We start from the raw sequence: 57671 nt of genomic DNA, 5'->3' as shown, positions 1-57671 counted from the left end.
ACACGCCGCGATCCAGCCCGTGGCCCCCGCCATCCCGTTCTACTCCACCCACACCGGCACGCTGCTCGCGCCGGACCAACTGCTGGACGCGGAGTACTGGTTCAACAACCTCCGCCACCCCGTCCACTTCCACACCACCCTCGAACAACTCCTCGACGACGGTCACCACACCCTCATCGAGTCCAGCCCCCACCCGGTCATGACCGCCGCCCTGGCCGACACCTTCGAGCAGCACCCCACCCCGGCCCGGCACCACGCCACCCTCATCCGCAACAACGGCACCAAGACCCGCTTCCTCCTCGCGCTGGCGAACCTCCACACCCACCACCACCCCATCGACCTCACCGCCCAACTCCCCCACGTCGACCGGTCCGGCGACCACCTGCCCGAGCTGCCCACGTACCCCTTCCAGCACCAGCCCTACTGGCTTGACGCCCCGGCCCAGCTCACCAGCGCCACCGACCTCGGCCTGAGCAGCACCACCCACCCCCTCCTCAGCGCCGCCGTCCAACTCGCCGACACCGGTGGCGCGGACGAGACCGGCGCCAGCACGATGGTGTTCACCGGCCGCCTCAGCCTCCCCACCCACCCGTGGCTCGCCGACCACGCCGTCGCCGGTACGGTCCTCCTCCCCGGCACCGCCCTCGTCGACCTCGCCCTGCACACCGGCGACCACACCGGCGCGACCCACCTCGAAGAGCTGACCCTGCACGCCCCGCTGACGCTCGACGAGACCGGCGCCCGCGACCTCCAGGTCACCACCACGCCCCTCGACGACGGCCAGGGCACCCGGCAGGTCGCGATCCACTCCCGCGCCCACGCCGACGACGAGGGCGAGGGCGAGGCGGAGTCCTGGACCTGCCACGCCACCGGTACGCTCACCGCAGAACCCGGCGACGCCGCCGAGACGTTGGGCCAGTGGCCGCCCGCCGGGGCACAGACGCTCGACGTCACCGAGCTGTATCCGCGGATGGCCGCGGCCGGCTACGGATATGGGCCCGCCTTCCGCGGCGTCACCAGGGCCTGGCAGCACGCAGACGGCACCCTCCACGCCGAGATCGCCCTGCCCGGGGACGCGGACGCCGACGGGCACACCATCCACCCCGCGCTGCTCGACGCCGCCCTCCACCCCCTCGCCCTCCGTGCCCTCGGCGCGGGCGACGCCGCGAAGGACGAGGCGCAGGAGCTGCGGCTGCCGTTCGCGTGGAGCGGTGTCTCCGTCCACGCCACCGGCGCCACCCACCTCCGCGCCACCCTTGTGCCCACCGGCGAGCACGGCCACGACCTCGCCCTCCGCGCCTGGGACCCCACCGGCGCGCCCGTCGCCACGATCGCCGCCCTCAACACCCGGCCCGTCGACGCCACCGCTCTCACCACCGGGAGCGCCGACGACGGCGCCGCGACCCGCAACAGCCTCTTCCAGCTCGCCTGGACTCCGGCCCACGCGCCGCAGGACGACTCCGACCGGCTCGATCCCGGGCAGGTCGACCTCTACGTCGCCGCCCCGGCAACCGACGACTCCCCTGCCGCGGCCCACGCCGCGACCGAAGCCCTGCTCACCCACCTGCAGAGCTGGCTGGCCGCCAACGACGAGACCGACCGCCGCCTCGTCGTCCTCACCCACCGCGCCGTCGCCACGGGTCCGGCGGAGGACGTCCACCTGGCCCACGCGCCGCTGTGGGGGATGGTCCGTACCGCGCAGAACGAACAGCCCGACCGCATCCACCTGCTCGACACGGACACCGCGGTCGAGGCCGCGGCCGGCTTCGCCGACGTGCCCCACCTCGACGACGCCCTCGCCACCGGTGAGCCGCAACTCGCCCTCCGCCACGGCCAGCTCCTCGTCGCACGCCTCGTGCGCGCGACGGGCGCCGGCGGGGCGCTCGACATGCCGGAGAGCACCTGGAAGCTGGCCACCGGGGGCGACGGCACGCTGGAGGCGGTCACCTGCCGGCCGATGCCGGAGTGGGACGAGCCGCTGGCCGCCGGGCAGGTCCGCGTACGACTGCACGCGATCGGCCTGAACTTCCGCGACACACTCATCGCCCTGGGCATGTACCCGGGCGACGCCCCGCTGGGCAGCGAGGGCTCCGGCGTCGTCACCGGCGTCGCCGACGACGTGGCCGACTTCGCCGTGGGCGACCGGGTGATGGGTGTGATGATCGACGGCGCGGGCTCCCACGCCGTCACCGATCACCGCCTGCTCACCACCGTCCCCGAGCAGTGGGGCTTCACCCAGGCGGCCGGGATTCCGGTGGCCTTCCTGACGGCGTACTTCGCGCTGAAGGACCTGGGCCGGCTGGAGTCCGGCGAGTCGCTGCTGCTGCACGCCGCCACCGGCGGCGTCGGCTCCGCCGCACTCCAACTCGCCCGCCACTTCGGCGCCGACGTCTACGCCACCGCCAGCCCCGCCAAGCAGCACCTGCTGTACGCCCAGGGTCTGGACGACACGCATATCGCGTCCAGCCGCACGCTGGACTTCGAGGGGCACTTCCGCGCCCACGGCCCGGACCAGGGCGTGGATGTCGTCCTCAACGCCCTCGCCCACGAGTTCACCGACGCCTCACTGCGCCTCGTACGCCCCGGCGGCCGGTTCATCGAGATGGGCAAGACGGACGTACGCGACGCCGACACCGTGCAGGCGGAGCACCAGGTCCAGTACCGGAACTTCGACCTCATCGAGGCGGGCCCCGACCGCATCCAGCAGATCCTGGCGCACCTGACCGAGCTGTTCTCCGAGGGTGTCCTGACGCCGCTGCCCACCACCTCGTTCGACATCCGGCACACCCCGCAGGCACTACGCCACCTCAGCCAGGCCCGGCACACCGGCAAGCTGATCCTGACCCTCCCCCGGCCGCTCGACCCGAACGGCACCGTCCTCATCACAGGCGGGACCGGCGTCCTCGCGGGCCTGACGGCACGTCACCTCATCACCGAGCACCGCGTACGCCACCTCCTCCTGGCCTCCCGCAGCGGCCCCGACCACCCCAACGCCTCCGCTCTCCGCGAGGAGTTCACCGAACTCGGCGCCCACATCACCATCGCCGCCTGCGACGTCACCGACGCCGAGGCCGTACGCACCCTCGTGGACTCCGTGGACGAGCAGCACCCGCTCACCGCCGTCATCCACACTGCGGGCGCGCTGAGCGACACCGTCCTCACCCAGCTCACCCCCGAGAACCTGCACCCGGTCCTCGACCCGAAGATCGACGCCACCCACCACCTGCACGAAGCGACCCGGCACCTGCCCCTGGCCCACTTCGTCGTCTACTCTTCCGCCGCCGGCACCCTCGGCAACCCAGGACAGGCGAACTACGCCGCCGCCAACACCTACCTCGACGCCCTCGCCCACCACCGCAACCGGCAGGGTCTCCCCACCACCAGCCTCGCCTGGGGCTACTGGAAGCAGGCCACCGGCCTCACCGGCCACCTCAGCGACAACGAGGTCCGCAACGTCACCCACGGCACCACCCCGCTCGAAGCGGACCACGCCTTCCGCCTGTTCGACACGGCCCTCGCCGGCCCCGAGGCGTACCAGCTCTGCCTCCCCCTCAACCCCGCCGCGCTGCGGACGGCCCCCCGCCTCCCCGCCCTCCTGCGCGACCTCGTCCCGCGGCCGGCCCGCCGCGTCGCCGCCGCCTCGGCCGCGGCCGACGGCAACGCGCTGGCCGAGCAGCTCGCCGCGCTCCCCGAGGCGGAGCAGGAGCGCCGGCTGCTGGATCTCGTACGCAGCAACGTGGCCGCGGTCCTCGGCCACGGCACGCCCGACGCCATCGACCCGCAACGGCCGTTCAAGGAGCTGGGCTTCGACTCGCTGACGGCCGTCGAGCTGCGCAACCGCCTCACGAACGCGACGTCGCTGCGCCTCCCGGCGACCCTGATCTTCGACCACCCGACGCCCCAGGCGCTGACCCGCCACCTCCTCGGCCAGTTCCTCGACACCGGCTCCCTCACCGCCAGGACCCCGAGCCGCGCGGGGACCGCGGCCGCGAGCGACGACCCGATCGCGATCGTCTCGATGGCCTGCCGCTATCCCGGCGGCGTACGCGACTCGCGAGCGCTCTGGGACCTCGTCAGCACCGGCCGCGACGCCATCGGCGCCCTTCCCGCCAACCGCGGCTGGGACCTGGAGAATCTGTACGACCCGGACCCCGACGCGACGGGCAAGGTCTACACCCGCCACGGGGCGTTCCTGCACGACGCCGACCTGTTCGACGCGGACTTCTTCCACATGAACCCGCGGGAGGCGCTGGCCACGGATCCGCAGCAGCGGCTGTTGCTGGAGACCTCGTGGGAGGCGTTCGAGCGGGCGGGCATCGAGCCCGGCACGCTCCAGGGCAGCAACACCGGTGTGTTCGCGGGCGTCATCTCCCAGGACTACCTGCTGCGACTGCACCAGAACCCGGAGGGGCTCGAGGGCTACATCGCCACCGGCAGCTCGGGCAGCGTGGCGTCCGGCCGGATCGCGTACACCTTCGGTCTTGAGGGCCCGGCGATGACGGTGGACACCGCGTGCTCGTCGTCGCTGGTCGCCCTGCACCTGGCCATGCAGGCGCTCCGTAACGGGGAGTGCGATCTCGCCCTCGCGGGCGGCGCGACCATCATGGCCACGCCGGGCACCTTCCAGGTCTTCTCGCGGCAGCGCGGCCTGGCCGCCGACGGCCGCTGCAAGCCCTTCGCGGACGCGGCGGACGGCACCGGCTGGGGCGAGGGCGCGGGCCTCATCCTGCTCGAACGCCTCTCGGACGCGCAGCGCAACGGGCACACGGTCCTGGCGGTGCTGAAGGGCTCGGCGATCAACCAGGACGGCGCGTCGAACGGCCTCACCGCGCCCAACGGCCCGTCGCAGCAGCGGGTCATCGAGCAGGCGCTCGCCAGCGCCGGGCTGACGCCCGGTCAGGTGGACGCCGTGGAGGCGCACGGCACGGGCACGACGCTGGGTGACCCGATCGAGGCGCAGGCACTGCTCGCGACGTACGGCCAGGCGCACACCGAGGAGCGGCCGCTGTGGCTGGGCTCGGTGAAGTCCAACATCGGCCACACCCAGGCCGCTTCCGGCGTCGCGGGCGTCATCAAGATGGTCGAGGCCCTGCGGCACGGCCGGCTCCCGCAGACCCTGAACGTGGATCGCCCCTCGACCCACGTGGAGTGGGACACCGGTCACGTCGCGCTGCTGACGGAGACGCGGGAGTGGCCGGAGACGGGCGAGCCGCGGCGGGCGGCGGTGTCGTCGTTCGGCATGAGCGGCACGAACGCGCACCTCATTCTGGAAGCGGCCCCGGCCCTGCCGGAGGCCGAAGCCGAGCCGGAGGCGGGAGCGGCACCGGTTCCGGTGGTGGTTTCCGCCCGTACGGCGGGCGCACTGGCGCAGTCGGCCAAGCAGCTTGCGGCGTACGTGGAGGAGCACCCGCGGGTCGAGGTGGGTGCACTGGCGGCGCGGCTGTGGAGCGGCCGGGCGAAGATGGAGCACCGCGCGGGCGTCGTCACCGCCGACCGCAGCGAACTGCTGGAGGCGCTGACCGCGCTGGCCACGGGTGCGGCGCACCCGGCACTGGTGACCGGTCCGGGGTCGGTGGGCGCGGGGAAGACCGCGTTCGTGTTCCCGGGGCAGGGCTCGCAGTGGACCCGTATGGGCTACGAACTGGCGGCGGAAGAGCCCGCGTTCGCCGCGCACCTGGCCGCGTGCCGGGACGAGCTGTCACGCTGGTGCGACTGGGATCTGCTCGACGTCCTGGCCAGCGAGGACGAACACGCCCTCGACCGCGTGGATGTCGTGCAGCCCGCGCTGTTCGCGGTCATGACCGGCATCGCGCAGCTCCTACGCCACCACGGCGTTGAGCCCGACGCGGTCATCGGCCACTCGCAGGGCGAGATCGCCGCCGCGTACGTCGCCGGGGCACTGACCCTGCCCGACGCGATCGCCGTAGTGGCCCTGCGGGCGCAGGCCATCACCCGACTCGCGGGCACCGGCACCATGGCCTCGCTCCCGCTGCCCCAGGACGAACTGCGCGAGTTGCCCGACGACGTGTACGTGGCCGCCATCAACGGCCCGCACACCACCATCCTCGCGGGCGAGACCCAGCCGCTGACGGACCTGGTCCACACGTACCAGGAACGGCAGATCCGGGCGCGCTTGATCCCCGTCGACTACGCCTCGCACACCCCCCACGTCGAGAACCTGCGCGAGACGATCATCACGGACCTCGCCGAACGCGCCGCGATCCAGCCCGTGGCCCCCACCATCCCGTTCTACTCCACCCACACCGGCACGCTGCTCGCGCCGGACCAACTGCTGGACGCGGAGTACTGGTTCAACAACCTCCGCCACCCCGTCCACTTCCACACCACCCTCGAACAACTCCTCGACGACGGCCACTACACACTCATCGAGTCCAGCCCCCACCCGGTGATGACCGCGGCCCTGGCCGACACGTTCGAGCAGCACCCCACCCCGGCCCGGCACCACGCCACCCTCATCCGCAACAACGGCACCAAGACCCGCTTCCTCGCCGCGCTGGCGAACCTCCATACCCACCACCACCCCATCGACCTCAGCCCGCTTCTGCCCGGCGCGGAGGACTCCGCCGAGCTGTTGCCCGAGCTGCCCACCTACCCCTTCCAGCGCGACAGCTACTGGATCCAGAACTCGGCGCAGCTCACCAGCGCCGGCGACCTCGGTCAGATCAGCAGCGCGCACGCGCTCCTCAGCGCGGCCGTCCAACTCGCCGACACCGGTGGCGCGGACGAGACCGGCGCCAGCACGATGGTGTTCACCGGCCGGGCCAGCCTGAGCACCCACCCCTGGCTCGCCGACCACGCGGTCACCGGCACCGTGCTGCTCCCCGGCACCGCCCTCGTCGACCTCGCCCTGCACACCGGCGACCACACCGGCGCCACCCATCTCGAAGAGCTGACGCTCCAGGCGCCGCTGCTCCTGGACGAGACCGGCACCCGCGACCTCCAAGTCACGGCGAGCCCCGAGGTGGGGGGCGAGGACGGTGACCCCGGCCGCTGGCAGGTCACCATCCACTCGCGGCCGCACAGTGACGAAGCCGAGCCCGAGTCGTGGACCTGCCACGCCACCGGTACCCTCACCCCCGAACCGGCCGAGGCACCCCAGCAGCTCACCCAGTGGCCCCCCGCCGGGGCAGAGCGCCTCGACATCGCGGACCTCTACGCCCGGATGGCGGCGGCCGGTTACGAGTACGGGCCCGCCTTCCAGGGCGTCACCGCCGCTTGGTCGCACCCGGACGGCACCCTTCACGCGGACATCAGCCTCGCCGAGGACGCGGACACCGCCGGGCACACGATCCACCCCGCCCTGCTCGACGCCACCCTCCACCCCCTCGCCACCCGCAACCTCGGCGAAGAGGGCGCCGAAGCACAGGTGTTGCGGCTGCCCTTCGCGTGGAGCGGTGTGTCGGTCCACGCCACCGGCGCCACCCGGCTCCGCGCCACCCTTGTGCCCACCGGCGAGCACGGCCACGACCTCGCCCTCCGCGCCTGGGACCCCACCGGCGCTCCGGTGGCCACCATCGCCGCCCTCAACACCCGGCCCGTCGACGCCACCGCGCTGACCAGCGGCGCCCAGGCGGGAGCCGCGACCCGCAACAGCCTCTTCCACCTCACCTGGGGCCCCACCCCGGCGGATCCCGCGGAGCAGGTGGCTCTCGACCAGGTGGACGTGTACGTCGCCGCGCCGGCAGCCGAGGACATCCCGGCCGCGGCGCACGTAGCGACCGAGGCACTGCTGACTCACGTTCAGAGCTGGCTGGCCGACAACGACGAGACCGACCGCCAGCTCGTCGTCCTCACCCACCGGGCTGTCGCCACCGACCCGGCCGAGGACGTCCACCTGGCGCACGCGCCGCTGTGGGGCCTGGTCCGTACCGCCCAGAACGAACAGCCCGACCGCATCCACCTCATCGACACCGAAACCACCGGCATCGAGCCCGGGACGCGGGCGGCCGACGTCCCCCACCTCACCGACGCCCTGGCCACCGGCGAACCCCAACTCGCCCTCCGCAAGGGTCAACTGCTCACCCCACGCCTGACACGGTCCACCGCCACCGACGGCGAGGCCCGGCCCCTCGACCCCGAGGGCACCGTTCTGATCACCGGCGGCACCGGCGGTCTCGCGAGCCTGACGGCACGTCACCTCATCACCGAGCACGGGGTACACCACCTCCTGCTGGCCTCCCGCAGCGGCCCCGACCACCCCAACGCCACCGCTCTCCGCGACGAACTCACCGCGATCGGCGCCCAGGTCACCGTCGCGGCCTGCGACGTCACCGACCCCGACGCCGTACGCACCCTCGTCGACTCCGTCGACGAGCAGCACCCCCTCACCGCCGTCATCCACACCGCCGGGGCGCTCAACGACGCCACCCTCACCCAACTCACCGCAGACGACCTGCACCCCGTCCTGGCACCCAAGGTCGACGCCGCGTACCACCTCCACCAGGCGACCAAGGATCTGAACCTCGCCCACTTCGTCCTCTACTCCTCCGCAGCCGGCACCCTCGGCAACCCCGGCCAGGCCAACTACGCCGCCGCCAACACCTACCTCGACGCCCTCGCCCACCACCGCACCCGGCAAGGGCAGCCCACCACCAGCCTCGCCTGGGGCTACTGGAAGCACACCACCGACCTCACCGGCCACCTCAGCGACAGCGACGTCCGCAACGTCACCCACGGCACCACCCCGCTCGACACCGACCACGCCCTCCACCTCCTCGACACCGCTCTCGCCACCCCCCAGCCCCACCACCTCTGCCTCCCGTTGACGCCGTCCGCCCTCCGCACCCCGGACCGGCTCCCCGTCCTCTTCCGCGGCCTGGCCGTCCGGCAGACCCGACGCACCGCCGCCTCCTCGGCCGCGGCCGACGGCAACGCGCTCGTAGAACAGCTCGCCGCACTCGCCGAGCCGGCGCGGCAGCACAAGGTCGTCCTCGACATCGTCCGCAGCAACATCGCCGCGGTCCTCGGCCACGGCACCGCGGAGACGATCGACCCGCACCGCCCGTTCAAGGAGCTGGGCTTCGACTCCCTCACGGCCGTCCAGCTCCGCAACCAGCTCACCACCACCACGGCGCTGCGCCTCCCCGCGACCCTGATCTTCGACCACCCCACCCCCGACGCCCTCACCCGTCACCTCCTCGGCCGGCTCCTCGACACCGCGCCCGCCACCCCCCGCGCGCTCGCCACCCGCACCGTCACCGACGACGACCCCATCGCGATCGTCTCGATGGCCTGCCGCTACCCCGGCGAGGTCCGCTCCGCGGACGACCTGTGGCGGCTCGTGGCCGAGGGCACGGACGCGGTCTCGGAGTTCCCGGTCAACCGCGGCTGGGACCTCGACAACCTCTACGACCCGGACCCGGACGCGACGGGCAAGACGTACACGCGCCACGGCGCCTTCCTGCACGACGCGGACAGGTTCGACGCGGACTTCTTCCACATGAACCCGCGCGAGGCGCTGGCCACCGACCCGCAGCAGCGGCTGCTGCTGGAGACCGCCTGGGAAGCCTTCGAACAGGCCGGCATCGACCCGACCAGCCTGCGGGACAGCAACACCGGCGTCTTCACCGGCGTCATCTACGCCGACTACGGCCCGCGTCTGATGCACCGGACCCCGGAGGGCTTCGAGGGCTATCTCGGCAACGGCAGCGCCGCGAGCGTGGCGTCGGGACGGGTGGCGTACACCTTCGGGCTCGAAGGCCCGGCGATGACCATCGACACCGCCTGCTCGTCGTCCCTGGTGGGCATGCACCTCGCCGCCCAGGCGCTGCGCAACGGCGAGTGCGACCTCGCCCTCGCCGGCGGCGTCACCGTGATGTCCACGCCTTCCGCGTTCCTGGAGTTCTCCCGCCAGCGCGGCCTGTCCGCCGACGGCCGCTGCAAGCCCTTCGCCGACGCCGCCGACGGCACCGGCTGGGGCGAGGGCGCGGGCCTCGTCCTCCTGGAGCGCCTGTCCGACGCCCAGCGCAACGGGCACGAGGTGCTCGCCATCCTGCGCGGCTCGGCCGTCAACCAGGACGGCGCCTCCAACGGCCTCACCGCGCCCAACGGCCCGTCGCAGCAGCGCGTCATCGAGCAGGCGCTCGCCAGCGCCGGGCTGAGTGCCGGTGAGGTCGACGCCGTGGAGGCGCACGGCACGGGTACGACGCTGGGTGACCCGATCGAGGCGCAGGCACTGCTGGCGACGTACGGCCAGGGGCACACGGCTGATCGTCCGCTGTGGCTGGGCTCCATCAAGTCCAACATCGGGCACACCCAGGCCGCGGCCGGCGTCGCCGGTGTCATCAAGATGGTCGAAGCCCTGCGCCACGGGCACCTCCCCCAGACTCTCCATGTCGACGAGCCCTCCAGCCACGTGGAGTGGGACACCGGCCACGTCGCTCTCCTCAGCGAGGCGCGGCCCTGGCCGGAGACGGGTGAGCCGCGGCGCGCTGCGGTGTCGTCGTTCGGGATCAGCGGCACCAACGCCCACGTCATCCTGGAGGCCGGCCCGGCGCAGTCCCCGGCGGCGAAGCCGGAGCCGAGCGCCGACGCCGAGTCGGCGGCAGAGCCCTCACCCGTGCCGGTGGTGATTTCCGCGCGTACGACGGCCGCGCTCGCGCAGTCGGCCGAGCGGCTGGCGGCGTACGTCGAGGGGCACCCGCAGGTCGAGGTGGGTGGGTTGGCGGCGGGGCTGTGGTCCGGGCGGGCGAAGCTGGAGCACCGCGCGGGCATCGTCACCGCCGACCGCGACGAACTCCGTGCAGCCCTCACCGCACTGGCCACCGGTGCCACGCACCCCGCCCTGGTCACCGGCCTGGGCCCTGCCGAGACCGGCGGCCGCCTCGCGGTGATGTTCTCCGGCCAGGGCAGCCAGCGACCGGGCATGGGCCGCGAGCTTCACGGGACCTTCCCCGTCTACGCCGAGACCCTGGACGAGGTCTGCGCGGCGCTCGACGAGCACCTCGACGCCGAGGTCCCGCTACGGGAGGTCATGTTCGCCGAGCCCGACAGCGAACACGCCGCCCTGCTGGAGACCACGCTCTACACCCAGCCCGCTCTCTTCGCCCACCACGTCGCCGGCTACCGCCTCCTCCAAACTACGGGCGTCCAACCCACCGCGCTCATCGGCCACTCCATCGGCGAACTCTCCGCCGCCCACCTCACCGGCATCCTGCCCCTCGCCGCCGCCGCCGACATGGTCGCCACACGCGCCAAACTGCTCCACACCCTCCCCGACGGCACCGGCATGCTCGCCGTGCAGTCCGCGCCCGAGCCCCTCGGCGCATACGTGGACCGGCACACGGGAGTGGAGATCGCGGCGTACAACTCCGAGGTCTCCACCGCTCTCGCCGGGCCTCTCCACGCACTCGGAGAGCTGGCCCGGGAACTGACCGAGGCAGGCATCCGCACCAAAGCGCTCAAGGTCGCGCACGCCTTCCACACCGCCCACACCGAGCCCATCCTCGACACCTTCACCAGCCACCTGACCGGCCTCTTCGCCCACCACACCCTCGGCAACACCGACATCCCCGTCATCTCCAACGTCACCGGTCTGCCTGCCACCAGCGACCAGCACCACAACCCGGCCTACTGGGCCCAGCACATCCGCCAGCCCGTCCGCTTCCACCAAGGCATCACCCACCTCACCGAGACCGACGGCATCAGCCTCTACACCGAAGTAACCCCCCACCCCACCCTCACCCCCCACCTCCCCCCCGGCGTCCGCACCACCCCCCACCTGCCGGACCAGACCCGCACCCACCTCACCACCCTGGTCAGCCTCCACACCCACCACCACCCCACCGACCTCACCCCCCACCTCCCCCGGCCCGGCAGCGACCTGCCGAGCCTGCCCACCTACCCCTTCCAGAGCCGGCCCTACTGGCTCGACCTCCCCGCTCAGGTCACCAGCGCCACCGACCTCGGCCAGGCGACCACCGCACACCCGCTCCTGCACGCCGCCGTCCAACTCGCAGACGGCAGCGACGAGAACACGTCGACCACGGTGTTCACCGGCCGGGTCAGCCTGAGCACCCACCCGTGGCTCGCCGACCACGCCGTCGCCGGTACGGTCCTGCTGCCCGGGACCGCACTCGTGGACCTCGCCCTGCACGCCGGCGACCACACCGGTGCCGCCCACCTCGAAGAGCTGAGCCTGCACGCCCCGCTGACGCTCGACCAGGCGGGTACCCACGACCTTCAGGTCACCGCTTCCGCCCGAGGCGGAACGGACGGCGATGACGACGAAGGCGCCGGCAGGTGGCAGGTCACGATCCATTCCCGCCGCCACACCGCCGACGACACCGAGCCGGAGCCCTGGACCCACCACGCCACCGGCACCCTCACCACCGAACCCGTCGCGCCGGCCGCGCCGCCCGCGCAGTGGCCGCCCACGGGGACGGAGCAAGTGGACGTCACCGACCTCTACCCCCGCCTGCTGGCGGCGGGTTACGAGTACGGGCCCGTCTTCCAGGGCGTCACCGCCGCCTGGGTACACCCCGACGGCACGCTCCACGCCGAGATCGCCCTGCCCGAGGACACGGACACGACCGGCCACGCCATCCACCCGGCCCTGCTCGACGCCGCCATCCACTCCCTCGCCACCCGCACGCTCCACGCGGACGGCGGCACGGACGGCAAGGCGGAGGAGCTGCGGCTGCCGTTCGCGTGGACCGGGGTATCCGTCCATGCCTCCGGCGCCACCGAGCTACGCGCCGCCCTCGTCCCCGTCGGCGAGCACGGCCACGACCTCGCTCTGCACACCTGGGACCCGGCCGGCGCTCCGGTAGCCACGATCACCGCTCTCAACACCCGGCCCGTCGACGCCACCGCCCTCAGCGGCGCCCAGGCGCACACGGCCACCCGCAACAGCCTGTTCCACCTCGCCTGGCGCCCCGCCGCGTCCATGGAGGAGCAGGCGGACCCCGGCCAGATCGACGTGTACGCAGCGGCCCCGGCTGCGGACGACTCCCCCACCGCGGCCCACGCCGCGACCGAAGCCCTGCTGACGCATCTACAGAGCTGGCTGGCCGCCAACGACGAGACCGACCGCTGCCTCGTCGTCCTCACCCATCGCGCCGTCGCCACCGACCCGGCCGAGCACGTCCATCTCGCCCACGCACCGCTGTGGGGCCTGGTCCGTACCGCCCAGAACGAACAGCCCGACCGCATCCGCCTCATCGACACCGACACCGCGGTCGCCGACCCCAGCCCCGCCGGCATCCCGCACCTCTCCGAAGCCCTAGCCACCGGCGAACCCCAACTCGCCCTCCGCAACGGTCAGCTACTCACCCCGCGGCTGACCCGCTCCACCGACGACGCCGCGACAGAAGCCCGGCCGCTCGACCCCAACGGCACCGTGCTCATCACGGGAGGCACCGGCGGTCTCGCGAGCCTGACGGCACGTCACCTCATCACCGAGCAGGGCGTACGCCACCTCCTGCTGGCCTCCCGCAGCGGCCCCGACCACCCCAACGCCGCCGCTCTCCGCGAGGAGTTCACCGAACTCGGCGCCCACGTCACCGTCGCGGCGTGCGATGTCACGGACGCCGAGGCCGTGGGAGCCCTCGTGGACTCCATCGGCGAGGACCACCCCCTCACCGCCGTCATCCACACCGCGGGCGTCCTCAACGACACCGTTCTGTCCAAGCTCACCCCCGACGACCTGCACCCCGTCCTCGCTCCCAAGGTCGACGCGGCGTACCACCTCCACCAGGCCACCAAGGATCTGGACCTGGCCCACTTCGTCCTCTACTCCTCCGCCGCCGGCACCCTGGGCAACCCAGGACAGGCGAACTACGCCGCCGCCAACACCTACTTGGACGCCCTCGCCCACCACCGCAGCAGGCTCGGTCTGCCGACCACCAGCCTCGCGTGGGGCTACTGGGAGCAGTCCACCGGCCTGACCGGCCACCTCACCACCACCGACATCCGCTCCCTCACCCACGGCACCGCCCCCCTCACCACCGAGCACGCGCTCCACCTCCTCGACACGGCGCTCACCACAACCCACCCCCAGCACCTCTGCACCCCCCTCAACCCCGGCACCCTCCGCACCGCACCCCGGCTCCCCGCGCTCCTCCGCGACCTCGTACCGGCGCCCCGCCGCACCGCCGCGCGGACGCACGGCGCGCAGTCGCCGGGAACGGACCTGGCCGCGCGGCTCCGGGCGCTGCCCTCGGAGGGGCGGCAGAAGCTGCTGCTCGACGTCGTGTGCAGCGCCGTCGCCGCGGTCCTGGGGCACGGCGGCGCGGACGCGATCGATCCGTACCGTCCGTTCAACGAGCTGGGCTTCGACTCCCTCACGGCCGTCCAGCTCCGCAACCGCCTCACCGAGGCCACCGAACTCCGGCTGACCTCCACGCTGATCTTCGACCACCCCACGCCGAACGATCTGGCCCGGCACGTCGGCGAGAGCATCGGCGTCGACGAGGCGAGCCCGGAGAACTCCTTCCTGGCCGAGATCGACAAGCTCGAACTGACATTGATCGAACGTTCCGTGGAGGACGCCGGGCGGGTGAAGGTGACCCGCCGGCTCCAGGCCCTCCTCACCCGCCTCAACGAGACCGCGCGCACGGCACCGGAGGGCGAGGACATCGAGACGAAGCTCCGGTCCGCGTCCAACGACGAACTCTTCGACCTGCTCGACAGCGATCTCGACCTTTCCTGACCCCGGCGGCGCGCGCGCCGCCCCCAGCAATTCCGTACAGAGGAGCGACGACCAATGTCGGACGAAGCCAAGCTTCGGGAGTACCTGACCCGCGCAGTCGCCGAGCTGCACCAGACGCGGCAGCGCCTGCAGGACGCCGAGACGGCAAGGCAGGAGCCGATTGCGATCGTTTCGATGGCCTGCCGGTACCCGGGCGGGGTGCGTTCGCCGGAGGACCTGTGGCGGCTGGTCGCCGCGGGCACGGACGCGATCTCCGGGTTCCCCGGGAACCGCGGCTGGGACGTCGAGGGCCTCTACGACCCGGACCCCGAGAAGACCGGGACGAGCTACGCCCGCGAGGGCGGCTTCCTGCACGCGGCGGACGAGTTCGACCCCGAGTTCTTCGGCATGAGCCCGCGGGAGGCCACGGCCACGGACCCGCAGCAGCGGCTCCTGCTGGAGGCGGCCTGGGAGACGTTCGAGCGCGCGGGCATCGACTCCCACTCCCTCAAGGGCAGCAAGACGGGCGTCTTCGCCGGGGTCATGTACGACGACTACACCGGCCGGCTCATGCACCGGATCCCGGAGGGCTACGAGGGCTTCCTGGGCAACGGTGGTGCGGCGAGTGTGGCGTCGGGGCGGGTGGCGTACACCTTCGGTCTCGAAGGCCCGGCGGTGACGGTCGATACGGCGTGCTCGTCGTCGTTGGTGAGTCTGCATCTGGCAGCGCAGGCGTTGCGTAATGGCGAGTGCGAGCTGGCTCTTGCCGGTGGTGTGACGGTGATGGCGACGCCGGGTGTGTTCGTGGAGTTTTCGCGGCAGCGGGGTTTGGCGCCGGATGGGCGGTGCAAGCCGTTTGCGGAGGCTGCGGATGGTACGGGCTGGGGTGAGGGTGTCGGTTTCGTGCTGCTGGAGCGGTTGTCGGACGCGGAGCGCAATGGGCACGAGGTTCTTGCGGTGCTGCGTGGTTCGGCGGTCAATCAGGACGGTGCGTCGAACGGTCTGACGGCGCCGAACGGGCCGTCGCAGCAGCGGGTCATCGAGCAGGCCCTGGCCAGCGCGCGGCTGAGTGCCGGGCAGATCGACGCGGTGGAGGCGCACGGTACGGGTACGACGCTGGGTGACCCGATCGAGGCGCAGGCGCTGCTGGCGACGTATGGTCAGGCGCACAGTGCTGAGCGGCCGTTGTGGCTGGGTGCGGTGAAGTCGAACATCGGGCACACCCAGGCCGCCGCGGGTGTCGCGGGTGTCATCAAGATGGTCGAGGCGATGCGCCACGGTGTCCTGCCTCCCACGCTGCACGTGGATGAGCCCAGCAGTCATGTCGACTGGACCGCGGGACATGTCTCGCTGCTGACCGACACGCGGCCCTGGCCGGAGACGGGTGAGCCGCGGCGCGCTGCGGTCTCGTCGTTCGGGATCAGCGGCACCAACGCCCACGTCATCCTCGAAGCCGGCCCGGAGCCCGCGCAGTCGGCCGAGGCCGACACGAAGGCCGAGCCCTCGCCCGTGCCGGTGGTGATTTCCGCGCGTACGCCGGCCGCGCTCGCGCAGTCGGCCGAGCGGCTGGCGGTGTACGTGGAGGGGCACCCGCAGGTCGAGGTGGGTGGGTTGGCGGCGGGGCTGTGGTCCGGGCGGGCGAAGCTGGAGCACCGCGCGGGCATCGTCACCGCCGACCGCGACGAACTCCGTGCAGCCCTCACCGCATTGGCCACCGGTGCCACGCACCCCGCTCTGGTCACCGGCCTGGGCCCTGCCGAGACCGGCGGCCGCCTCGCGGTGATGTTCTCCGGGCAGGGCAGCCAGCGACCGGGCATGGGCCGCGAGCTTCACGGGACCTTCCCCGTCTACGCCGAGACCCTGGACGAGGTCTGCGCGGCGCTCGACGAGCACCTCGACGCCGAGGTCCCGCTACGGGAGGTCATGTTCGCCGAGCCCGACAGCGAACACGCCGCCCTGCTGGAGACCACGCTCTACACCCAGCCCGCTCTCTTCGCCCACCACGTCGCCGGCTACCGCCTCCTCCAGACGGCAGGCGTCGAGCCCACCGCGCTCATCGGCCACTCCATCGGCGAACTCTCCGCCGCCCACCTCACCGGCATCCTGCCCCTCGCCGCAGCCGCCGACATGGTCGCCACACGCGCCAAACTGCTCCACACCCTCCCCGACGGCACCGGCATGCTCGCCGTCAACACCGACGCCGACACCCTCACCCCCTACCTCCAGAACCACCCCCAGGTGGCCATCGCCGCGTACAACTCCGCCACCTCCCTCGCCGTCGCCGGCCCGCACCAGCCGCTCCAGGCCCTCGCCGCGGAGCTGACCGAGGCGGGCATCCGTACGAAGGCGCTCAAGGTCGCGCACGCCTTCCACACCGCCCACACCGAGCCCATCCTCGACACCTTCACCAGCCACCTGACCGGCCTCTTCACCCACCACACCCTCGGCAACCCCGACATCCCCGTCATCTCCAACGTCACCGGCCAACCCGCCACCAGCGACCAGCACCACAACCCGGCCTACTGGGCCCAGCACATCCGCCAGCCCGTCCGCTTCCACCAAGGCATCACCCACCTCGCAGACAACAACGGCATCAGCCTCTACACCGAAGTAACCCCCCACCCCACCCTCACCCCCCACCTCCCCCCCGGCGTCCGCACCACCCCCCACCTGCCGGACCAGACCCGCACCCACCTCACCACCCTGGTCAGCCTCCACACCCACCACCACCCCACCGACCTCACCCCCCACCTCCCCGAAACCACAGCCAAACTCCCCACCCTCCCCACCTACCCCTTCCAGCACCGCCCCTACTGGCTCGACGCCACAGCCGCGCTCACCAGCGCGACCGACCTCGGCCAACTCGGCACCGCCCACGCCCTCCTCAGCGCCGCGGTGCAGCTCGCGGACACCACCGGGGGCCGCGCCGGCGCCGCCGGTACGACGGTCTTCACCGGCCGGCTCAGCCTCACCACCCACCCCTGGCTCGCCGACCACGCCGTCGCCGGTACGGTCCTGCTGCCCGGCACCGCCCTCGTCGACCTCGCCCTGCACACCGGCGACCACGCCGGCGCCACCCACCTGCAAGAGCTGACCCTGCACGCGCCCCTCGTCCTGGACGAGGCCGACACCCACGACGTCCAGGTCACCACCGCCCCCCTCACCGGGGCCGGGGGCGAGGACGGCGGCCGGTGGCAGGTGACGATCCACTCGCGCCGCCACACCGCAGACGACGCCGAGCCGGAGCCCTGGACCTGCCACGCCACCGGCATCCTCACCACCGACACCGACACCGACGCCGCCCACCCGGCCCCGGCGCTCACCCAGTGGCCGCCGGCCGGCGCGGAGGCCGTGGAGGTCACCGACCTCTACCCCCGCCTGCAGGCCGCGGGCTACGAGTACGGGCCCGCCTTCCAGGGCGTCACCGCCGCCTGGCGCGGCGCCGACGGCACCCTCCACGCCGAGATCGCCCTCCCCGAGGACGCGGACGCCGCCGGCCACACCGTCCACCCCGCCCTGCTCGACGCCGCCCTCCACCCCCTCGCGGCCGAGAACCTCGGCAAGGAGGACAGGGACAGCTCCGACGGCCGGCTCCGGCTGCCCTTCGCCTGGACCGGCGTCACCGTCCACGCCACCGGCGCCACCCACCTGCGCGCCACCCTCGTCCCGACCGGCGAGCACGGCCACGACCTGACCCTGCACACGTGGGACCCCTCCGGCGCGCCCGTCGCCACCGTCTCCGCGCTCAACTCCCGCCCTGTCGACACCTCGGCGCTCACCGGCGGCCCCCACGCCGACACGGCCACCCGCAACAGCCTGTTCCACCTCGCCTGGAACGCAGCCGCCGCCGAGCAGCCCGCCCAGGCCGAGCGGGTGGCGCCGGAGCTGGTGGACCTCTATGTCGCGGCTCCCGCCGAGGACGACGGCCCCACCGCGGCGCACGCCGCGGCGGAGGCGCTGCTGACCCACGTACAGGGCTGGCTGGCCGACAACGACCGGACCGACCGACGTCTCGCCGTCCTCACTCACCGCGCCGTCGCGACCGGCCCGGCCGACGACGTGCACCTCCCGCACGCGCCGCTGTGGGGCATGGTCCGTAGCGCCCAGAACGAGAACCCCGACCGCATCCACCTCGTCGACACCGACACCGCCACCGAGGCCGGCACCGGCGGCGACCCAGCCGCCGTCCCCCACCTGCTCGACGCGCTGGCCACGGGCGAGCCGCAGCTCGCCATCCGGCACGAGCAGGTTCTCGCCCCCCGGCTGGCCCGCTCCGCCGAGGGGTCCGCTGACGCACTGGCGATTCCCGCCGGCGAGGAGTCGTGGCGGCTGGACAAGACCGCCTCCGGCACGTTCGACAACCTCGCCTTCCTGCCGAACCCGAACCTGCCCGAGACGCTGGCTCCGCATCAGGTGCGGGTCGCGGTTCGGGCCATCGGGCTCAACTTCCGCGACGCCCTGATCACCCTCGGCATGTACCCGGGCGAGGCGCTGCTGGCCAGCGAGGGCGCGGGGGTCGTGACCGAGGTCGGCGCCGATGTCGCCAACGTCAAGGTCGGCGACCGCGTGATGGGCATGTTCCCGAACGGCGTGGGCGCGCAGACGGTCACCGACCACCGCATGGTCACCGCCGTCCCCGAGGGGTGGTCGTTCACCGACGCGGCCGGAGTCCCGGTGGCGTACCTCACCGCGTACTACGGGCTCAGGGACCTCGGCGGCCTGGCGGCCGGCGAGTCGCTGCTGCTGCACGCCGCCACCGGCGGCGTCGGCTCCGCCGCGCTCCAACTCGCCCGCCACTGGGGCGCCGACGTCTACGCGACGGCCAGCCCCGGCAAGCACCATCTGCTGTACGCGCAGGGGCTGGACGAGCAGCACGTCGCGTCCAGCCGGTCCCTCGACTTCGAGGACCACTTCCGCGCCCACACCCCGCACCAGGGTGTCGACGTGGTTCTCAACGCGCTCGCCCACGAGTTCACCGACGCCTCACTGCGCCTGCTGCGCCCCGGCGGCCGGTTCCTGGAGATGGGCAAGACCGACGTCCGCGACCCGCAGGCCGTCGAGGCGGACCACCGGGTCCGCTACCAGAATTTCGACCTCATCGAGGCCGGTCCCGACCGCATCCAGGAGATGCTGGTCGACCTGGCCGCACTGTTCGCCGCGGGCCACCTCACCGGGCCGCGGACCACCTGCTTCGACGTACGCCACGCGCCCAATGCGCTACGGCACCTCAGCCAGGCCCGGCACACGGGCAAGCTGATCCTCACGCTCCCCCGGCCGCTCGACCCGGACGGCACGGTGCTGATCACGGGTGGCACCGGCGGCCTCGCGAGGCTGACGGCCCGTCACCTGGTCACCGAGCACGGCGTACGGCACCTCCTGCTGGCCTCGCGCAGCGGCCCGGACCATCGTGACGCCGACGCCCTGCGCGCCGAACTCACCGAACTCGGCGCCCAGGTCACCCTCGCGGCGTGCGACGTCACCGACGCCCATGCCGTCCACACCCTCATCGCCTCCGTCGACGAGCGGCACCCGCTGACCGCCGTCATCCACACCCCGGGCGTGCTCAACGACACGATCCTGACCCAGCTCACCCCGGAGACGCTGCACCCGGTGCTGGCGCCGAAGGTCGACGCCGCGTACCACCTGCACCAGGCGACCCGGCACCTGGACCTGGCCCACTTCGTCCTGTACTCGTCGGCGGCCGGCACCCTCGGCAACCCCGGTCAGGCCAACTACGCAGCCGCCAACACGTACTTGGACGCCCTCGCCCACCACCGCACCCAGCAGGGCCTGCCCACCACCAGCCTCGCCTGGGGCTACTGGAAGCGCACCACCGACCTCACCCGGCACCTCGGCGACAGCGACGTGGCCCGCAGCGACGCGGCGCTCAGCACCGAGCACGGGCTGAAGCTCCTCGACGCGGCCCTCGCCACCCCGTCCCCGTACCACCTCTGTGTCCCGCTGAACCCGGCCACCCTCGGCACCGGCGACCGCGTCCCCGCCCTCCTGCGCGACCTCGCCCCGCGGGCGCGCCGCCGGGCGGCCGCGGCCGCCGCGCCGAGCGAGGTCTCGGGGCTCGCACAGCAGCTCGCCGGGCTGTCGGCCGCCGAGCAGCAGCGCCTGCTGCTCGACCTCGTGCGCACCAACGCCGCCGCCGTCCTGGGGCACGGCGACGCCGCCGCCGTGGACGCGCAGGCGCCGTTCAACGACCTCGGGTTCGACTCCCTCACCGCGGTCGAACTGCGCAACCGGCTCGACGCCGCCACCGGACTGCGGCTGCCGGCAACCCTGATCTTCGACTACCCGACCGCGCAGGTCCTCGCCGACCACATCGGCGCCGAGGTGCTGGAGTCGGCGCCGCGCGCGGCGACGCCGCAGCTCGTGAGCGCCGACACCGCCGACGACCCCGTCGTCATCGTGTCGATGGCGTGCCGCTTCCCCGGCGAGGTGCGCTCCGCCGCCGACCTGTGGAAGCTCGTCGCCGAGGGCCGCGAAGGTCTCTCCGGCTTCCCGACGAACCGCGGCTGGGACCTGGAGAACCTCTTCGACCCCGACCCGGCGGCGACGGGCAAGAGCTACACCAGTTACGGCACGTTCCTGCACGAGGCCGACGAGTTCGACGCCGACTTCTTCCGCATGAACCCCCGCGAGGCGCTGGCCACGGACCCGCAGCAGCGGCTGCTGCTGGAGACCTCGTGGGAGGCGTTCGAGCGGGCGGGCATCGACCCGGCCACGCTCAGGGGCAGCAGCACCGCGGTCTACGCCGGTGTGATCTACGGTGACTACGCCTCGCGGCTCATGCAGAACGCCCCGGAGGGCTTCGAGGGCTACCTCGGCAACGGCAGCGCGGCAAGCGTCGCCTCGGGCCGGGTAGCGTACACCTTCGGTCTTGAAGGCCCGGCGGTGACGATCGACACCGCGTGCTCGTCGTCGCTGGTCGCCCTGCACCTCGCGGCGCAGGCGCTGCGCAACGGCGAGTGCGACCTCGCCCTCGCGGGCGGCGTCACGGTCATGTCGAGCCCGGGTGCGTTCATCGAGTTCTCCCGGCAGCGCGTGCTGTCCGTGGACGGCCGGTGCAAGGCGTTCGCCGACGCGGCGGACGGTACGGGCTGGGGCGAGGGCGTCGGCCTGGTGCTGCTGGAGCGGCTGTCGGACGCCCGGCGGCACGGTCACCAGGTGCTGGCGGTGCTGAAGGGCTCGGCGATCAACCAGGATGGCGCGTCGAACGGCCTCACCGCGCCCAACGGCCCGTCGCAGCAGCGCGTCATCGAGCAGGCGCTCGCCAGCGCCGGGCTGACGCCCGGTCAGGTGGACGCCGTGGAGGCGCACGGCACGGGCACGGCGCTGGGCGACCCGATCGAGGCGCAGGCGCTGCTCGCCACGTACGGGCGCGAGCACTCGGCCGAGCGGCCGCTGTGGCTGGGCTCCATCAAGTCCAACATCGGCCACACCCAGGCCGCGGCGGGCGTGGCGGGCGTGATGAAGATGGTCGAGGCCATGCGCCACGGCATGCTGCCCCCCACCCTCCACGTCAACGAGCCGTCCCAGCACGTCGACTGGAGCTCCGGCACCATCTCGCTGATCACGGAGTCGACGCCGTGGCCCGAGAACGACGAACCGTACCGGGCGGCGGTGTCCTCGTTCGGCATCAGCGGCACGAACGCGCACGTGGTGCTGGAGGCGGCGCCGGTGGAGACCGCGGCGGCGGACGCGCCGTCGGCGGAGCCGGCTCCGGATGAGGAGACGGCGCCGGTGCCGGTGGTGGTGTCCGCCCGCACGGCGGGCGCGCTGGCGCAGTCCGCCGAGCAGCTTGCGGCGTACGTGGAGCAGCACCCCGAGATCGAGGTGGGTGCACTCGCCGGACGGCTGTGGTCCGGCCGGTCGAAGATGGAGCACCGCGCCGGCATCGTCACCGCCGACCGCGACGAGCTGCGCGAGGCACTGACCGCCCTTGCCGCAGGTGCCGCGCACCCGGCGCTGGTGACCGGGCCCGGCGCGGTCAATACGGGCAAGACCGCGTTCGTGTTCCCGGGGCAGGGCTCGCAATGGACCCGTATGGGTTATCAACTCGCCGCGGACGAGCCTGCGTTCGCCGAGCATCTGGCCGCGTGCCGGGACGAGCTGTCGCGCTGGTGCGACTGGGATCTGCTCGACGTCCTGGCCAGCGAGGACGAAAACGCCCTCGACCGCGTGGACATCGTCCAGCCGGCGCTGTTCGCCGTGATGACGGGCATTGCCGAGTTGCTACGGCATCACGGCGTCGAGCCGGACGCGGTCATCGGCCACTCGCAGGGCGAGATCGCCGCCGCGTACGTCGCCGGGGCGCTGACCCTGCCAGACGCGATCGCCGTGGTTGCTCTCCGGGCGCAGGCCATCACCCGACTCGCGGGCACGGGCACCATGGCCTCGTTCCCGCTGCCGCAGGACGAACTCCAAGACCTCCCCGAGGGCGTCTACGTGGCTGCGATCAACGGTCCGCACACCACGATCCTCGCGGGTGAGACCGAGCCGCTGACTGATCTGGTCAACTCCTATCAGGAGCGGGACATCCGGGCGCGTCTGATCCCCGTGGACTACGCCTCGCACACCCCGCACGTGGAGGACCTGCGCGAGACGATCATCACGGACCTGGCCGAACGCGCCGCCATCGAGCCGATGGCACCCACCATCCCCTTCTACTCCACGCACACCGGGGCTCTCCTCACCTTCGACCAGGATCTCGACGCGGAGTACTGGTTCAACAACCTCCGCCACCCCGTCCACTTCCACACCACCCTCGAACAACTCCTCGACGACGGTCACCACACCCTCATCGAGTCCAGCCCCCACCCGGTCATGACCGCGGCGCTCGCCGACACCTTCGAACAGCGCGCCACCCCGGCCCGGCACCACGCCACCCTCATCCGCAACGACGACACCAAGGTCCGCTTCCTCACGGCCCTCACCGCCCTCCACGCCCACCACCACCCGATCGACCTCGCCCCCCACTTCCCGCGGACCGATCAGCCCGCCGACCAGGTGCCCGAGCTGCCCACGTACCCGTTCCAGCGGGAGAGCTACTGGCTTCACGGCTCCGCCCAGCTCACCAGCGCGTCCGACCTCGGCCTGGGCACCACCACCCACCCGCTGCTCCACGCCGCCGTCCCGCTCGCCGACGAGACCGGCACCGGCGCCACCGGCACGGTCGTGTTCACCGGCCGCGTCAGCCTGAGCAGCCACCCGTGGCTCGCGGACCACGCCGTCGCCGGTACGGTCCTGCTGCCCGGCACCGCGCTGGTCGACCTCGCCCTGCACGCCGGCGACCACACCGGCGCCACCCACCTCGAAGAGCTGACGCTCCAGGCCCCGCTGGTGCTCCAGGAATCCGGCGCCCGCGACCTCCAGGTCACCGCGGGACCCCGGCCCGACGCGGACGGCTGGCAGGTCACGATCCACTCCAGGCCCCACGCCGACGACGAGGCCGAGCCCGAGCCGTGGACCTGCCACGCCACCGGCACCCTCACCGCCGAACCGGCAGCCCCGGCCGAACCGCTGACCCAGTGGCCGCCGACGGGTGCGCAGGCGCTCGACGTGTCGGAGATCTACCCCCGGCTGGCCGCGGGCGGCTACGCGTACGGACCCGCCTTCCGCGGCGTCACGGCGGCGTGGGCGCAGCCCGACGGCACGCTGCACGCCGAGATCGCCCTGCCCGAGGACACCGACCCGGACGGGCACACGATCCACCCCGCCCTCCTCGACGCGGCCCTCCACCCGCTGGCGGCCCAGGGCGGCGCCAAGCACGGAGGGGAGGCGGAGGCGCAACTGCGGCTGCCGTTCGCGTGGACCGGTGTCTCCGTCCACGCGACCGGCGCCACCCTCCTCCGCGCGACGATCACCCCCACCGGCGACCAGGGCCACGACCTCGCGCTCCGCGCCTGGGACCCCACGGGCGCACCCGTCGCCACCATCGGCGCCCTCAACACCAGGGCCGTCGACGCCTCGGCGCTGACCGGCGGCACCGACACCGGCGCGGCGACCCGCAACAGCCTCTTCCACCTCTCCTGGAGCCCTGCCGCGACGGAGCAGGACGAGCCCGCGGAGCTGGACCGGTACGACGTGTACGTCGCCGCGCCCGCGGGCGACGGCACCCCGGCCGCGGCGCACGTCGCGACGGAGGCGCTGCTCGGCCACGTACAGGACTGGCTGGCCGCCAACGACGAGACCGACCGCCTGCTGGCCGTCGTCACCCACCGGGCCGTCGCCACCCACCCGGCCGAGGACGTGCACCTGGCCCACGCCCCGCTCTGGGGCCTGCTCCGCAGCGCCCAGAACGAGAACCCCGACCGCATCCACCTCGTGGACACCGACGCCGCCGGCATCGACCCGCACGCCGGCGCCGCCGGCATCCCGCACCTCGCCGACGCCCTCGCCACCGGCGAGCCCCAGACCGCCGTCCGCGGCGGTCAGGTGCTGACCGCGCGCCTCGCCCGCGCGACGGGCGCGGAGAGCGGCGTGCTGGACCTGCCGGAAGGCACGTGGAAGCTGGCGAGCGACGGCGACGGCACGCTGGAGGCGCTCGCCTGCCGGCCCGCCCCCGAGTGGGACGCCCCGCTGACCGGCAGCCAGGTCCGCGTGCAACTGCACGCGGTCGGGCTGAACTTCCGCGACACGCTCATCGCCCTGGGCATGTACCCGGGCCAGGCGCCCCTCGGCAGCGAGGGCGCGGGCGTGGTGACCGAGGTCGGCGCCGACGTCACCGGCGTGGCGGTCGGCGACCGCGTCATGGGTCTCATGCCCGAGGGCGCCGGCAGCCGGGCGATCACCGACCACCGGCTGCTCACGCCCGTACCGGCGGAGTGGTCCTCCACCCAGGCGGCCGGGATTCCGGTGGCCTTCCTGACGGCGTACTTCGCGCTGAAGGACCTGGGCCGGCTGGAGTCCGGCGAGTCGCTGCTGCTGCACGCCGCCACCGGCGGCGTCGGCTCCGCAGCACTCCAACTCGCCCGCCACTTCGGCGCCGACGTCTACGCCACCGCCAGCCCCGCCAAGCAGCACCTGCTGTACGCCCAGGGTCTGGACGACACGCAGATCGCGTCCAGCCGCACGCTGGACTTCGAGGGGCACTTCCGCGCCCACGGCCCGGACCAGGGCGTGGATGTCGTCCTCAACGCCCTCGCCCACGAGTTCACCGACGCCTCACTGCGCCTCGTACGCCCCGGCGGCCGGTTCATCGAGATGGGCAAGACCGACATCCGCGACCCGCAGGCGGTGGCGGCCGAACACGGCGCCGAGTACCGGAACTTCGACCTCATCGAGGCGGGCCCCGACCGCATCCAGCAGATCCTGGCGCACCTGACCGAGCTGTTCTCCGAGGGTGTCCTGACGCCGCTGCCCACCACCTCGTTCGACATCCGGCACACCCCGCAGGCACTACGCCACCTCAGCCAGGCCCGGCACACCGGCAAGCTGATCCTGACCCTCCCCCGGCCGCTCGACCCGAACGGCACCGTCCTCATCACAGGCGGGACCGGCGTCCTCGCGGGCCTGACGGCACGTCACCTCATCACCGAGCACCGCGTACGCCACCTCCTCCTGGCCTCCCGCAGCGGCCCCGACCACCCCAACGCCTCCGCTCTCCGCGAGGAGTTCACCGAACTCGGCGCCCACATCACCATCGCCGCCTGCGACGTCACCGACGCCGAGGCCGTACGCACCCTCGTCGGCTCCATCGGCGACGACCACCCGCTGACCGCCGTCATCCACACCGCGGGGGCCCTCAACGACGCCGTCCTGACCCAGCTCACCCCCGACGAACTCCACCCGGTCCTGGCGCCGAAGATCGACGCCACGTACCACCTGCACGAGGCGACCCGGCACCTGCCCCTGGCCCACTTCGTCGTCTACTCCTCCGCCGCCGGCACCCTCGGCAACCCAGGACAGGCGAACTACGCCGCCGCCAACACCTACCTCGACGCCCTCGCCCACCACCGCAACAGGCTCGGCCTGCCGACGACCAGCCTCGCCTGGGGCTACTGGAAGCAGGCCACCGGCCTCACCGGCCACCTCAGCGCCGACCAGCAGGGCCGCACCGGCAAGCCGCTCACCACGGAACACGGACTGCGCCTCTTCGACGTCGCGCTCCGTGACCGGCCCGAGTCGACGCTGGTCTGCATGCCGATCGATCCTGCGGCCCTGCGCCGCGCGCCCAAGGTGCCGGCGCTGCTCCGCGACCTCGTACCGGCCACCGCGCGCCGCGCGACCGCCGCGGGCGCGAGCGCGGTGCGGCGCTCGGGGCTGGCCGAGGAACTGGCCGGGCTCGGCGAGGCCGAGCAGGACCGGCTGGTGCTGGACCTGATCCGGAGCAACGTCGCGGCGGTCCTCGGCCACGCGCGCCCGGAGACCATCGACCCGCAACGCCCGTTCAAGGAGCTGGGCTTCGACTCCCTCACCGCCGTCGAGCTGCGCAACCGGCTCTCCAACGCCACCGCGCTCCAGCTCCCGTCGACGCTGGTCTTCGACCACCCGACGCTCACCGAGCTGTCGGCGTTCCTGCGGGGCAAGCTGCTGGACGAGCAGCCGCGGGTGCGGGCGGCGAAGCAGGTCGCGGCCGTGGCCGACGACGACCCGATCGTGATCGTCTCGATGGCCTGCCGCTACCCCGGCGGGATGCGGCGGCCCGAGGACCTGTGGAGGCTCGTCTCCGAGGGCGTCGAGGCGATCGGCGACCTGCCGGACGACCGCGGCTGGGATCTCGACGACCTCTACGACCCGGACCCGGACGCGCCGGGCAAGATGTACACCCGCAAGGGCGCGTTCCTGTACGACGCCAGCCGGTTCGACGCGGACTTCTTCCACATGAACCCCCGCGAGGCCCTGGCCACCGACCCCCAGCAGCGGCTGCTGCTGGAGACCGCCTGGGAGGCGTTCGAGCGGGCGGGCATCGATCCCACCAGCCTCAAGGGCAGCAGCACCGGCGTGTTCGCGGGCGTCATCTCGCAGGACTACCTGATGCGCATGCACGACGCGCCGGACCACCTGGAGGGCTACTTCGCCACGGGCGGCTCCGCGAGCATCGCCTCCGGCCGGGTGGCGTACACCTTCGGTCTTGAGGGCCCGGCCATGACGGTGGACACGGCCTGCTCGTCGTCGCTGGTCGCCCTGCACCTCGCGGCGCAGGCGCTGCGCAACGGCGAGTGCGACCTCGCCCTCGCCGGCGGCGCGACCATCATGGCCACCCCCGGCACCTTCCAGGTCTTCTCCCGGCAGCGCGGCCTGGCGGCCGACGGCCGCTGCAAGCCATTCGCCGACGCGGCGGACGGTACGGGCTGGGGCGAGGGCGTCGGCCTGGTGCTGGTCGAGCGGCTGTCGGACGCGCGGCGCAACGGACACGAGGTGTTCGCCGTCGTCCGCGGCTCCGCCGTCAACCAGGACGGTGCGTCCAACGGCCTCACCGCGCCCAACGGCCCGTCGCAGCGCCGCGTCATCGAGCAGGCGCTCGCCAACGCCGGGCTGAGCGGCGACCAGGTGCACGCCGTGGAGGCGCACGGCACGGGCACGACGCTGGGCGACCCGATCGAGGCGCAGGCGCTGCTGGAGACGTACGGCCAGGCGCACTCCGAAGAGAATCCGCTGTGGCTGGGCTCCATCAAGTCCAACATCGGCCACACCCAGGCGGCCGCGGGCGTCGCCGGCGTCATCAAGATGGTCGAGGCCATGCGGCACGGGGTGCTGCCCCCGACGCTCAACGTCGACATGCCCACCAGCCATGTCGACTGGGACGCGGGCCACATCGAGCTGCTGACGGAGGCCCGCCCGTGGACGGAGGAGAGCGGGCCGCGGCGGGCGGCGGTGTCGTCGTTCGGCATGAGCGGCACGAACGCGCACCTGATCCTGGAAGCGGCCCCGGCCCTGCCGGAGGCCGAGGCCGAGCCGGAGTCGGGGGCGGCACCGGTTCCGCTGGTGGTCTCCGCCCGTACGCCGGGCGCTTTGGCGCAGGCCGCCGAGCAGCTTGCCGCGTACGTGGAGCAGCACCCCGAGATCGAGGTGGGTGCACTGGCCGGACGGCTGTGGAGCGGCCGGGCGAAGATGGAGCACCGCGCGGGCATCGTCACCGCCGACCGCGACGAGTTGCGTGGAGCGCTGACCGCGCTCGCCACGGGTACCGCGCATCCGGCACTGGTCACGGGACCCGGGTCGGTGGGCGCGGGGAAGACCGCGTTCGTGTTCCCGGGGCAGGGTTCGCAGTGGACCCGTATGGGCTACGAACTGGCCGCCGAGGAACCGGTCTTCGCCGCACATCTGAGCGCGTGCCGGGACGAGCTGTCACGCTGGTGCGACTGGGACCTCCTGGAGGTCCTGGCCAGCGAGGACGAACACGCGCTGGACCGTGTGGATGTCGTGCAGCCCGCGCTGTTCGCGGTGATGACCGGCATCGCGCAGCTCCTGCGCCACCACGGCGTTGAGCCCGACGCGGTCATCGGCCACTCGCAGGGCGAGATCGCCGCCGCGTACGTCGCCGGGGCGCTGACCCTGCCCGACGCGGTCGCCGTGGTGGCCCTCCGGGCGCAGGCCATCACCCGACTCGCGGGCACCGGCACCATGGCCTCGCTCCCGCTGCCGGCAGACGAACTACAGGACCTGCCCGAGGGTGTCCACGTGGCCGCCATCAACGGTCCTCACACCACCATCCTCGCCGGTGAGACCCAGCCGTTGACGGATCTGGTCAACTCCTATCAGGAGCGGGAGATCCGCGCCCGTCTGATCCCCGTCGACTACGCCTCGCACACCCCCCACGTGGAGGATCTGCGCGAGACGATCATCACGGACCTGGCCGAACGCGCCGCCATCGAGCCGATGCCGCCGACCATCCCGTTCTACTCCACCCACACCGGCAGTCTGCTCGCCTTCGACCGGGACCTGGACGCGGAGTACTGGTTCAACAACCTCCGCCACCCCGTCCACTTCCACACCACCCTCGAACAACTCCTCGACGACGGCCACTACACCCTCATCGAGTCCAGCCCCCACCCGGTCATGACCGCGGCCCTGGCGGACACGTTCGAGCAGCACCCCACCGCCGCCCACCACCACGCCACTCTGATCCGCAACAACGGCGGCAAGGCCCGCTTCCTCACGGCCCTCACCACCCTCCACGCCCACCACCACCCCATCGACCTCACCCCGCACCTGCCGCAGGCGGCGAGCGCGCTGCCGGGCCTTCCCACCTACCCCTTCCAGCACCAGCCCTACTGGCTGAACGCCCCGGCCCGGCTCGCGAGCGCCACCGACCTCGGCCTCGCCACGACGACCCACCCGCTGCTGCACGCCGCGGTCCAGCTCGCCAACGGCACCGAAGGCGGCGCGGGCACCACGGTGTTCACCGGCCGCGTCAGCCTGAGCAGCCACCCGTGGCTCGCCGACCACGCCGTCACCGGGACAGTGCTGCTGCCCGGTACCGGCCTGGTCGACCTCGCCCTGTACGCGGGCGACCAGACCGGCGCCACCCACCTCGAAGAGCTGACGCTCCAGGCCCCGCTGGTGCTGGAGGAGACCGGCGCCCGCGACCTCCAGGTCACCGCCACCCCGCAGGGCGGAGCCGGGACACCAGGGACGGGCCGGTGGCAGGTCACCGTCCACTCCCGCCCGCACACCGACGACGTCGAGCCCGAGCCGTGGACCTGCCACGCCACCGGCACCCTCACCCCCGAACCGGCTGCCCAGGCCAAGCCGCTGACCCAGTGGCCGCCCGCGGACGCGGAGCCCTTCGACGTCGGCGCGCTCTACCCGGAGCTGGCCGCGGCGGGCTACGAGTACGGCCCCGTCTTCCAGGGCGTGACCGCGGCCTGGAAGGGGACCGACGGGACCCTGCACGCCGAGATCGCCCTCCCGCAGGGCGCCGACGCCTCCGGCCACGCCCTCCACCCCGCGCTCCTCGACGCCGCACTGCACCCCCTCGCGGCGCACAACGACGGCGCGGACGGGCAGCTCCGGCTGCCGTTCGCGTGGAGCGGCGTGTCGGTCCACGCCACCGGCGCCACCCGGCTACGCGCCACCCTCACCCCCGCGGGCGAGCACGGGCACGACCTCGCCCTGCGCGCGTGGGACACGACGGGCACGCCGGTGGCCACGGTCACGGCGCTGAACACCCGGCCCATCGACGCCGCGGCGCTCAGCGCCCGTGGCAGCGAGGACACCCGCAACAGCCTGTTCCACCTCGGCTGGAGCCCTGCCGCCGACGGTCAGTCGGCGGTGGTGGATACGGACCGGGTGGACGTGTACGTCGCCGTCCCGGCCGCCGAGGACACGCCGGCCGCGGCGCACGTCGCAACCGAGGCGCTGCTCGCCCACCTGCAGAGCTGGCTGGCCGACAACGACGAGACGGACCGGCGTCTCGTCGTCCTCACCCACCGCGCGGTGGGCACCGGCCCGGCGGAGGACGTCCACCTCGCGCACGCGCCGCTGTGGGGCCTGGTCCGTACCGCCCAGAACGAACAGCCCGACCGCATCCACCTCATCGACACCGACACCGACACCACCGGCATCGAGCCCGGGACGCGGGCGGCCGACGTCCCCCACCTCACCGACGCCCTGGCCACGGGCGAACCCCAACTCGCCCTCCGGGACAACGCGGTCCTCATCCCCCGCCTCACCCGCTCCACCGACGACGCCGCGGCGGAGGAAGCCCGGCCGCTCGACCCGAACGGCACCGTGCTCATCACGGGCGGCACCGGCGGTCTCGCGAGCCTGACGGCACGTCACCTCATCACCGAGCACGGCGTACGCCACCTCCTGCTGGCCTCACGCAGCGGCCCCGACCACCCCAACGCCACCGCTCTCCGCGACGAACTCACCGCGATCGGCGCCCAGGTCACCGTCGCGGCCTACGACGTCACCGACCCCGACGCCGTACGCACCCTCGTCGACTCCGTCGACGAGCAGCACCCCCTCACCGCCGTCATCCACACCGCCGGGGCGCTCAACGACGCCACCCTCACCCAACTCACCGCAGACGACCTGCACCCCGTCCTGGCACCCAAGGTCGACGCCGCGTACCACCTCCACCAGGCGACCAAGGATCTGAACCTCGCCCACTTCGTCCTCTACTCCTCCGCAGCCGGCACCCTCGGCAACCCCGGCCAGGCCAACTACGCCGCCGCCAACACCTACCTCGACGCCCTCGCCCACCACCGCACCCGGCAAGGGCAGCCCACCACCAGCCTCGCCTGGGGCTACTGGAAGCACACCACTGACCTCACCGGCCACCTCACCACCCACCAGCAGACCCGCACCGGCACACCGCTCACCACGGAGCACGGGCTGCGCCTCCTCGACGTCGCGCTGACCACCTCCGCGTCCCACCACCTGTGCGTGCCGCTCAACCCGAGCACCCTGCGCACCGCGCCCCACCTGCCCGCGCTCCTCCGCGGCCTCGTGCCGGCCCCGCGCCGCACCGCCGCGGCGCCGGCCGCAGGTGCGCCCGGCGGCACCGCGCTGGCCGAGCAGCTCGCGGCGCTGCCCGAGCCGGAGCAGCGGCACAAGGCGGTCCTCGATGTCGTACGGAGCAACATCGCCGCGGTCCTCGGCCACGGCACCGCCGAAACCGTCGACCCGCACCGCCCGTTCAAGGAGCTGGGCTTCGACTCCCTCACCGCCGTCCAGCTCCGCAACCAGCTCACCACCACCACCGCACTCCGCCTCCCCGCGACCCTGATCTTCGACCACCCCACCCCCGACGCCCTGGCCGGCCGGATCCTGGCGGACCTGATGCCGGAGGCGGTCAGCGCGTCGCGCCGGGTGATCGCCGATCTGGACGCGCTGGAGCTGGAGCTGAAGCAGCTCGCGGCGGACGAGGCGGACCGTTCGCGGATCACGCTGCGGCTGCAGACGCTGCTGTCGAACTGGAACGACGCGCGCCCGGCCCCGGCCGAGGACGTGAGCAACAAGATCCAGGAGTCGTCCGCGGACGAGATCTTCGACTTCATCGACCGGCAGCTCGGCCGTACGGACGGCAGCGAGGCACCTTCGACGCCCGGACAGTGAGAGGCAGGTGAAGGAGAACCGCCCGCCGCGATCGCGGCGGGCGGTTCTCTTCCTGCTTTGTTCTTCTCCGGGGCCTACTCGCCGCGGGCTTGGGCTACTTCGCCGCCGCCCGCAGCACCGCCGCCTCCGCGTCCTTCAGCGGCGCCGCCGTCAGCGGCGGCCGGGCCTGCTGCCGCATCGACGCCAGGAACTCGGGCGTCTCCAGGCTGCCCAGCGGTGCGGTCAGCGTGGTGACGGCCGTGAGGGCGTCGCAGACGCGCTCGTTGACCAGGGACGCGCTGGTGACCAGGTCGGCGAACCCCTGCCGCTGCGCGGCCTGGGTGGTCAGGCGGGGGTCGCTCACCGTGGCCTTGTTGTCGGGGTAGCACAGGTCCTGCGAGGCGGAGAGCAGCCACGGCGCGTCTGCGGCGGCGGCGATGGCCTGCTGCGCCGTACGGGCCAGGCCGGGCTTCAGCCCGCCGGCGCGGCTCAGGCAGGTCTCCAGGGCCCGGGCGGACCGGGCGGCGACACTCATGCCGTGGCCGTGGATGGGGTTGAGGGACACGACGCAGTCGCCGAGCGCGACGAGCCCTTCCGGGCGGTCGGCGAGGCGGTCGAGGTGCATGCGGCGGTTGAGGGTGCTGCGGGTCGTACGCACCGGCGTCAGCGGCTCCGCGGCGTCGACCAGGTCGGCGATGATCGGGTCGCGCAGGCTGCGGGCGAACTCGGCGAAGCGCGCGTCGTCGGCCGTCGGCTCGCCGCCGCGGGTGCCGGAGAGGGTGATGATCCAGCGGCCGTCCTCGATGGGCAGGAGCAGGCCGTTGCGGCCGGGCTGCCCCGTGCGGTGGTCGGCGTAGACGCTGACGACGGGGAAGTCGGCGGCGCCTGCGGGGGCGCGGAAGACGCGGGTGGCGTAGGTGAGTCCGGTGTCGACGCTCTCCTCGGCGGCGGGCGGCAGGCCGAGGTCGGTGAGCCAGTGCCGCAGCCGGGAGCCGCGGCCGGTGGCGTCGACGACGACGTCGGCGGGCAGTTCGCGCGTGCCGCCGTCCGAGGTGCGTACGCGGACGCCGGTGACGCGCGTACGGTCGCCGAGCAGCCCGTGCGCCTCGGTCCTCGTCAGCACCTCGGTGCCGGGGTGGTCCAGGGCGGCCTCGCGGACCGTCTGGTCGAGGAGGGGACGGCTGCAGGTGAGCGCGTAGTGGGAGCCGGGGAAGCGGTGCTGCCAGCCGTAGGCGCTGTAGAGGACCATGTCCTCCTTGACGCCGATGCGGTGGGCGCCGGCGGCGCGCAGCCGGTCCAGGGTGCCGGGGAGCAGCGCCTCGATGGCCTCGGCGCCGCCGGACCAGAGGATGTGCGCGTGCCGGCCCTGCGGAACGCCCTTGCGGGGCTCGGGCTCCTCCGGGTACGTGTCGCGTTCGACCACGGTGACGTGGTCGACGTGGTCCCGCAGTGCCCGGGCGGCCAGCACGCCGGCGAGGCCGCCCCCGAGTACGACTCCGTGAACTCGGGTGTCCGGGCCCCGGGTTGCTTCCGCCATTTGCTGTTCCGCCCTTTCCGTATGGTCCGGTGCCGGGCGATTGCCGTATGCCGCCCGGCTCACCATGCGGGCCGCGGCTTGGGGGTGACTTGCCGGTTTCTAAAGCCTTTTCCGGCTTACGAAGGCGGAGGTGAATGGCCTTACGCTACGGGTCGGTTCAACGGATCCGAGTTTCCGGAAGGATGCTCTCATGCGGGATTCCTCCATGCAGGTCGAGACCGAGATCGAGCGGTGCGTCGCGTCTGGCATGTGCACGCTCCTGGCCCCGCGGGTCTTCGACCAGGATGAGGCGACAGGTCAGGTCGTGGTGCTGGACGAGCGCCCCGCCGAGGAGCAGTGGGAGGCGGTGGACGAAGCCGTGCGCTCCTGCCCGGGACAGGTCATCCGGTTCGAGGAGTCGGCCGAACCTGCCGAGCCGGCCGACGCGCCTTAAGCCCGCCCAAGTCCGCCTTAAGGCCATAACCCGAGGCTGGGCGGAAAGGCGTGGACCGGCGGTGCCGGCCCCGCGGCTTCGCATGCGGAGGAAGGAAACGCGTCATGTCGGACACGCTGTCCACGCCGCCCCGGCGGTTGCCGACCGAGCGGCCGCGCCCGCTGGACCCGCCGGAAGAGCTGGGCCGGCTGCGTGCCGAGGAGCCGGTGAGCCCGCTGCTGTATCCGGACGGGCACGTGGGCTGGCTGGTGACGAGTCACGCCGCGGCCCGTAAGGTCCTCAGCGACCAGCGGTTCAGCGCCCGGGGCGACATCAAGAAGGTGCCGTTCGAGCTGCCCTCCGGCGGCCGGCCCTGGGAGAAGGTGCCGCCCGGCTTCTTCATGCACATGGACCCGCCGGACCACACCCGCTACCGGCGGCTGCTCACCGGCCAGTTCACGGTGCGGCGGATGAAGGCGCTGGAGCCGCGGATCGAGCAGATCACCGAGGAGCACCTGGACGAGATGGAGCGGCAGGGGCCGCCCACGGACCTGGTGCCGTCGTTCGCGCTGCCGATCCCCTCGCTCGCGATCTGCGAGCTGCTGGGCGTGCCGTACGGCGAGCGCAAGCGTTTCCAGGACCACTCGACGACCGTGATGCGCATCGGCTCGTCCGGTGAGGAGGTGGCGGCGGCCTTCGCCGCGATCTACGGGCTGATCCACGAGCTGGTGCAGCTCAAGCACAAGGAGCCCGAGGACGACCTGCTGAGCGGGCTGATCGCGACCGGTGAGCTGAACGACGCGGAGCTGACCGGCATCGGGATGCTGCTGCTGATGGCGGGGCACGAGACGACCGCCAGCATGCTGTCGCTCGGCACGTACGCGCTGCTGCGCCACCCCGGCGAGGTGAAGCGGCTGCGGGAGGACCCGAAGCTGTTCGGCAACGCCGTCGAGGAGCTGATGCGGTACCTGACGATCGCCCAGTTCGGCGTGCCGCGCACCGCGCTGGAGGACGTCGAGCTGGAGGGCAAGCTGATCAAGGCGGGCGACGGCGTCACCGTGTCCCTGTCGGCGGCCAACCGCGACCCGGGGCGGTTCGAGGACGCGGACGGCTTCGACGTCAGCCGCTCCACCTCCGGGCACATGGCGTTCAGCTACGGCATCCACCAGTGCCTGGGCCAGCAGTTGGCCCGGGTGGAGATGCGGATCGCGTACTCGGCGCTCTTCCGCCGCTTCCCCGACCTGCGGCTGGCGGTCGAGCCGGAAGAGGTGCCGCTGCGCGCGGAGGCGACGATGTACGCCGCGAGTTCGCTCCCGGTGGCCTGGTGATCACGTGCTCGTTCTGAACCGGGAGAACGACCTGCGGGTCGCCGGCCTCGGCACGGCGTCGCCCGGCCCGGCCATCGACAACGCGACGCTGGGCCGCCGCATGGGCCTCGGCCCGATGTGGGAGCAGTGGGCGGAGGCGTTCGTCGGCACGAAGTACCGCCATCTCGCGGTGGATCTGGAGACCGGTGAGCCGCGGTTCTCGCTCGCCGACCTCGGTGAGACGGCGGGCCGGCGGGCACTGGCCGCGGCCGGCCTGGAGCCGTCGGACGTCGACGTGGTCGTGATGGGCACGGCGATGCCCGACATGCTGATGCCGACGACGGTCAACGTCGTCGCGGACCGGCTGGGCATCGACCAGGTGCCGACGTACCAACTGCAGTCCGGGTGCTCGGGCGCGGTGCAGGCGCTGTCGGTGGCGGCGGGGCTGCTGCTGTCCGGCGGCCACCGCACGGCGCTGGTGCTCGGCGGCGACGTCTCGGCGAAGCTCGTCGACCCGGACATGGACGCCGCGGCGCTGCCGCCCGCGCAGTTGGTGAACCTCATGCTGTTCGGGGACGGTGCCGGCGCGCTGGTGCTGACCACGGAGCCGTCGCCGGGGCCCGCGCTGCGGGCGGTGTTCACCAAGCTGGTGGGGCTGGGCAAGCAGCCGGGGCAGACGCTCGACTGGTACGGCGCGAGCCGCCGGTTCGACGGCCCGCCGGTCAGCGAGGACTACAAGGCGATCGAGGCGGCGGTGCCGGAGATGGCCGCCGAGTCGGCCGGGGAACTGCTGGACGGGCTGGACTGGAAGGCGGACGAGCTGGCGTACGTGCTGCCGCCCCAGCTCTCCGGGCGGATGACGGCCAAGATCCGGGAGCGGATGGGCGCGCCGGAGGCGCAGGAGGTCTCCTGCGTCGACGAGACCGGCAACAACGGCAACGCGCTGGTGTTCTTCCAACTGGAGCGGCTGCTGCCGAAGCTCGCCGCGGGCGACCGGGCCCTCGGCGTCGCCATCGAGTCGAGCAAGTGGATCAAGTCGGGCTTCGCGCTGGAGGCGACCGGCTGACGGGGTCGCAGGGGGTGTCAACGGGCGCCGTGCGCCGCTGTGTTCACGCAGCGGCGCGCGGCGCCCGTGGCGTACGGGCTCACGGTCCCCGGGGGAGGCAGGGGCGCCCGCGGGGCCCGGAGGCCCACCTCGGCGGCAGCCCGGCGCGCGCGGCGCCGCCGCTGCGTACGACCGCTTTAGACCCCTCCAAGGCCCCGTCAAGCCCCGCTGGCGAGCCTGGGGGTGGTCCGCCCGCGCCTCTCAGGTCGCGCACGCCCGGCGGCCCGCCGCGCTGCTCCACCAGGAGGTGTGAGATCCGTGTCCGCTGCCCCCGCTCCCCCGCCATCCACTCCGGATCCCGTCGCGGAGCTGCACCGGTCCGGAAGCCTGGTCGCGGAGTACCCGAGACTCCCCGCCCTGCTGCACGGCCTCGGCGAGGACGAACGGCAGCGCGCCGGCCGGCTGCTGTCCCGTCTGTCCCCCGACGAGGTGCGCGCCGTCCACCCCGGCATCCCGACCGTGTCCGTCGCGGTCACCGGCCACGGCACGGTCGCCGGCCTCGTGCCGCCGCTCACCATGGAGCTGGCCCGGCACGGCATGCTCCTGCGCTCCCACGTCGCGGACTACGACAGTTGGCTGTTCGACCTCGCCGACCCCGCTAGCGAGGTCTACGCCGCCGGCACCGATCTCGTCGTATGCCTGCTGGCCGCCGGGATCGTCTTCGACGAGGTGCCCCGCCCGTGGCGGCCCGAGGACGTCGAGCGGGTGCTGACCGAGAAGGTGCACCTCCTCGGCAAGCTCGCCGCCACCCACGGCACCTCCGGCTCCGGCACCCTCGTCTACACCACGATGCCGCTCCCCCGGGAGTTCACCGCCCAGCTCGTGGACCACCGCTCCCGGGCCCGGCTCGGCGCCGTCTGGCGCGAGGCCAACGCCCGGCTGCTCGGGCTGATGGACGAGCACCCGGGCCTCGTCGTCCTCGACCTCGACCCGCTCCTCACCGGCCCCGCCGCCCTCGCCGAGGACCGGCTGGCGACCTACGTCGGCACGCCGTTCGCGGCCGAGCTGACCGCCGCCGTCGCCCGGGAGGTCGCGCACCTCGCCCGCGGCCGGTCCGGGCGGGCGAAGAAGGTGCTCGCGGTCGACCTGGACAACACGCTGTGGGGCGGCGTGCTCGGCGACGACGGCCCGGAGGGCATCGAGGTCGCCGACGGCCGTACGGGGCGCGCGTTCCAGCGCATGCAGCGGGTGGTCAAGCAGCTCGCCTCGCGCGGGGTGCTGGTGGCCGCCGTCAGCAAGAACGACGTGGAGCCCGTACGCGAGGTGCTGCGCGACCACCCCGAGATGACCCTGCGCGAGGACGACTTCGTGCGGGTGGTCGCCAACTGGTCGCCCAAGCACGACAACCTGCGGGCGCTGGCCGAGGACCTCAACGTCGGCCTCGACTCGTTCGTCTTCGCCGACGACAGCCCGTACGAGTGCGGCCTGGTGGCCCGCGAGCTGCCCGAGGTCACCGTGCTCCACCTCGACGGCGACCCGGCGCTGCACGCGGGGCGGCTGCTCGCCGACGGCTGGTTCGACGTACGGGACCTCACCGACGACGACGTCCGCCGCCCCGAGCGCTACCGCGAGGAGCTGGTCCGCAAGGACTTCCTCGACTCCTTCTCCTCGCTGGACGACTACCTGCGCGAACTGGACGTACGGGTGGAGCTGACCGCCGCCGCCGAGGCCGACGTGCCGCGCGTCGCCCAGCTCACCCAGCGCACCAACCAGTTCAACCTGACCACCCGGCGGCTCCAGCAGGACGAGGTCGCCTCCCTGGCCGGCGCGCCGGGGAACCTGGTCCTGGCCATCCGCTCCGGCGACCGCTTCGGCGACAACGGCCTGGTCGGTGCGGTGTTCGTACGGACCGACGGGCCCGTGTGGCACGTCGACAACTTCCTGCTGAGCTGCCGGGTCTTCGCGCGCGGCATCGAGCAGGGCTGCCTCGCCGCGCTGCTGGAGTACGCCAGGGCCGAGGGGGCCGAGGCGGTCGCGGCACGGTACGTGCCGTCGCCGAAGAACGGCAAGGTCAGGGACTTCTATTCACGGAACGGCTTCGACGCCCACGGGCACGCCGAGGACGGGACCGCCGACTTCCGTCACGAGCTGCGGCAGATCGACGCGGTGCCGGGCCACCTCGCCCTGACCGTGCGCTGGGCGCGGGAGGGAACACGATGAACGACGTCACGGAGCTCAAGGAGTTCGCGCTCGTCCACGCCAAGGCGCTGCAACTGCCCCCCGGGCAGTACGAGAAAGTGCTCGACCGCATCACCAATGACGAGGACGGCGCCCCCGGCTCGTGGACGGCGGAGTGGTCGGCGGCGGCCGCGGAACTCGACGACGCCGGGCAGTTGCTGCCCGCGTTCCTCTGCTACACCATGGCCCGCTTCCCCGTCGTCGACGGCCCGGCGCGGCAGGAGGCGTACGAGAAGTGCCGCTCGGCGTTCGACCGCTGGCGCGCCGGCCAGCAGGGCATCGAGCGGGTCACCGCGCCGCTGGCCGACGGCGAGGTGGTGGCCTGGGCCGGCGGTCTTTCGGCGGCGGAGCCGAAGCCGGTGCTCCTGGTGACGGGCGGAATCGTCAGCCTCAAGGAGCAGTGGGCGCCGGTGACGCTCCAGGCGGCGGCGCTGGGCATGGCCATCGTCGTCACCGAGCTGCCGGGCGTGGGCGAGAACACCCTCCCGTACGACCGGGAGAGCTGGCGGATGCTGCCCGCCGTGCTCGACGCGATCGCGGACCGGGCCGACGTGGCCGACACGTACGCCCTCGCCAACAGCTTCGGCGGGCACCTGGCGCTGCGCTGGGCCGGGCACGACGCCCGGCTGCGCGGCATCGTGACGTCGGGGGCGCCGGTGAGCGAGTTCTTCGGCGACGCCGACTGGCTGCGCGGCGTGCCCGGCATCACCCGGCACACGCTGGCCCGGCTGACGCGCACCGCCGGGGGCGACGACGGCGCGCTGCACAAGGCGCTCGCCGGCTGGGCGCTTACGCCCGGGGAGCTGGCCGCGCTGGAGATCCCCGTCTGCTACTCCGCCAGCCTGCGCGACGAGATCATCCCGGCCGGGGACCCGGCGTTCGTACGGCAGCACGTGAAGCAGGTCAGCATGAACGAGTTCGACGACGTGCACGGCGCGCCGGCGCACGTCCAGCAGACCGTGGACTGGACGTTCGGCTCGCTGCTGGCGATGCGCCAGGGCCACGCCCCGCGCTGACGCCGCTCGGCGAGCCCCTCCCGGCCTCCGGCCTCTCCGCCGGGGTCCCACGACGGCCGCATGGCCCCCTGTGCGCCAGGGGCCATGCGGCCGTTGCCGTACGGAACGGGGCACATTCCCGCGGCCGCGCACTCGGATATCGGGCAGCGGATACGCTGCGGTGAATACCGGGCATTTGCGAGAACGACGGATGATCACGACGCATTGGCCGGGGGGCGTGAATGCCCCTCACACGCCGCTGCGCGCCCTGCGCAATACCCCTGACAACACGTAGGGGGGACTTAGGGGTGGGTAGGGGTTTCGGCACCCCCTACCCCCTCCATAGCCTGCAAAGACCTGTACAGCATCGCCGCGTCACACACAAGCTCCCCTGCCTGTAGCGGCGAGAGAATTGAACAACAGTGCCATGGAAACTGAGCACTTCGGCCTAGAGAAATTCATCGGGGGTTGAAAAGTGCAGTACGAAATACTCGGACCCGTCCGAGTGGTGGACAGTCGCGGCAGCAGATTCGTGAGCGCCAAGAAGATGCAGGTGCTCCTCGTCCTGTTACTGATCCGCGCCCGGCAGGTGGTCTCGATCGACGAGGCCATAGCCGAGATCTGGGGGCAGAACCCGCCGCGCCGTGCGACCGCGGGCATCCACGTCTACATCTCACAGCTCCGCAAGTTCCTCGGCGAGCCCGGCAGCCGGAACAACCCGATCCTCACCCGTCCGCCCGGCTACCTGCTGCACCTGGAGGACGACGAGTTCGACGTGGACCGCTTCCAGGAGCTGCTGCACCGGGGGCGCCTGCACCTGAAGGAGGGCCGGCCCGAGCAGGCCGTCACCGCCTTCGAGGACGGGCTCTCCCTGTGGCGCGGTCCGGTCCTCGGTGACCTGTGCGACGGCCCGATCATCGCGGGCTTCGCCACCTGGCTGGAGGAGACCCGCCTGGAGTACCTGGAGTGGCTGATCGAGGCGCAGTTGAGCCTCGGGCTGCACCGGGAGCTGATCGGCCGGCTGTCCGCGCTGACGGCGGAGTACCCGCTGCGGGAGACGTTCTACCGGCAGTTGATGCTCGCGCTGTGCCGGTCGGAGCGGCAGGCCGACGCGCTGCGTACGTACCAGCAGGCCAGGACCCGCCTCAATGAGGAACTCGGCCTGGAGCCCTGCCGGGCGCTGCGCAACCTGCAGCAGGCCATCCTCGTCGCGGACGAGCGGCTGGAGCTGCCCGCGGCGGTCTGACGGCCGCCCGGGCCGGTACGGCGAGGGGCGGGCGAAGCCACCGGCTTCGCCCGCCCCTTCGGCTTGTCCGCCCCCGGGCGCGGGCCCGTGATCGGCTACGGGCCCGCGGCAGAGCTTCAGGGGTCAGGCCCGTACCGGCTGCCGCAGCCGCGCGGCCATCTCCGCCAGGACCCGCCCGCCGCTCTGGTCGCCGTGGACGAAGAAGTGGTCGCCCGGTACGACCAGCAGCTCGAACCCGGCGTCCGTCAACGGCCGCCACCCGTCGGCGTCCTGCTCCGCGACCACCGGATCGCCGGCACCGTGGAACGCGGTCACCGGCACCTGCAGCGGCGCCTCCGCCGGGTCGTGCCGGTAGCTCTGCACCACCCGCAGGTCCGAGTAGCCCGCGCCGTCCATGGCCACGTCCGCCTTGCCCGCCAGGTGCTCGCCCAGCTCCGCGCGCAGCGCCGTGTCGTAGAGCCGCGGCTGCGACCGCCGTACCCGCGCCAGCTCCTCGTGCTCCGGCATCTGCTCGTAGCCGAGCCGCTGGGTCACCGCGCGCAGCCGGGCGCCGAGCGGGTTCTCGCCGCCGGTCGGGGCGCTGAACGCGCCGACGAAGAGGTGCCGCAGCAGCTCCCCGTACTCCGCGCCCAGCCGGTGGGCCAGGCGGTAGGCGAGGAGGGCGCCCATGCTGTGCCCGTAGAAGGCGAACGGCCGGTCAAGATACGGCTTGAGCGCCTGCGCGACGGCGTCGACGGCCTCGTCGGCGTCGACGAGGCAGCGCTCGTCGGCGCGCTCCTCCCGGCCGGGCAACTGCACGGGCACGACCTCGACACCGCCGTCCGCGCCGCCCGGCCAGTCCCGGTAGAGGGAGGCGCCGCGGCCGCCGTACGGGAGGCAGAACAGCCGCACGGCGGCGTCGTCCTGCGGCGTGACGGGCAGCCAGAGCCTGCCGTCCACGTCGTACGGGCGGGGTACGGCCGGCTCGTCGCCCGCGACCGACCCGCAGAGCCGCTCCACCACCTCGTCCAGCGACGGCCCGGCGATGAGCAGGTCGACCGGGAGGTCGACGCAGGTCTCGGCGCGTACCCGCTGGCGCAGCTCCAGCGCGGCGAGGGAGTCCAGGCCCGTCTCGGCGAGCGGCCGGCTGCTCGGGACCTCGGCGGGCGGCAGTTGCAGCAGCTCGGCGACCATGCCGGTGAGCAGGTCCCGCAGCGCGGCGGCGCCGTCCGGGCCCTGGAAGCGCTGCCGGGCCGCGTCGTCGCGTACCTCGTCGGCGGGCGTCTCGTACGCGCCGGTGCTCGGGCTGATGACGCTGATCTCGGTGCCGCGGCCCCAGCCGACGGCCGTGCCGTCCTCCGCGCACAGCAGGTGCTCGCCGACCAGCAGTTCGCCGACCGGCGCGGTCAGCCGGACATGGCACCACAGGGCGCCCTCGGCGGGCGCGCCGAAGCCGACCTCGCCGAGGCGGGCGGTCATGAACAGGTCCCGCTCGGCCAGTTGGGGCCCGGCGGCGAGCGCATAGAGCTGCACGCAGGCGTCCAGCATCCCGGCGGGCACGGGAAGCGCGCGCTCCGGGCGGCCGGCGGCGGCGCCGGTCTCGGCGGGGGTCGGCAGGCGGAAGCGTGCCAGCACCTCGCCCTCGCCGAGCCACGCCTCGTCGACCCACTCGACAGACGGGCCCAGGGGGACGCCGCGTTCGGCCATCTGCCGGTAGAACTCGGCGCCTTCGAAGCGTACGGGGCAGCGCTCGCGGATCTCCGCCCGCGCCGCCTCCGGCAGCGGACCCGGCTCCGCTCCCCCGCCGCCGGGGCGCAGCCGCCCTGCGGCGTGGCGGTGCCAGCCCTCGTCGCCGGAGGTCTCCGGCGAGGTGTCGCCGGCCTCCCGGCTGTGTACGGAGAACTCCGCCCAGCCGTCGCCGTCCGCCGGGCCGACCGCCAGATGCACGGTGCGCTCCTGCCCGCGGGCGAGCGTCAGGGCCCGCTCGAACCGCAGGTCGTCCAGGCGCAGCCCGGGGCCCGTGCGGGCCGCGGCGGCGAGCAGTTCCTGGTAGTAGCCGACGTGCAGGACCCCGGCGGTGTCGGCGACTTCGGGCAGCGCAGCGCGGCTGGCGGCGGTCGTGTACTGGCGCTGCGCGAGGGGCGAGGCGACCTGCCGCAGCCCGAGCGCTCCCCTGGGCGCACCGGCCCCGGACGCCGCGGGAGCGGCATCGAATGCCGCGGCGTCCGGGCGGTGCGTACGGCGTCGGAACGTCTGGCCCGGCAGGTCCAGCCGGGTCCGCTCGTAGCCGTCGTCGCAGGCGGACCAGTCGACGTCCTGTCCTGCGACGTGCCGGTCCGCCAGCCAGTCGAGGAGTTCGCACCAGATGTCGTCACCGGACAGCCCGCGGACCTCGCCGCGGTCGGGCCGCGCCGCGGGGCCGCCGACGTGGACGAGGGTGTCGTAGCCGTGCGCGGCGAGCGCCGCGGCGGCGGCCTCGGGGCGGACGCCGGGCCCCGTGCGGAGCCAGAACCCGGGGTCGGCGGCCTGGTCCGCGCCCGCCTCGCCGGCGTCTGGCCCGTGCAGCAGCCGTAGCCCGCGCGGGCGTTGCGGCAGCGCGTCCGGCGCGTCGGCGGCGCCGTGCCGGGCGGCGAGCAGGGCGCCGGCGGCCGGGGCGTCGAGGGCGCCGCTGAGGACAGCGGCGGCGAGGTCACCGGGCGCGGCACCACCGGCGACGGCGCCGGCGGCGAGGCCCCAGTCGGCGAGCGTGCGCACCAGCGCGATCTGGCAGGCGACGGTCCGTACGTCGGCGGCGAGCGCGGCGGGCGCGTCCGGCTCCGCCGCGGGAACGCGCAGTTCCGCGGTGCACCGGTCGACGTGCGCGCGGAAGCCCGGGTGGGTGGCGTACAGCGTCTCGGTGATCCGCTCCGCGGCGGGCGCGGTGGCGTCGAGGAGGAAGGCGACCGGCGGCGCGGGGGCCCGGTCACGGGCGCCGACCGCCTCGGCCGCCGCGGTCTGCCGCGGGACCGCGGCCGGTTCGGGGCCTTCGCCCGCGGCGAGCGCGGTGAGCCGGCGCGCGAGGTCGTCGCGCGAGGCGGTGACGAACGCGGTGCGGTGGGCGAAGTGCGCGCGGCGCGCGGTGGCGGTGTGGCAGAAGTCGGCGAGCGTCGCGTCGGGGTGCGTCGCGAGCCACTGGCCGTGCCGCGCGGCGGCCTCGCGCAGGCCCTCGGGGTCGCGCGCGGAGAGCGCGAAGACGTGCGCGGGGCGCTCGGGGCCCGCGGTGCGCGCCGGTTGGGCGTCCGGCTCCGTGAGCACGACGTGCACGTTGGTGCCGGAGAAGCCGAAGGAGCTGACGCCCGCGGTACGGGCCCGGCCGTCGCCGTGGCGCGGCCACGTCGCCGTACGGTCGCACAGCGCCACCGGCAGCCGCTCGACGCCGAGGCGGGGGTTGGGCTCGTTCAGGTGCAGCCCGCCGGGGAGTTCGCCGTGGCGCAGCGCGAGCACGGTCTTGATCAGGCCCGCCACCCCGGCGGCGGCCTCCAGGTGCCCGATGTTGGACTTGACCGCGCCGATGCGCAGCGGCGCCGCGGGGTCGCGGTCGGCGCAGAGCACGTCGGCGGCGGCGCGTACCTCGATGGGGTCGCCCAGCGCGGTGCCGGTGCCGTGCGCCTCCAGGTAGTCCACGGCCCGCGGCTCGACCCCGGCCGCGGCCACGGCGCCGGCGATCAGCTCGCGCTGCGCGCGGCCGTTGGGGACGGTCAGGCCGCTGGTGCGGCCGTCGTGGTTGACGGCGGAGCCGCGGATGAGGGCGAGGACCGGGGCGCGTACGGCCGCGGCGTCCGAGGCCCGCATGAGGGCGACCATGCCGCTGCCCTCGGAGCGTACGTAGCCGTCGGCGGCGGCGTCGAAGACCTTGCACTTGCCGTCCTCGGCCAGCGCCTCCATCCGGCACAGCGCGACCATCACGGCGGGCGACATCATGGCGCTGACCCCGCCGGCCAGGGCGGCGGTGCACTCGCCGCGGCGCAGGCTCTCGACCGCGAGGTGCACCGCGAGCAGCGACGACGAGCACGCCGTGTCCACGGCGAGGGCGGGGCCGCGCAGCCCGAAGGTGTGCGCGATGCGCCCCGCGGCGACGCTGATCGCCGAGCCGGTCGCGGTGTACGGGCCCGCCGCCCGCGGCGACCGGGGCAGCAGGGTGTTCTCCGAGCCGGAAACGCCGACGAAGACGCCGACGCGCCGCTCGGCCGTGGTCCCCGACAGCAGCCCGGCGCTCTCCAGCGCCTGCCAGCTCGTCTCCAGCAGCAGCCGGTGCTGCGGGTCCATGTCGCGGGCCTCGGCGTCGGTGATGCCGAAGAACCCGGCGTCGAACGCGTGGGCGCCCTCGGCGAGGAACCCGCCGCGGCGCGTGTACGAGGTCCCGGGCTCGCTCCGGTCAGCGGAGTACCAGCCCTCGACCGGCCACCGGTCTTCGGGCACGTCCACGACGCCGTCGCGGCCCTCGCGCAGCAGCTCCCAGAACCGCTCGGGGCCGTCCGCGCCGCCGGGGAAGCGGCAGCCGAGGCCGACGACGGCGATGGGCTCCGCGGCCCGCGCGCGCAGCTCGTCGACCTGCTCGCGCAGGGTGCGCACGGCCTCCAGGGAACGCCTCAGCAGTGCCTTGTCCGTCATCGCCGTTTCCTCTCCCCCGCGGGCCGTGGGCTAGAGCCCCAGCTCGGTCAGGACGCCCTTCAGCTCTATCTCCACCGTCGAATCGCCCTTCGCGGCGGCCGGCTTGCCGCCGGCCTTGGTAGCCGCCGCGGGCTTCTGCGCTGCGGGCTCCGGCGCTGCGGACCCGGCGGCCGGCGGCTCGATCCGCAGCACCCGCTGCAGCTTGTCCCGTTCGGCGTGCACGACGCCGAACTCCGGCGCGGCGTGCCGCAGCGCCGCGTCGAACGCCTCCACCCCGACCGCGTTCTCCAGCGGCGTCAGGCCCAGGCGGCGGCGTACGAAGCCCTCCGTCGACTCGTCGACGCGCATGCCGCCGTCGCGCCAGAACGGCCAGACGAGCGCAATACTCGCGCCGGACCGCTCACCCGCAGCGCGCAGTTCCTCGCGGCGGCGGCTGAAGGCGTTCAGGAAGCGGCTGGCGTAGGCGTAGTCGACCTGGCCGGGGTTGCCCGCGAGCGCGGCGAGCGACGAGAAGACCATGAAGAAGTCGAGGTCGTCCGCGGCGGTCTCGGCGTCGAAGTGGACGGCGCCGTCGACCTTGCCGGCGAGCACCAGGTCGATCTCGTCGGCGGTCTTGTTGGGCAGCAGCCCGTCGCGCAGCACGCCCGCGGAGTGGATGACGCCGTGCACGCTGCCCCAGCGGTTGCGGGCGGCGGCCAGGATCCACTCGACGTCGCCGCGGTCGGCGACGTCGGCACGCTCGTAGCGGACGTCGGCGCCCAGGGCGCGGATGCGCTCCAGCGCCTCCTGGCGCTCCCCGGTGAGCGGCGAGCGGCCGACGAGCAGCAGGTTCACCCGGGCCTGGCGGGCGAGGTGTTCGGCGAAGAGCAGGCCGAGGCCGCCTCCGCCGCCGGTGATGACGTACGTGCCGCCCGGCCGGACCGCGACGGCGGCCGGCGCGTCGGGGCGTACCGCGGGCAGCTCACGGAGCCTGCGCACCCGGCGGCCGTCCGCGTCGTGGCGGACCTCGGCGTCGGCGCGGGCGTCCGCGGCGAGTTCGGCCTCGCAGGCGCGCAGCAGGGCCGCGGCGGGCTCCTCGCCCGCGGCGGTGCGTACGGCGACGGCCTGCTGGACGAGCCGCGGGTTCTCGTGGTCGACGCTGCGGGCGAAGCCGCCGAACGCCTCCGCAAGCGGGTCGGGCCCGCCGTCGGCGTGGGCGGTGACGCGAAGCAGCCGCACGGGGGCGCGCAGACCCTGCCGCAGGAGCGCCTGGCTGAGGTGGAAGACCGAGGTGAGCGCGGTACGCGGGTCGCTCCACGCGTGCAGCACGGTGACCGGCAGGGCGTCGAGTCCCGCGAGCAGCGCGGCGTGGTCCTGGGCGGATCCGGCGCGTACGGTACGGCCGTCGCCGGCCACCTCGTACGCCTCGCCGGGCCGGACGCCGACGACGGGCGCGGCGCCGGAGTGGCGGTCGCGTACCCGCTCGGTGAGGGCGCCGTCGTCGTCGAAGACGAGCACGGCTCCCGTGAGCCAGGAGGCGGGGCCCCCGGGGGCGGCGGCCTGCTCCCAGCCAGCGGTGTAGTGCACGACCTGGAGGGCACCGTCGGGCGCGGACTCCGGTGCCTGCGCGGCGGGTTCCGGTGCCGCCGGGGCAGGGGCGTCGTCGAGACTCAGCTCGTCCAGCAGGTAGGTGGCCAGTTCGTCGATGGACGGGTAGTCGAAGACCACCCCGGCGTACAGGACCAGGCCCAGCGCCTCTTCGAGCAGGTTGCCGAGGCGGACGGCCATCACCGAGTCCAGGCCCAGCTCGAAGAAGCCGCGCTGCCGGTCCGGCGGGCTGCCGGGCGGGAACTCCAGCAGCTCGCCGAGCGTCTGCTGCATCCGCGTGGCCAGCGCGGTGTGGCGCTCGCTCGCGGGCGCGGCGGCCAGCGACGCGAGCAGGTCCGTCGCGGCGGGCGCCTCCCGCGCCGCGGGGGCCGCCTCGGGGGCCGTCGCCTCCGGGGCGGTCCGCGGCGCGGGGACGGGGATCGGCACGGCCGGTGCGGTCGGCCGTACCGAGTTCGTGGCGCTCGGCTCCAGCCAGTAGCGCTCCTGCGAGAAGGGGTACGTCGGCAGCGACACCCGGCGCCCGCCGGTGGGCCGGGCCGCCCAGTCCGTGTCGCCGCCCGCCGCCCACAGCGCGGCGGCCTGCTCCGGCGCGGCGTCGGCGGGCACCGCGCGCGCGGCGCCCGACCGGCCGGGGCGGCGGCCGGTGCTGACGCTCGCGTCGGCGTCGTCGCCGGCGGCGACGCGCGCGAAGCGCTCGGCGGCCTCGGCGAGGTTACGGGCCGCGAACGCGGCGCGGTACTCCATCGGCTCCCTGCCGTGCTGGAGCGTGTACGCGACGTCGGCGGCCCGCGGCGCCTCCGGGTCGTCGGCGCCGGGCTCCGCGGGCAGCGCGCGCAGGAACGCCGCCAGGCGGGCGGCGTACGCGCGCAGGTTCTCCGGCGTACGGGCCGACAGCGGGAACACCAGCGGCCGGCCGGCGCCTGCGGCGGCCGGGACGGGGCGGGCCGGGGCCTCCTCCAGGATCAGGTGGACGTTGACGCCGCCCGCACCGAAGGAGCTGACGCCCGCGCGGCGCGGCCCGGCGGCCGACCCGCCGGGACCGGGCAGCACCGGCGGCTCCCACCTGGCGGTCTCGCGCTGCACGGCGAACGGCGTGCTGTCGAGGTCGAGGTTCGGGTTCAGTTCGGGGGTGTGCAGCAGGGAGGGCACGAGCGTGCCGTGCCGCAACTGCAGCACCACCTTGGTGACCTGGGCGATGCCCGCCGCCGCCTCGGCGTGGCCCATGGTGGCCTTCACCGACCCGATGGCACACGCCGGGCGGCCGTCGCGGCGGTGCGGGGCGGCGGCGTCCGCGTACGCCTCGGTGAGGCCGCGGACCTCGATGGGGTCCCCGAGGCTGGTGCCGGTGCCGTGCGCCTCGACGTAGCCGATGGAGCCGGCGTCGACGCCGGCGTCGGCGAGCGCGGCGCGGACCAGCTCGGCCTGCGCGACGGGGTTGGGGACGCCGTAACCGTACGTGCGGCCGTCGCTGTTGACCGCCGAGCCCTTGATGACGGCGTGGATCCGGTCGCCGTCGGCCAGCGCCCGGTCCAGCGGCTTGAGGAGCACCGCGCCGACCGCCTCGGCCGGTACGTAACCGGTGCCGCCCTCGGCGAAGGCGCGGCACCGGCCGTCCTCGGCGAGGAACCCGGCCTCGGCGAGCATGACGTACTTGCTCGGGTGCAGCGACAGGTTGACCCCGCCTGCCAGCGCCATGGCGCACTCGCCTCGGCGGATCGCGGCGACGGCCAGGTGGATGGCGTAGAGGGAGGAGGAGCAGGCCGTGTCCAGGGTCAGGCTGGGGCCGCCGAGGTTGAGCAGGTGGGAGATGCGGTTGGCGACCGAGAAGGTCTGCGAGCCGACGATGCGCCAGACGCCCTCGTCCAGGTCGCCGCCCGCGAACATCTGGTAGTTGTTGTACGTCACCCCGGCGAAGACGCCCACCGAGCCGCGCTCGTCGCCGAGTTCGGGGTCGGCCAGCGAGGCGGGGGTGTAGCCGGCGTCCTCCAGGGTCTCCCACGCGGTGGTGAGGAAGAGCCGCTCCTGCGGGTCGAGCAGCCGGGCGTCGCGCGGCGAGATGTGGAAGAACTGCGGGTCGAAGGCGTCGACGTCGTCGAGGAAGCCGCCCCAGCGCGGCCACTGGTCGCCGAACTTCTCGCGCGCCAGCTCCGCGTAGCGGCGGTAGCCGGGACGGTCGAGGGGGATCTCGTCCACGCAGTCGTCGCCGGCCAGCAGCCGGTCCCAGAAGTCGGCCAGGGTGGGGGCCTTGGGGTAGCGGCCGCTGATGCCGACGATGGCGATGTCCGCGGTGCCGGCGCCCGCGACCGCGGGCTGCACGGCGGCGGACCGTACGGCGGGCCGCACGGGGGCCGGCTGCACCGCCGCGGGTGCGGGCGTCGCGGCGGGCGGGGTGCGTACCCGTCCTGCCATGTGGCGCGCGAGCGCGTCGAGGTTCTTGTACGTGAAGAGCGTGGCGCTGTCGACCGGCCCGTAGTGCTCCTCCAGCCGCCGGCGCAGCTTCTCCACCAGCAGGGAGCTGAGGCCCAGGTCGTCGAAGCCGGCCCGCGGATCGATCTCCTCCGGCCGCCACTTCAGCTCCTCGGCGAAGAGCCCCACGAGATGCCCCAGCACGGCCTCCTGCGCGGCGCCCGCGCCGCTCGGCAGCGCGGCAGGCGCAGGGGCGGCGGCCAGGGCCGCGGGTGCGGGCGCCGCGACCAGGGCGGGCTGCGCCTGGCCCGGAGTCAGCAGGACGTGCGGGACGAGGTCCTGCGGGCGGATCGGGCGGCGCTCGAAGGGGTACGTCGGCAGGGGCGTGCGGCGTACGGGCCTGCCGCCGCGCAGCAGCGCCCAGTCGAAGTCCGCGCCGGCCGCCCAGAGCCGGGCGAGGGCCGCGGTCTTGCCCGCGGTGGCGAGCGCGTCGAGGTACGTGTTGCCCTCGGGCCCGGCGAGCAGCGCGCGCGAGAGGTCCGCTGCGCCGGTGGCCTGCCCGCTCCACCAGGTGTCGCCCTGGTCCTCGCCGCGCAGGAAGTGCACGAGCGCGTCGTACAGTTCGTCGGCGTCCTCCGCGACGACCGCGAGCCGGGCCGCCATCGGCTCCCGGCCGAGCTGCAGGGTGTCGGCGAGCGCGGTGAGGGCGAAGTCGGCGGTGCCCTCGGCGGGCGCGTGCAGGTCGAGGTGGCGGACCAGTTCGCGGGCGTAGTCGCGCAGCGCGTCGGGCGTACGGGCGGAGAGCGGGATCAGCAGCGGGGCGCTCGGCGCCTCGTCGGCGGCGGGCTCGCGCCCGTACTCCTCCAGCACGACGTGCGCGTTGCTGCCGCCGAAGCCGAAGGAGCTGACGCCGCAGCGGCGCGGGGTGACGGGCCCTTCGGGAGCGGGGCGGCGCGGCCAGTCGCCGGCGCGGTCGCCGATGCGGAAGGGGCTGCCGTCCAGGCGGATGTACGGGTTCAGCTTCTCGAAGTGGCGCAGGGCGGGCAGCTTCCCGTACCGCAGCGCCTGCACCATCGTGACCAGGCCGGCGAGACCGGCCGCCGCCTCCAGGTGGCCGATGGCGGTCTTGACCGAGCCGAGGGTGACGTGCGGCTCGGCGGGGGCGTCGTGGCCCCAGGCGGCGTAGAGGCGGGCGAACGCCTGCTTCAGGCCCTCGATCTCGATGGGGTCGCCGAGGCTGGTGCCGGTGCCGTGGGTCTCCACGTGCGTGGCGGTCGCCGGGTCGAGGCCCGCGGCGCGCCAGGCGTCGACGATGACGTCGGCCTGGGCCTCGGGGCTGGGCGCGGTGAGCGACGCGGCGCGGCCGGAGTGGCCGACGGCGCTGCCGCGGATCACGGCGTGGATGTGGTCGCCGTCGGCCTCGGCGGCGGCCAGCGGCTTGAGCACGACGGCGACGACGCCCTCGCCGCGTACGTACCCGTCGGCGGACTGGTCGAAGGTCTTGCAGCGGCCGTCGGGGGCGAGCATCCCCGCCAGCTCGAAGCACTCGAACGGGGTGGGGCTGAGCATGAGGTTCACGCCGCCGGCGATGGCGAGCCCGCACTCGCCGGTGCGCAGGCTGCGGACCGCGCGGTGGACCGCGACGAGCGACGACGAGCAGGCGGTGTCGATCGCCTCGCTGGGGCCGCGCAGGTCGAGCTGGTACGAGACCCGGTTGGGCAGCACGGCGTGGGAGAGCCCGGTGGCGGTGTGCGCCTGGGGTCCGGCGGCGCTGTGGCCCAGCACCTCCGCGTAGTCCATGGAGCTGAGCCCGACGAACAGGCCGGTGCGGCTGCCCGCGAGGGCGTCGGGGCGACGGCCGGAGTCCTCGACGGCCTTCCACACGGTCTGCAGGAACAGCCGCTGGTGCGGGTCCATCAGCTCGGCCTCGTGCGGCGAGATGCCGAAGAACGAGCAGTCGAAGGAGTCGACTTCGTCGAGGAACGCGCCGTGCGCGCGGGCCGCGCGCTCCTCGCCCGCCCAGTCGCGCCAGCGGCCTTCGGGGACCCGGGTGACGAGTTCGTCGCCGGCCAGCAGGCGCTGCCAGAAGCCCTCCAGGTCCGCGGAGCCGGGCAGGACGGCGCTGAGGCCGACGACGGCGACGGGGTACGGGTCCGGCAGCGGGGCGTCGTCCTGCGCGTGGCCCGCGCCACGGGGGCCGGTGCGGGGGGTGTCGTCACCGGCGTCGGGGTAGCGGGCGGAGACGAGGTCGTGGTGCTCGGTGAGCAGGTGGCGCGCGAACGCCTCCAGGGTGAAGTGCTCGAAGAACACCGAGGGGGTGAGGTCCACGCCGAGGTCACGGCGCAGCAGGTCGGCGAACTCGATCAGCCGGATCGAGTCGAAGCCCAGCTCGCTCAGCTCCGTCTCGCTGCGCACGACGGCGGGTTCGACCTTCAGCACCTGCGCGACGGTGGTGCGCAGGTCCTTCAGGAGCGCCTGGTGCAGTTGGACGGCGGGGGTGCCCTCGGAGCGGGCGCGGTCGCGCTCGGGGCGGCGCAGGCGCAGTTCGCCGCCGGGGACGGCCGTCGCCGCGGTCTGCGCGGCTCCCTCCGCCGCCGCTTCCCGCGCTTCCTGGGCGCGGCGCTCCTCGTCGCGCCGGGTGGCCTTGATCAGCCCGCGCATGGCCCGGCCCGGGCCGACGGGCTTGATGTCCGACACGCCCTGCGCGATGAGGTAGCGGACGGTGTCGGTCCAGCGCACCGGGTGGTCGAGTTGCCGTACCAGCGCGGCGGCGACGTCGTCCTCGTACGGCAGGGCGGTCACGTTCGAGATGACGGGCACGGCGGGCGGCGCGAGGGTGAATCCGTTCAGGAACCCGGCGAACTCGCCCTGGATAGCCGACATGTACGGGGAATGGAATGCGCCGCTGACGCGCAGCACGGTGAACAGGCCGGCGCCGGCCTCCTCGAAGACGGCGCGGGCGCCCGCCACGTCCTCGCGCGGTCCCGCGACGACAATCTGCGTCGGGTTGTTGTAGTTGGCGATCGACAGGGTCTCCAGGCCCGGCCGGCCCAGGATTTCCGCGACCTGTTCCGCGGTCAGCCCGACGACGGCGGCCATGCCGCCGTCCGCGACCCGCGACATCAGTTCGCCGCGCTTGGCGACCAGCCGCAGCCCGGTGGCGAAGTCGAACGCGCCGGCGGCGTGCAGAGCGTTGTACTCGCCGAGGCTGTGCCCGGCCAGATAGTCGGGCTCGGCGCCGCCGTCGGCACGGTGGGCCAGGTGGCTCAGCGCGTTGACGACGAAGAGCGCGGGCTGCGTGTACTCCGTGTTCTGCAGCCTGCCGTCGACGTCGTCGCGGCACAGCTCCTCGATGGAATAGCCGAGTATCTCGTCCGCGCGGGCGACTTCCTCCGGGAACCTGCCGAAGAGCTGCGCACCCATCCCTTTGTGCTGCGAACCCTGACCTGGGAATGCAAGCGCAAACATGTCGAGTCGTTCCTTCAGTATGCGTCTGTGAAATCCCGGTACGGGACCGCGGGGACTTTACGGCTACGCGTCCTGGCCGCGCAGCACTATTCTGGCGAGTCCATCGTGGTCTTGCCGACTAAGGACCGTCTAGCGGCCCGCTAAAGCCGCGACCTGGAATTACCCGACTTGACGCCGCCGTTGCCCGCCGCCCATCATGACCTTACCTCAGCCAGCCCATTTCATGCCGCGACCGCGGCAGTCAATTCGGGGGTATGGAATGACAATTGCCGTTTCGACCGAGGCAATTCACGCGGACCGCGCAGGATTTCAGCCGGAGACGGATCCGGGTCCGGTCGCGATGACGACGGCCGCCACGATAGGCGCGGCGCTGCTCGACCTCGCGGACAGCGACCCCGACCGGCCGCTGGCGTACGTCGAGGGCTCCGGCGACCCCGTACGGCTGACCGCGGCGGAGCTGGCCGAGCGCGCGGGTGCCGCGGCGACAACCCTCGCGGAGCACGGCGTGCGGCGCGGTGACCGCGTCGGCGTCTGCATGGACACCAGCGCCGACGCGTACGCGACGCTGCACGGCTGCTTCCTGCTGGGCGCCATCCCGTTCGTCAGCGAGCCGCCGCTGGCGACGATGCGCCGGCAGCGCTGGGCCGACCGGCTGCGGCTGCTGATCAGCCGCGCCGAGCCGCGCGCCGTCGTCGTCGCGCCGGAGTTCCTCGACGCGGTGACGGAGCCGTGCAAGGAGGCCGGCGTCGCGATCGTCGAGCCGCCCTTCGAAGGCGGTCTCGACCTGGCCGCCGCGCAGGCCAAGCCCGACGACATCGCGCTGCTGCAGTTCACCTCCGGGACCACGGGCGACAGCCGGGGCGTGACCCTGACCCACGAGTCGATCTTCGCCAACGCCGCGGCGATCGGCGAGCACGCCTACCGCGCCGGCGACCTGATCGTGAGCTGGCTGCCCATGCACCACGACATGGGCCTGATCGGGCTGAACCTCGCGCCGCTGCTGCACGGGCTGCCGGTGGCCAGCATGCCGCCGCTGTCGTTCGCGGTGCGGCCCGAGCGGTGGCTGTGGGCGATGCACCGCTACCGGGGCACGTTCACCTCGGCGCCCAACTTCGCGTACCGCATGTGCGCCTCGAACATCCCCGACGCCAAGCTGGCGGGCCTCGACCTGAGCGCCTGGCGGGTCGCGGGCAACGGCGCGGAGGTCGTCCAGGCGAACACACTGCGGCTGTTCGCCGAGCGCATGGCCCCGTACGGCTACGGCGAGCGTTCGATGATGCCCTGCTACGGCATGGCGGAGATCACCCTCGCCGCGACCATGTGCGTGCCCGGCGAGCCGCTGACCACGCTCACCGTCAGCCGGGACCGGCTGGCCGCGGACGGCGAGGTCGTGGAGGCCGAGCCGGGCGCCGCCGACGCGCAGGAGCTGGTCTCCTCCGGCACCCCGCTGACGGGGATGGAGCTGCGCGTCGTGGACGACGCGGGCGCCGACCTGCCGGACCGCAGGCAGGGCACCATCCTGCTGCGTACCGCCTCGATGATGTCCGGCTACTACCGCCAGCCCGAGGAGACCGCGAAGGTCCTGGGCGAGGACGGCTGGCTGAACACCGGCGACCAGGGCTTCACCGACGCCGGGCAGACCTACGTCACCGGCCGTATCAAGGACGTCGTCATCATCGCCGGGTCCAACTACCACCCGTACGCCTTCGAGTCGGCCGCCGCCGCGGTGGAGGGGCTGCGGGCGAACTCCATCGCCGCCGTGGGCTGCCCGGACGAGGAGCGCAGCACGGAGGCGCTGGTGCTGGTGGTGGAGTCGAAGAGCCACGCGGACGCCGAGGCCGTCGCCCAGATCCGCGAGGGCGTCATCCAGGCGGTCTCCGCCGAGACGGGGCTGCGCCCCGACCGGGTGGAGGTCGTGCCGCGGGGCACGCTGCCGAAGACCCCGAGCGGCAAGCTCCAGCGGCGCCACGTGGTGGACGCGCTCGTCAACGGCACGCTGCCGACGAGCCACTGACGAGACGGCACCCCGGCCGGACGGCCCCCGACGACGCGCCTGACCCCGCGGAGCCCCTGACGCGCTCCGCGGGGTCAGGCGTCGGGCCGCCCGGGCGGCGGGGAGCCGCCCAGCCGGCCGAGCAGCATGTCGTCGGCGTACGGGCCGTAGAGCCCGACGACGGTGTCCAGCTCCATGCCGGCCAGCGGTTCGATCGGCACCACGTAGCGCCCGGTGACCAGCCCGACGAGCAGGGAGGCGACCAGCGCCGCGCGCAGTTCGGGGTCGGGCGCGGGGATGCGGCGGGCGATGGGCAGCAGCAGTTCGCCGCCCGCGACCTCGCGGAAGAGCTGCGACGCCTCGGGGTGCTCCATCGCGGAGCGGAACACCACGAGGAGCGAGGGGCGGGTGGCGGCGTCCTCCCAGCGGGTGAGGAAGCCGCGCAGCAGCCGGCTGCCCGGCCCGCCGGGGCACTTGCCGTCCACGGCGGGGTCGTCGGTGCTGTCGGTGTCGGCGACCTCGTCGAGCAGCCGGGGCAGTTCCGGCAGCAGCTCCTCGGCGCGCATCGTCTCCCGGATCACCGTGGAGAAGACGTTCTCCTTGCTGCCGAAGTGGTACATCACCAGCGCCGGGTCGACCCCGGCGCGTTCGGCGATGGCGCGCACGGTGGTGCCGCGGTAGCCGTGCCGCGCGAACAGCTCGACCGCCGCGAGCCGGATCAGCTCGCGGCGGTCCTGCCCGGCTTCCGGCGGCTCGTCCGCCGGCCGGCCGCCGGGCTTGTGGGGCCGCGCCATCAGGCCGTCCGCGCCGCGGCGGTACGGGACGGGGCCACGGCGGCGGCGGGCACGATGACCATCAGCGGGCGGAAGGGACGGATCCGCTCCATCGCCACCGTGACGAGCCAGGCGCCGGCCGCCCACAGCGCCAGCGTGAGCAGCGGTCCGGCGGCCGCGTTGCCGTCGAAGTACAGCACGCGGCGCAGCAGCGAGACGGTGCTGCCCATGGGCAGGTACTCCGAGACGGCACCGTAGAAGGCGGGTTGGAAGTGCGGGTCGACGACGCCGCCGGAGGAGGCGAGGCCGAGCGGGAGGACGAGCAGCGCGCCGACGGCGATGCCGAGCGCGCCCAGCAGCGCCTGGCAGGCCGCGACGACGCCGACGACGGTCAGCGACAGCAGCGTGGCGACGCCCAGCAGTTCGAGGAAGTGGCCGTCCAGGGTGCCGGTGACGGGCCCGGCGAAGAGCGCCCCGGCCGCGCCGGCGACGACCGCGTAGCAGAGGCAGGACAGCCACCGCCTTGGCGCCCCGACGTGGGCGGCGGCCAGGCTCAGCACGAGCTGGAAGATCAGCGCGCCGATGGTGAGGGCGACGCACAGCAGCACGGCGCTGACCCCGCGGGAGTCCTTCTCCGGCAGTGGGGCGACGTCGTCGACCTTCTGCGGCGTGCCGAGTTGCACGGTCAGTTGCTCGTACGCGGTGGTGGCGGCGGTCGTCGGGGCGTCGCCCGCGGCGCTGGCGACGAGCAGGCCGGGCGGCTGCTTCGGCGACGGGCCGACGACGATGGCGCCGAGCACGTCCTGCTCGCGCAGGGCGGTGCGGGCCCCGGCCTCGTCGGCGTACCGCTTGACCTCGAACGCGCCGGGGGCGGCCGCGTCGAGCTGCGCCTCGACCTGCGCGACGGCCGGTCCTGGTCCCGCCAGGCCGAGCGGCATGTCGCTGGGGCGGGGTTGCGCAGCCCGGGGATCATCAGCCCGGCGAACGCGAGGACGAGGAAGAGCCCGAGCACGACCGGACCGAACAGCACGCGGTTGGTGCCGGAGCCGCCGGCTTCCGGCGCTTCCGGGGGCGCTTCCGTCGGCACCTGGGCCGGCGCCGCGCCGTGGGGGGACCCTGCGGCCGGTGTGGTCACGATCTGCTCCCTGTCATTCGCAAACAGAACACTTCTGTTCAACGGACGTTGAGGATCCAGTCTGGCGCGGCGCCCGCCGCGCTCGCAACTCCCCTGCCGCGGCCGGGCTTTGCCGCTACGAAAGGGCCGGTCAGCCGACTTTTGGTGGGAATTTAGGTACGGGCACCAACCTGTCGGCACGCGCCCGGCGCGCGGCTGCCGTACGGAAGCCGCCGTCGCGCCCTTGACACCACCCGATCCGCCGCCGCCGAAT

General features: G+C 73.7%; 14 protein-coding genes (1 of these 14 only partly in view). 9 read left to right on the top strand and 5 right to left on the bottom strand.

What is annotated here, in order from left to right; all coding sequences use genetic code 11:
* Both CXR04_RS33950 and CXR04_RS36565 read left to right on the top strand, forming a co-directional pair.
* Positions 1-14671, top strand: partial view of a type I polyketide synthase gene (locus CXR04_RS33950; protein ID WP_234380635.1) — the 3' portion only. 2345 nt of this gene lie to the left of the window's left edge; only the last 14671 of its 17016 coding nucleotides appear in the window; the start codon falls outside the window, past its left edge; its stop codon occupies positions 14669-14671.
* 54 nt (positions 14672-14725) lie between these two features.
* Entirely contained in the window at positions 14726-32668 is a 17943-nt protein-coding gene (locus CXR04_RS36565) for a type I polyketide synthase (protein ID WP_159072424.1), read from the top strand.
* Positions 32669-32762: 94 nt separating this feature from the next.
* Here the strand turns inward: CXR04_RS36565 and CXR04_RS33895 are convergent, their stop codons facing one another.
* Positions 32763-34184 carry an NAD(P)/FAD-dependent oxidoreductase gene (locus CXR04_RS33895; protein ID WP_101426015.1) on the bottom strand — a complete coding sequence of 474 codons (1422 nt, stop codon included), beginning with the start codon at positions 34182-34184 and terminating at the stop codon, positions 32763-32765.
* A gap of 190 nt (positions 34185-34374) precedes the next feature.
* Here CXR04_RS33895 and CXR04_RS33890 point away from each other — a divergent pair, with 190 nt between their 5' ends.
* From CXR04_RS33890 to CXR04_RS33865, 6 genes are all read left to right on the top strand, one after another.
* The gene (locus CXR04_RS33890; protein WP_101426014.1) at positions 34375-34617 is read left to right on the top strand and encodes a ferredoxin; all 243 of its coding nucleotides are present in this window, start codon (positions 34375-34377) and stop codon (positions 34615-34617) included.
* 104 nt (positions 34618-34721) lie between these two features.
* Positions 34722-35924: a cytochrome P450 gene (locus CXR04_RS33885; protein ID WP_101426013.1), complete on the top strand. Its 1203-nt coding sequence runs from the start codon at positions 34722-34724 to the stop codon at positions 35922-35924.
* A gap of 4 nt (positions 35925-35928) precedes the next feature.
* The gene (locus CXR04_RS33880; RefSeq protein ID WP_101426012.1) at positions 35929-36969 is read left to right on the top strand and encodes a 3-oxoacyl-ACP synthase III family protein; all 1041 of its coding nucleotides are present in this window, start codon (positions 35929-35931) and stop codon (positions 36967-36969) included.
* 297 nt (positions 36970-37266) lie between these two features.
* The gene (locus CXR04_RS33875) at positions 37267-39168 is read left to right on the top strand and encodes an HAD-IIIC family phosphatase (protein WP_101426011.1); all 1902 of its coding nucleotides are present in this window, start codon (positions 37267-37269) and stop codon (positions 39166-39168) included.
* Positions 39165-40202, top strand: a complete 1038-nt coding sequence (locus CXR04_RS33870) for an alpha/beta fold hydrolase (protein ID WP_101426010.1) — start codon at positions 39165-39167, stop codon at positions 40200-40202. The genes CXR04_RS33875 and CXR04_RS33870 overlap by 4 nt, the downstream gene beginning before the upstream one ends.
* Before the next feature lie 454 nt (positions 40203-40656).
* On the top strand, positions 40657-41427 hold the full coding sequence (locus CXR04_RS33865) for an AfsR/SARP family transcriptional regulator (RefSeq protein WP_101426009.1): 771 nt from the start codon (positions 40657-40659) through the stop codon (positions 41425-41427).
* 123 nt (positions 41428-41550) lie between these two features.
* Here the strand turns inward: CXR04_RS33865 and CXR04_RS33860 are convergent, their stop codons facing one another.
* Positions 41551-46056 carry a beta-ketoacyl synthase N-terminal-like domain-containing protein gene (locus CXR04_RS33860; protein ID WP_101426008.1) on the bottom strand — a complete coding sequence of 1502 codons (4506 nt, stop codon included), beginning with the start codon at positions 46054-46056 and terminating at the stop codon, positions 41551-41553.
* Positions 46057-46086: 30 nt separating this feature from the next.
* Positions 46087-53517 (bottom strand): type I polyketide synthase, encoded by a 7431-nt coding sequence (locus CXR04_RS33855; RefSeq protein WP_101426007.1) that lies wholly within the window; start codon positions 53515-53517, stop codon positions 46087-46089.
* Positions 53518-53857: 340 nt separating this feature from the next.
* Between CXR04_RS33855 and CXR04_RS33850 the strand changes: the two genes are divergently transcribed.
* On the top strand, positions 53858-55531 hold the full coding sequence (locus CXR04_RS33850) for a fatty acyl-AMP ligase (protein WP_101426006.1): 1674 nt from the start codon (positions 53858-53860) through the stop codon (positions 55529-55531).
* Positions 55532-55605: 74 nt separating this feature from the next.
* Here CXR04_RS33850 and CXR04_RS33845 read toward each other — a convergent pair whose 3' ends face one another.
* Positions 55606-56304, bottom strand: a complete 699-nt coding sequence (locus CXR04_RS33845; protein ID WP_101426005.1) for a TetR/AcrR family transcriptional regulator — start codon at positions 56302-56304, stop codon at positions 55606-55608.
* Positions 56304-57221 (bottom strand): hypothetical protein, encoded by a 918-nt coding sequence (locus CXR04_RS33840; RefSeq protein ID WP_234380631.1) that lies wholly within the window; start codon positions 57219-57221, stop codon positions 56304-56306. Before CXR04_RS33840 ends, CXR04_RS33845 begins: the two co-directional genes overlap by 1 nt.
* Between the last annotated feature and the right edge of the window lie 450 nt (positions 57222-57671).

The organism is Streptomyces sp. CMB-StM0423 (assembly GCF_002847285.1).
Lineage (GTDB): Bacteria > Actinomycetota > Actinomycetes > Streptomycetales > Streptomycetaceae > Streptomyces.
Note: the sequence above shows the minus strand (reverse complement) of the source record. Positions and strands in the feature narration are given on the sequence as shown.

What these genes read in the sequence shown, in the direction of transcription:
- CXR04_RS36565 (WP_159072424.1), top strand. Translation starts at nt 14,726, where the DNA reads ATGTCGGACGAAGCCAAGCTTCGGGAGTACCTGACCCGCGCAGTCGCC.
- CXR04_RS33895 (WP_101426015.1), bottom strand. Translation starts at nt 34,184, where the DNA reads ATGGCGGAAGCAACCCGGGGCCCGGACACCCGAGTTCACGGAGTCGTA.
- CXR04_RS33890 (WP_101426014.1), top strand. Translation starts at nt 34,375, where the DNA reads ATGCGGGATTCCTCCATGCAGGTCGAGACCGAGATCGAGCGGTGCGTC.
- CXR04_RS33885 (WP_101426013.1), top strand. Translation starts at nt 34,722, where the DNA reads ATGTCGGACACGCTGTCCACGCCGCCCCGGCGGTTGCCGACCGAGCGG.
- CXR04_RS33870 (WP_101426010.1), top strand. Translation starts at nt 39,165, where the DNA reads ATGAACGACGTCACGGAGCTCAAGGAGTTCGCGCTCGTCCACGCCAAG.
- CXR04_RS33860 (WP_101426008.1), bottom strand. Translation starts at nt 46,056, where the DNA reads ATGACGGACAAGGCACTGCTGAGGCGTTCCCTGGAGGCCGTGCGCACC.
- CXR04_RS33855 (WP_101426007.1), bottom strand. Translation starts at nt 53,517, where the DNA reads ATGTTTGCGCTTGCATTCCCAGGTCAGGGTTCGCAGCACAAAGGGATG.
- CXR04_RS33850 (WP_101426006.1), top strand. Translation starts at nt 53,858, where the DNA reads ATGACGACGGCCGCCACGATAGGCGCGGCGCTGCTCGACCTCGCGGAC.
- CXR04_RS33845 (WP_101426005.1), bottom strand. Translation starts at nt 56,304, where the DNA reads ATGGCGCGGCCCCACAAGCCCGGCGGCCGGCCGGCGGACGAGCCGCCG.
- CXR04_RS33840 (WP_234380631.1), bottom strand. Translation starts at nt 57,221, where the DNA reads ATGCCGCTCGGCCTGGCGGGACCAGGACCGGCCGTCGCGCAGGTCGAG.